Origin of the sequence: Streptomyces daghestanicus (assembly GCF_020521275.1) — a bacterium.
Taxonomy (GTDB): Bacteria; Actinomycetota; Actinomycetes; order Streptomycetales; family Streptomycetaceae; genus Streptomyces; species Streptomyces griseoviridis.
The window spans coordinates 963937-1020419 of sequence record NZ_BNDX01000002.1 but is presented as its reverse complement, the minus strand read 5'-3'; the positions used below and the strand labels follow the sequence as shown (position 1 = coordinate 1020419).

The 56483-nt window shown below is 72.7% G+C and carries 49 protein-coding genes and 2 pseudogenes (1 of these 51 running past the window's edge); 28 read left to right on the top strand and 23 right to left on the bottom strand.

The genetic code is table 11. The annotated features are described in order from the left end of the window. Positions 1 to 421 carry the 3' portion of an alcohol dehydrogenase catalytic domain-containing protein gene (locus Sdagh_RS04565; protein WP_189421623.1) on the top strand. Its footprint begins 599 nt before the window's first position, so 421 of the gene's 1020 nt are visible here — the last part of the coding sequence; its start codon lies beyond the left edge, outside the window; its stop codon occupies positions 419 to 421. Between the two features lie 77 nt (positions 422 to 498). Here Sdagh_RS04565 and Sdagh_RS04560 read toward each other — a convergent pair whose 3' ends face one another. From Sdagh_RS04560 to Sdagh_RS04540, 5 genes are all read right to left on the bottom strand, one after another. Beyond that, a complete protein-coding gene (locus Sdagh_RS04560; RefSeq protein ID WP_190077995.1) occupies positions 499 to 1692 on the bottom strand; it encodes an L-dopachrome tautomerase-related protein in 1194 nt (397 codons plus the stop codon). Between the two features lie 166 nt (positions 1693 to 1858). Beyond that, a complete protein-coding gene (locus Sdagh_RS04555) occupies positions 1859 to 2170 on the bottom strand; it encodes a putative quinol monooxygenase (RefSeq protein ID WP_189421621.1) in 312 nt (103 codons plus the stop codon). Between the two features lie 44 nt (positions 2171 to 2214). After that, positions 2215 to 2964, bottom strand: coding sequence for an SDR family oxidoreductase (locus Sdagh_RS04550; RefSeq protein WP_226534393.1), 750 nt, complete (start codon positions 2962 to 2964; stop codon positions 2215 to 2217). Positions 2965 to 3174: 210 nt separating this feature from the next. Further along, positions 3175 to 3603, bottom strand: a complete 429-nt coding sequence (locus Sdagh_RS04545) for an NAD(P)-dependent oxidoreductase (protein ID WP_229879896.1) — start codon at positions 3601 to 3603, stop codon at positions 3175 to 3177. Beyond that, complete coding sequence (locus Sdagh_RS04540; protein ID WP_226534732.1) at positions 3522 to 4064, bottom strand: Rossmann-fold NAD(P)-binding domain-containing protein; 543 nt, start codon at positions 4062 to 4064, stop codon at positions 3522 to 3524. Before Sdagh_RS04540 ends, Sdagh_RS04545 begins: the two co-directional genes overlap by 82 nt. 287 nt (positions 4065 to 4351) lie before the next feature. On the opposite strand from Sdagh_RS04540, the gene Sdagh_RS04535 reads away from it, so the two are divergent. Further along, complete coding sequence (locus Sdagh_RS04535) at positions 4352 to 5188, top strand: alpha/beta fold hydrolase (protein ID WP_189421619.1); 837 nt, start codon at positions 4352 to 4354, stop codon at positions 5186 to 5188. Between the two features lie 107 nt (positions 5189 to 5295). On the opposite strand, the gene Sdagh_RS04530 is transcribed toward Sdagh_RS04535, so the two are convergent. Then, entirely contained in the window at positions 5296 to 7185 is a 1890-nt protein-coding gene (locus tag Sdagh_RS04530; RefSeq protein WP_190077994.1) for a Na+/H+ antiporter NhaA, read from the bottom strand. Between the two features lie 435 nt (positions 7186 to 7620). Between Sdagh_RS04530 and Sdagh_RS04525 the strand changes: the two genes are divergently transcribed. Beyond that, positions 7621 to 8100 carry an SsgA family sporulation/cell division regulator gene (locus Sdagh_RS04525; protein ID WP_189421617.1) on the top strand — a complete coding sequence of 160 codons (480 nt, stop codon included), beginning with the start codon at positions 7621 to 7623 and terminating at the stop codon, positions 8098 to 8100. Here the strand turns inward: Sdagh_RS04525 and Sdagh_RS04520 are convergent. After that, positions 8097 to 8468 carry a hypothetical protein gene (locus tag Sdagh_RS04520; RefSeq protein ID WP_189421616.1) on the bottom strand — a complete coding sequence of 124 codons (372 nt, stop codon included), beginning with the start codon at positions 8466 to 8468 and terminating at the stop codon, positions 8097 to 8099. The two genes, Sdagh_RS04525 and Sdagh_RS04520, sit on opposite strands and share 4 nt — an antisense overlap. A 276-nt stretch (positions 8469 to 8744) precedes the next feature. Here Sdagh_RS04520 and Sdagh_RS04515 point away from each other — a divergent pair, with 276 nt between their 5' ends. The 3 genes from Sdagh_RS04515 to Sdagh_RS04505 all read left to right on the top strand — a co-directional run bounded on the left by Sdagh_RS04515 (position 8745) and on the right by Sdagh_RS04505 (position 11483). After that, entirely contained in the window at positions 8745 to 9023 is a 279-nt protein-coding gene (locus Sdagh_RS04515) for a hypothetical protein (RefSeq protein ID WP_190077993.1), read from the top strand. A gap of 76 nt (positions 9024 to 9099) precedes the next feature. Further along, a complete protein-coding gene (locus tag Sdagh_RS04510) occupies positions 9100 to 9711 on the top strand; it encodes a cysteine hydrolase family protein (RefSeq protein ID WP_189421614.1) in 612 nt (203 codons plus the stop codon). An 86-nt stretch (positions 9712 to 9797) separates the two neighbouring features. Next, positions 9798 to 11483, top strand: a complete 1686-nt coding sequence (locus Sdagh_RS04505) for an FAD-dependent oxidoreductase (RefSeq protein ID WP_190077992.1) — start codon at positions 9798 to 9800, stop codon at positions 11481 to 11483. 3 nt (positions 11484 to 11486) lie between these two features. Here the strand turns inward: Sdagh_RS04505 and Sdagh_RS04500 are convergent, their stop codons facing one another. Continuing rightward, positions 11487 to 11663 (bottom strand): hypothetical protein, encoded by a 177-nt coding sequence (locus Sdagh_RS04500; protein WP_189421612.1) that lies wholly within the window; start codon positions 11661 to 11663, stop codon positions 11487 to 11489. Positions 11664 to 12673: 1010 nt separating this feature from the next. Here Sdagh_RS04500 and Sdagh_RS04495 point away from each other — a divergent pair. Further along, complete coding sequence (locus tag Sdagh_RS04495; RefSeq protein ID WP_189421611.1) at positions 12674 to 13510, top strand: alpha/beta fold hydrolase; 837 nt, start codon at positions 12674 to 12676, stop codon at positions 13508 to 13510. Positions 13511 to 13534: 24 nt separating this feature from the next. On the opposite strand, the gene Sdagh_RS04490 is transcribed toward Sdagh_RS04495, so the two are convergent. Next, positions 13535 to 13891 (bottom strand): winged helix-turn-helix transcriptional regulator, encoded by a 357-nt coding sequence (locus Sdagh_RS04490; RefSeq protein ID WP_189421610.1) that lies wholly within the window; start codon positions 13889 to 13891, stop codon positions 13535 to 13537. A gap of 140 nt (positions 13892 to 14031) precedes the next feature. Here Sdagh_RS04490 and Sdagh_RS04485 point away from each other — a divergent pair, with 140 nt between their 5' ends. Both Sdagh_RS04485 and Sdagh_RS04480 read left to right on the top strand, forming a co-directional pair. Beyond that, on the top strand, positions 14032 to 15063 hold the full coding sequence (locus tag Sdagh_RS04485; protein WP_190077991.1) for a zinc-binding alcohol dehydrogenase family protein: 1032 nt from the start codon (positions 14032 to 14034) through the stop codon (positions 15061 to 15063). Between the two features lie 218 nt (positions 15064 to 15281). Then, complete coding sequence (locus Sdagh_RS04480; protein ID WP_189421608.1) at positions 15282 to 16133, top strand: MBL fold metallo-hydrolase; 852 nt, start codon at positions 15282 to 15284, stop codon at positions 16131 to 16133. A gap of 15 nt (positions 16134 to 16148) precedes the next feature. Here Sdagh_RS04480 and Sdagh_RS04475 read toward each other — a convergent pair whose 3' ends face one another. Next, entirely contained in the window at positions 16149 to 18977 is a 2829-nt protein-coding gene (locus tag Sdagh_RS04475; RefSeq protein ID WP_226534686.1) for an ATP-binding protein, read from the bottom strand. Positions 18978 to 19534: 557 nt separating this feature from the next. Beyond that, positions 19535 to 20956 carry a sugar porter family MFS transporter gene (locus Sdagh_RS04470; RefSeq protein WP_190077990.1) on the bottom strand — a complete coding sequence of 474 codons (1422 nt, stop codon included), beginning with the start codon at positions 20954 to 20956 and terminating at the stop codon, positions 19535 to 19537. Between the two features lie 608 nt (positions 20957 to 21564). Here Sdagh_RS04470 and Sdagh_RS04465 point away from each other — a divergent pair. The 3 genes and pseudogenes from Sdagh_RS04465 to Sdagh_RS04455 all read left to right on the top strand — a co-directional run bounded on the left by Sdagh_RS04465 (position 21565) and on the right by Sdagh_RS04455 (position 23271). After that, positions 21565 to 22152, top strand: a complete 588-nt coding sequence (locus Sdagh_RS04465) for a response regulator transcription factor (RefSeq protein WP_189421606.1) — start codon at positions 21565 to 21567, stop codon at positions 22150 to 22152. 181 nt (positions 22153 to 22333) lie between these two features. Further along, positions 22334 to 22513: pseudogene (locus Sdagh_RS04460) on the top strand (IS110 family transposase); the annotation flags it as partial. Positions 22514 to 22872: 359 nt separating this feature from the next. After that, a complete protein-coding gene (locus tag Sdagh_RS04455) occupies positions 22873 to 23271 on the top strand; it encodes a GNAT family N-acetyltransferase (RefSeq protein ID WP_189421604.1) in 399 nt (132 codons plus the stop codon). A gap of 21 nt (positions 23272 to 23292) precedes the next feature. On the opposite strand, the gene Sdagh_RS04450 is transcribed toward Sdagh_RS04455, so the two are convergent. Continuing rightward, the gene (locus tag Sdagh_RS04450) at positions 23293 to 24258 is read right to left on the bottom strand and encodes a helix-turn-helix domain-containing protein (protein ID WP_190077989.1); all 966 of its coding nucleotides are present in this window, start codon (positions 24256 to 24258) and stop codon (positions 23293 to 23295) included. 169 nt (positions 24259 to 24427) lie between these two features. Between Sdagh_RS04450 and Sdagh_RS04445 the strand changes: the two genes are divergently transcribed. Together Sdagh_RS04445 and Sdagh_RS04440 are read left to right on the top strand one after the other, a co-directional pair. Beyond that, entirely contained in the window at positions 24428 to 25297 is an 870-nt protein-coding gene (locus tag Sdagh_RS04445; RefSeq protein WP_189421602.1) for an oxidoreductase, read from the top strand. A gap of 150 nt (positions 25298 to 25447) precedes the next feature. Continuing rightward, positions 25448 to 26394 (top strand): annotated as a pseudogene (locus Sdagh_RS04440) (IS110 family transposase); the annotation flags it as partial. A 58-nt stretch (positions 26395 to 26452) separates the two neighbouring features. Here Sdagh_RS04440 and Sdagh_RS04435 read toward each other — a convergent pair. Further along, positions 26453 to 29188, bottom strand: coding sequence for an AAA family ATPase (locus Sdagh_RS04435; protein ID WP_226534543.1), 2736 nt, complete (start codon positions 29186 to 29188; stop codon positions 26453 to 26455). A gap of 105 nt (positions 29189 to 29293) precedes the next feature. Continuing rightward, positions 29294 to 30127: an alpha/beta fold hydrolase gene (locus Sdagh_RS04430; RefSeq protein WP_189421601.1), complete on the bottom strand. Its 834-nt coding sequence runs from the start codon at positions 30125 to 30127 to the stop codon at positions 29294 to 29296. A 386-nt stretch (positions 30128 to 30513) separates the two neighbouring features. On the opposite strand from Sdagh_RS04430, the gene Sdagh_RS04425 reads away from it, so the two are divergent. Next, positions 30514 to 31365: an alpha/beta fold hydrolase gene (locus Sdagh_RS04425; RefSeq protein WP_226534541.1), complete on the top strand. Its 852-nt coding sequence runs from the start codon at positions 30514 to 30516 to the stop codon at positions 31363 to 31365. 77 nt (positions 31366 to 31442) lie between these two features. Here Sdagh_RS04425 and Sdagh_RS04420 read toward each other — a convergent pair whose 3' ends face one another. Further along, entirely contained in the window at positions 31443 to 31889 is a 447-nt protein-coding gene (locus Sdagh_RS04420) for an acyl-CoA thioesterase (RefSeq protein ID WP_190077987.1), read from the bottom strand. 788 nt (positions 31890 to 32677) lie between these two features. Here Sdagh_RS04420 and Sdagh_RS04415 point away from each other — a divergent pair. The 5 genes from Sdagh_RS04415 to Sdagh_RS04390 all read left to right on the top strand — a co-directional run bounded on the left by Sdagh_RS04415 (position 32678) and on the right by Sdagh_RS04390 (position 37128). Then, the gene (locus Sdagh_RS04415) at positions 32678 to 33442 is read left to right on the top strand and encodes an MBL fold metallo-hydrolase (protein ID WP_189421598.1); all 765 of its coding nucleotides are present in this window, start codon (positions 32678 to 32680) and stop codon (positions 33440 to 33442) included. 97 nt (positions 33443 to 33539) lie between these two features. Then, on the top strand, positions 33540 to 33788 hold the full coding sequence (locus tag Sdagh_RS04410; RefSeq protein WP_189421597.1) for a DUF2630 family protein: 249 nt from the start codon (positions 33540 to 33542) through the stop codon (positions 33786 to 33788). 219 nt (positions 33789 to 34007) lie between these two features. After that, complete coding sequence (locus Sdagh_RS04405; RefSeq protein WP_190077986.1) at positions 34008 to 35027, top strand: alcohol dehydrogenase catalytic domain-containing protein; 1020 nt, start codon at positions 34008 to 34010, stop codon at positions 35025 to 35027. Positions 35028 to 35158: 131 nt separating this feature from the next. Next, positions 35159 to 36016 (top strand): alpha/beta fold hydrolase, encoded by an 858-nt coding sequence (locus Sdagh_RS04400; protein ID WP_189421595.1) that lies wholly within the window; start codon positions 35159 to 35161, stop codon positions 36014 to 36016. A gap of 113 nt (positions 36017 to 36129) precedes the next feature. Further along, positions 36130 to 37128 (top strand): LysR family transcriptional regulator, encoded by a 999-nt coding sequence (locus Sdagh_RS04390; RefSeq protein ID WP_306884792.1) that lies wholly within the window; start codon positions 36130 to 36132, stop codon positions 37126 to 37128. Positions 37129 to 37181: 53 nt separating this feature from the next. Here the strand turns inward: Sdagh_RS04390 and Sdagh_RS04385 are convergent, their stop codons facing one another. From Sdagh_RS04385 to Sdagh_RS04370, 4 genes are all read right to left on the bottom strand, one after another. Continuing rightward, on the bottom strand, positions 37182 to 38690 hold the full coding sequence (locus tag Sdagh_RS04385; RefSeq protein ID WP_189421594.1) for a GMC family oxidoreductase: 1509 nt from the start codon (positions 38688 to 38690) through the stop codon (positions 37182 to 37184). Positions 38691 to 38887: 197 nt separating this feature from the next. Continuing rightward, the gene (locus Sdagh_RS04380) at positions 38888 to 39469 is read right to left on the bottom strand and encodes a TetR/AcrR family transcriptional regulator (RefSeq protein WP_189421593.1); all 582 of its coding nucleotides are present in this window, start codon (positions 39467 to 39469) and stop codon (positions 38888 to 38890) included. Between the two features lie 177 nt (positions 39470 to 39646). Then, entirely contained in the window at positions 39647 to 40222 is a 576-nt protein-coding gene (locus tag Sdagh_RS04375; protein WP_189421592.1) for a sigma-70 family RNA polymerase sigma factor, read from the bottom strand. A 439-nt stretch (positions 40223 to 40661) separates the two neighbouring features. Further along, positions 40662 to 40865 (bottom strand): hypothetical protein, encoded by a 204-nt coding sequence (locus Sdagh_RS04370; protein ID WP_189421591.1) that lies wholly within the window; start codon positions 40863 to 40865, stop codon positions 40662 to 40664. Between the two features lie 447 nt (positions 40866 to 41312). On the opposite strand from Sdagh_RS04370, the gene Sdagh_RS04365 reads away from it, so the two are divergent. The 7 genes from Sdagh_RS04365 (at position 41313) to Sdagh_RS04335 (ending at position 47626) form a co-directional block, all read left to right on the top strand. Beyond that, positions 41313 to 42155 carry an alpha/beta fold hydrolase gene (locus Sdagh_RS04365; protein ID WP_189421590.1) on the top strand — a complete coding sequence of 281 codons (843 nt, stop codon included), beginning with the start codon at positions 41313 to 41315 and terminating at the stop codon, positions 42153 to 42155. Between the two features lie 60 nt (positions 42156 to 42215). Next, positions 42216 to 42935, top strand: coding sequence for a hypothetical protein (locus Sdagh_RS04360; RefSeq protein ID WP_189421589.1), 720 nt, complete (start codon positions 42216 to 42218; stop codon positions 42933 to 42935). A gap of 96 nt (positions 42936 to 43031) precedes the next feature. Then, positions 43032 to 43865 carry an alpha/beta fold hydrolase gene (locus Sdagh_RS04355; protein ID WP_189421588.1) on the top strand — a complete coding sequence of 278 codons (834 nt, stop codon included), beginning with the start codon at positions 43032 to 43034 and terminating at the stop codon, positions 43863 to 43865. A 104-nt stretch (positions 43866 to 43969) separates the two neighbouring features. After that, complete coding sequence (locus Sdagh_RS04350) at positions 43970 to 44842, top strand: aldo/keto reductase (RefSeq protein WP_189421587.1); 873 nt, start codon at positions 43970 to 43972, stop codon at positions 44840 to 44842. Between the two features lie 164 nt (positions 44843 to 45006). Next, positions 45007 to 45618, top strand: a complete 612-nt coding sequence (locus Sdagh_RS04345) for a flavodoxin family protein (protein ID WP_189421586.1) — start codon at positions 45007 to 45009, stop codon at positions 45616 to 45618. A gap of 149 nt (positions 45619 to 45767) precedes the next feature. Continuing rightward, positions 45768 to 47051 carry an MFS transporter gene (locus Sdagh_RS04340; protein ID WP_226534539.1) on the top strand — a complete coding sequence of 428 codons (1284 nt, stop codon included), beginning with the start codon at positions 45768 to 45770 and terminating at the stop codon, positions 47049 to 47051. A gap of 5 nt (positions 47052 to 47056) precedes the next feature. Next, a complete protein-coding gene (locus Sdagh_RS04335; RefSeq protein ID WP_190077985.1) occupies positions 47057 to 47626 on the top strand; it encodes a TetR/AcrR family transcriptional regulator in 570 nt (189 codons plus the stop codon). Positions 47627 to 47858: 232 nt separating this feature from the next. Here Sdagh_RS04335 and Sdagh_RS04330 read toward each other — a convergent pair whose 3' ends face one another. The 4 genes from Sdagh_RS04330 to Sdagh_RS04310 all read right to left on the bottom strand — a co-directional run bounded on the left by Sdagh_RS04330 (position 47859) and on the right by Sdagh_RS04310 (position 55512). After that, complete coding sequence (locus Sdagh_RS04330; RefSeq protein WP_226534537.1) at positions 47859 to 48917, bottom strand: LysR family transcriptional regulator; 1059 nt, start codon at positions 48915 to 48917, stop codon at positions 47859 to 47861. A 440-nt stretch (positions 48918 to 49357) separates the two neighbouring features. Beyond that, a complete protein-coding gene (locus Sdagh_RS04325; protein WP_190077984.1) occupies positions 49358 to 52282 on the bottom strand; it encodes an AfsR/SARP family transcriptional regulator in 2925 nt (974 codons plus the stop codon). 204 nt (positions 52283 to 52486) lie between these two features. Further along, positions 52487 to 52963, bottom strand: a complete 477-nt coding sequence (locus Sdagh_RS04320) for a hypothetical protein (RefSeq protein WP_226534536.1) — start codon at positions 52961 to 52963, stop codon at positions 52487 to 52489. Positions 52964 to 54894: 1931 nt separating this feature from the next. Next, positions 54895 to 55512 (bottom strand): hypothetical protein, encoded by a 618-nt coding sequence (locus Sdagh_RS04310; RefSeq protein WP_226534528.1) that lies wholly within the window; start codon positions 55510 to 55512, stop codon positions 54895 to 54897. Between the two features lie 210 nt (positions 55513 to 55722). Between Sdagh_RS04310 and Sdagh_RS04305 the strand changes: the two genes are divergently transcribed. Next, complete coding sequence (locus tag Sdagh_RS04305; protein WP_189421582.1) at positions 55723 to 56043, top strand: MoaF-related domain-containing protein; 321 nt, start codon at positions 55723 to 55725, stop codon at positions 56041 to 56043. The last annotated feature ends 440 nt before the right edge of the window (positions 56044 to 56483 follow it).

Here is a 56483-nt window from a genome sequence, read left to right as displayed (position 1 = left end):
GGAGAAGCGGGCGCTCGCCGGGGAACTGGGCGCGCACCACTACGTCGACTCCACGGCCGAGGAGATGAGCCCCGCCCTGCAGGCACTCGGCGGAGCGCGCGCGGTGCTCGCCACGGCGGGCGACTCGGAGACGATGTCGGCGGCCGTCGACGGTCTGGGGCCGGACGGTGAACTGGTCGTCCTGGGTGTCGACCCGGAGCCGATGCGGATCAGCCCGTTGCAGTTGATCGACCTGTCGAAGAGGATCTCCGGGCTGCCCAGCGGCACCGCGGCCGACATCGAGGACACCCTGCGGTTCGCCGCGCTGACCGGGGTCCGGCCGCACGTCGAGGAGATGCCGCTGGAACGGGCGGCCGATGCGTACGCGCGCATGATGGACAACCGGGCCCGCTTCCGCGTGGTGCTCACCACCGGCGCCTGAGCACGGGGCACACGCGACCGGCGGCCGTACCGGGCACCTGGGGTGCCGGTACGGCCGCCGGTCTTCGTGCCGCCGGGTCAGCGGCGGGCGGGTCCGCTGCCGAGGGGGAAGCGGTACAGCGCGTACGGCTTGACCCGCAGGTCCACGCCGCCGTTGTAGGCGGCCTGGCGGTTGAGCTGGTTGGCGACGACGTACAGGTGCCGGTCATAGCCGACGGACAGGGTGTCGGGCCACACCAGGCGCTCGTCGCGGATCAGGGTGCGGTAGGTGCCGTCGAGTTCACGGCGGACGATGGCGTTGTTCTCCAGGTCACCACCGTAGACGCGGCCGGCCCGGTCGGTCTCCAGGCCGTCGGACATGCCCTTGGCGCCCAGATCGCGCACGGGTACGGCGGACGCGCCGCGGTCCGACCGCGCGCGGACCAGGTCCCTGGTGCGCACCGCGTACAGGCGGCGGCTGGAGAGCGGGCAGTAGTACAGCCACTCACCGTCGGGGCTGAGCGCGATGCCGTCCGCGCCGATGTTGACGGGCGTGGCGGGCGTGGTGGCGTCCGGGCTGTTGGTCAGCGGGCGGCCCTCGACGACGGGGACGAACCCGGGAACGGGGCGGGTGGACGGCGCGTCGTCCAAGCAGCGCCAGGAGGTGCCGCTCGCCAGGTGAACGACGACCAGTCCGTTGGGGCCGTCCGGGGTGGCATCGGTGAGGTAGGCGTAGCCACGGCTCAGGTCGAAGCGGACGTCGTTGATGAAGCTGCGCGGCCCGGCGACGGAGCGGGGCAGCAGGATGGTGCGGACCACCCGGTCGGTGGCCAGGTCGATGGCGACCAGCTTCGGTCCGCCGTGGGGCGCGTCGGCCCACTCGACGCGGCCGGTGTCCACGACCCACAGCCGTTCGGCGGCGTCGACGACCACGCTCTGCACGCCGAGGAAGTGCCGCTCGGGGCGCGAGGTGTCCGGCCGGTTGACGGCCCGGTCGGGGTAGGCGACGGCCTTGCCGCCCCGGATCTCGGCCACCGAGAACGGGACGTCGTCGCCCCAGCGCGGGAAGTTGACGAAGATCCGGCCCGAGCGGGACACCGTGACCCCGGTGGGCATCGCGCCGTCGAAGGTCGCGACCGTCTCCAGCCGGGGCTGGTGGTGGCCGCCACCGGTGCCGGGGCGGGCCGCGGCCGGCGCGGCGCCGGCCGCCAGGGCCCCTCCGACCACGAGGGACAGGCCGAGGACCGTCCTGCGGCCCGGGCCGGTGTGCGAGGTGGGGGCGGGTATGGACATGGGTGACTCCAGTGTTTCTCGTCGCCCTCGTGACCGCGGAGGTCGTGAGGTGCCGGTCGGTACCGGTCCAGTGGACCGCGGACGGCCCCGGCACGCTTCCGTCGAATGACTGAGTGCCAGGGCCCGTTGACCGCCGTGACGCCCGCGGCCCCCCGAACGGGACGGTCTAGAGCTCGATCTCGGCCAGCCGCTCGATCTCGATGCCGTTCACCGTCAGGGGCGCCACCCGCTCGGCGAAGGCCCGCAGGTGCGCGCTGGCGGAATGGGCCCGCAGGTGCTCCTCGCTCTGCCACACCTCGTGCATGACGAGCAGGCCGGGGTCGTCCAGCCCCTCGTGCGGCACGTAGGTGAGGCAGCCGTCCTCCTGGCGGGTGGCGGACACCAGGGCGGGCAGCGCGTCCCACAGTTCCTGTTCCTTGCCGGGGCGCGCCTTCATGCGGGCGACGAGGACGATGGGCCCGGTGTGGCGGTCGGACATGCGCTTCTCCTTGGTGGGGTCGTGTGCAGGGGTGGGCCGGTGGGTCAGGCCAGGCGTCCGCCGCCGTCCACGTGCAGGACGGTGCCGGTGACGTAGGGGTTGTCGATGGCGAAGAGCACCGCGGCGACGAGGTCGTCGGGGGTGCCGACCCGGCGGGCCGGGTTGCTCGCGGCCACCGACTCCAGGAACGCCCGCTTGTCCGCGCCGAGCTTGTCCCAGGCGCCGCTGTCGACGATACCCGGGGACACGGCGTTGACCCGGAGCGGCGCGATCTCCACGGCGAGGGCCTGGACCAGGAAGGCGAGGGCGCCGTTGGTGGTGGCCATCACGGTCCGCTCGGGGGCGGGACGCCAGGCCGCCACGCCGGAGAAGAAGGTGAGGGAGCCGCCTTCCCGGGCCTGTCCGGCGAGGTGCTTGGCGAGGAACAGGGGGCCGGTCACCTTGGCCGCGAAGGCGCGCTGGACGTCCTCGGGGACGAGTTCGGACAGCGGCCCGTTGGCCGGCACGGCCGCCGTGGACACGAAGTGGTCGAAGGCGCCGACCTCTTCGGCCAGGTGCGCTATCGACGCCTCGTCGGTGATGTCGAAGCGGACGGTACGGGCCGTGCCCGGCAGTTCGGCGGCCGTCTTCTCCAGCTTGGCGAGGTCCGGGCCCGCGAGGACGAGTTCGGCTCCCTCGGCGGAGGCGGTCCGGGCGAGGCGGCGTCCGGTGGCCGAGCCGGCCCCGACGACGACGAGACGCTGGCCGGCGCGCTTGAGGGCGGTGCCGGCGGGGGTGGGGGACGTGCTGCTCACGGGATTCTCCTTGGTCGGGACCGGCACCGGGCCGGTGTGCGGGGCTGGATCAACTCTCGCCCTCGTGCGGCGATGAGGCCAATGCTTGTTCTTGCGGATGTCCATAAGGTGCGCGCATGGCAGGCGGTACGGGTGAGCCGGACGGGGGTGCGGGCGCGGCCCGGGCGGTCAGCCGGCGGTGGTCCTGTTCAGCAGGGGTGACCCGTCCGCTCAGCGCCACGACCGCCGTGGCAGGAAGGTCGCGGAGTCCTTCGCGGAGGCGTCGGTGAACGTGCCGGCGTGCGGGGTGATCAACGCCTCCGGCTGCCGCCAGAGCGGGTGCGCGCCGGGCAGTGGCTCGAGTGCCGCCACGTCCAGCGCCGCCCGCAGCCGTCCGGAACCCACCTCCCGGGCCAGGGCGTCGGTGTCGACCGGTTCGCCCCTGCCGACGTTCACCAGGGTCGCGCCGTCCTTGAGCGAGGCCGGCCGGTGCGCGCCGAACATGCCGCGGGTCTCCTCGGTCGGCGGCGCGCACAGCACCACGGCGTCCGCCGCGGGCAGCAGGGACGGCAGTTCCCTCACCGGGTGCACGGCGGGCCCGGCGTCGCCGGGCCGGGCGGAGCGGGCGCTCCGGACGAGTCCGCAGCCGAAGGGTTCCAGCAGCCGCGCGACGGCGGACCCGACGGCTCCGGTCCACGACGACCACGCGCTTGCCGCGTATCGTCGGGCGGCCGGCCGGGGCCCAGTCGCCCGCCTGCCGCTCGCGCACGGGGAATCCCGCCCCCCGAGGCCAGCAGCAGGGTCACCGCCAGCTCCGCGGTCGCCTCGGCGTGCACACCGCGCCCGGTGCGCAGCAGGGCCCCCGGCGGCGGCAGGCCCAGACGCGGGGTCAGGCAGTCGTGGCCGGAGCTGAGGACCCGCAGCACCTTCAGACGCCTGGCCCGGGAGACCATCGTGACCAGTGGCTCGTAGCCGCCCGCCCCGGGGAAACCGGTGAGGAGGCGGACCTCCTCCGGCGGTGTGGGACAGGTGTCCGTGCCGTCCCGGTAAGGGCGGTCGAGTCCGTCGGGCAGCCCCGGCAGGCCCCTGGGCTCGTACGGGATCCAGACCACCGGTTTCATCGGGAGACTCCTCGACAGGTCGTCGCACCCGGCTCCTGGGCACCGGCGTGCGCCGGGCTCCGTTCCTGAGAGCCCGAGATACATGTTCTACAGGATTCGCCGGAGTGAAACACATGTGCCCGGCCGGGTGTGTTCCATGCTCCACGGGGGCCTGACCGTCTCCCGTATGAGTCACGCCGCCCCAGCCCGTAAGTCGTTAGACGGATTCCCGCGCCGCCGTGCGCCGTGAAGCTGGACCCGTACTCGGCGCCGCACCGGCGGCCCGACCACTGTGGAGGTAATGCACCATGCCGTTCATCACCGTCGGCCAGGAGAACACCACCGACATCGAGCTGTACTACGAGGACCACGGCACCGGCCGTCCGGTCGTCCTGATCCACGGCTACCCGCTGGACGGACACTCCTGGGAGAAGCAGACCGCCGCGCTCCTGGACGCCGGTTACCGGGTCATCACCTACGACCGCCGCGGTTTCGGCCGCTCCTCGCAGCCCACCACCGGCTACGACTACGACACCTTCGCAGCCGACCTCAACACCGTCCTGGAGACCCTCGACCTCCAGGGTGTCACCCTCGTCGGCTTCTCCATGGGCACCGGCGAGGTCGGCCGCTACCTCGGCACCTACGGCTCCGCCCGGGTCGCCAAGGCTGCCTTCCTCGCCTCCCTGGAGCCCTTCCTGCTGAAGACCGACGACAACCCCGACGGCGCCGCCGGCCAGGCCTTCTTCCAGGACATCTCCGACACGGTCAAGACCGACCGCTACGCCTACTACACGGCCTTCTACCGGGACTTCTACAACCTGGACGACAACCTCGGCACCCGGATCGGCGAGGAGGCCGTCCGCAACAGCTGGAACACCGCCGCCGCCGGTGGCTCCTACGCCGCCTCCGCCGCTCCCCTGACCTGGCCGACCGACTTCCGCGCCGACATCCCCAGGATCGACGTGCCCGCTCTGATCCTGCACGGCACCGCCGACAACATCCTGCCCATCGACTCCACCGCCCGTCCCTTCCGCAAGGCCCTCCCGCACGCCGACTACGTCGAGATCGACGGCGCCCCGCACGGTCTGCTGTGGACCCACGCCGCCGAGGTCAACGAGGCGCTCCTCGCCTTCCTCGCCAAGTGATCCGGCGCCGGCGGCGTCCCCCGCGAGGGGAACGCCGCCGGCCGTGTGCCGCGAGCCCCCCCGGGACACCTGCCGGGGGGCTCTCGCGGTGTGCGCCCGCGCCCGTGTCACACGGCGTCCAGGGCGGCGCGGGCGCGGGCGGCGCGCACGGCCGCCGACAGCGCGGCGATGTCGTAGGCGCCGTCGTGCCTGCGTCCGTCGACGAAGAAGGTGGGGGTGCCGGCCACACCGCTCAGGTCGGCGGATTCCACGTCCTCGGCGACCCGCGCCGCGCCCGTCCCCGCCCGCACGTCGGCCATGAACCGCTCCACGTCGAGCCCGGCCCCGACGGCGTACCCCCGCAGGTCCCGCCCGCTCAACGCACCCTGGTGCGCCATCAGCAGGTCGTGCATCTCCCAGTACCGGCCCTGCGCCGCCGCGGCCTCGGCCGCCTCCGCCGCCGCCTGTGCGTGGGGGTGTACGTCCGTGAGCGGCAGGTGCCGCCACACATAGCGGACCTCGCCGAAATCCCGCAGCAGATCACGTACGACGGGCTCGGCCAGCCCGCAGTAAGGGCATTCGTAGTCGCCGTACTCCACCACCGTCACGGGTGCGTCCCGTGGCCCCCGGACGTGGTCGCGGGCGTCGTCGACCGGCACCGCGAGGTCGACGATGGCCTCGGCCGGGCCGATGGTGCTGCGCAGCCGCAGCCGGTGCGGCAACCGCGCCAGGAGCGCGTTGACCGCCCAGCTCAGTGCGACGGAGCCCAGCACGGCGGTCAGGGTGCCGATCTTGGCCTGCTGGAGGGCGGCGCCGTCGAAGGCGAGGGTCGCGATCAGCAGGGAGACGGTGAAACCGACCCCGGCGACGGTGCCGCCCGCGACGAGGGCGCCGACGCCGACGGGCAGCTGCACGCGGTCCCGCCCGGCGGCGGAGACCAGCAGGGACGCTCCCACGATGCCGACGGGTTTGCCCACCACGTAGGCCAGCACGATGCCCAGGGTGACCGGTGAGGTGAAGGCGTCGGCGAGTTGGCCGACGGTGACCGGGATGCCCGCGTTGGCCAGGGCGAAGAGCGGGACGATCACGTAGCTCGCCCAGGGGTGGAACATGCGCTGCAGGCGGTCGTTGGGGGAGAGCGCGGAGGCCAGTCCGAGGCGGACGGAGTGTTCGAGTTCGGCGGTGGGCTGCTCGCGGAAGAGCCGGAACAGTCCGCTGGCCCGCTCCAGCGCGGGACGCCCGGCGGGGCGCGCGTAGGTCAGCAGCCCCATGGCCAGGCCGAGGACCACGGGGTCCACACCCGAGAAGAGCAGGGCCGGCCAGGCGACGGCCACCGGCACCGCGTACGCCGCCCCGCGCCGCACGCCGAGGGAGCGCAGCAGCAGGACGACGGCGAAGGCGCCGACGGCGACAGCGAGGGCGGGCAGGCCCACGTTCCCGCTGTAGGCGACGGCGATGACGATCAGGGCGACGAAGTCGTCCACCACGGTCACCGTCAGCACCAGGACCCGCAGCGCGGTCGGCATCCGGCGCCCCACCAGGGCCAGGGCACCGAGCGCGAAGGCGGTGTCGGTGGACATGGCGGCGCCCCAGCCGCCCGCCGTCCCGTGGCCCGCGTTGACGGCCACGTAGAGGAGGACGGGCACCAGCATGCCCGAGACGCCGGCGGCCAGCGGGAGCGCCAGCCGGCTGCGTTCACGCAGCTCCCCCATGTCGAACTCGCGGCGTGCCTCCAGCCCGACGACGAAGAAGAAGACCGTCATCAGGCCGCTGTTCACCCACTCCCGCAGGTGCAGCAGCACACCGTGGCCGCCGACCGTCACGGACAGGTCCGTCCGCCAGAACGACTCGTACCCGCCCGGCGCGACGTTCGCCCAGGCCACGGCGGCGACCACCGCGGCGGCCAGGACGGCGGCACTGCCGGTCTCGGTGCGCAGGAAGTCGCGCAGCGGGAACCGGGAGGAGTCCCCGCACCGCGTCCGCCCGGTGAGGGAGGACGGGTGGGTGGGCGTGCTCATACGGTTCTCCGGCGGCCGGACGCCTGCCTGCGGAAGCTGTTCACAAGTACCCCTGACGTCGGGTCGCGCGCGGGGCACGGTCCGGACCGGGCCCCCGTCGCGTCGGTGCGGATCGGTCTGGCCGTCCGGGTGCCGGCCCACCGCCGCCGCGGGTGGGCGGGCCGGGGCCCGGGAGCCGGACCGGTGGTGGCCTCCGCCGCCGTCACGGTCGGCGGGGCGACAGGCCGGGGCGTCACGGACGCCGCCGATGGCCAAGATTAGCCCCTTGCGCACCGGCGCGGACCGGCCCCCGCGTGAGTCATGAGGACGGTGTTCACCCCGTTTCATCCGCAGTCATTCTACCGATGCGCACCGGGCGGGGGGTGCCCAGGATGAGGGACGTCAGCGCGCGTACCTGACCGAAAAGCGTGCCCCCGACGGGAGAGAGAGCACCCGATGAACGACCGAAGCGCCTTCGCCGGCCCCGGGACCCGGGGCGACCGTGTTCCCCCGGTTCTCGTCACGACGGTCCGGCGGCTGTTCGTCCCCGCGGGTCCCGACACGTTGCGCTGCCGCCTGCGCTACACCCTGGACGATCCCTACGCCGTCACCCTGGACCTCTTCGTGGACCCGGTGACCGATCTACGCGTGACCTGGGTCGTGTCCCGGGAACTGCTGGACCGGGGAACCCGCGGCCCCAGCGGGGAGGGTGACTTCCGCGTCCGGCCGGTCGGCGACCGGTACGGGACGGCCGGTGCCCTCCGTTTCACCCTCCTGCGTCCCGAGGGCCGGGTGTGTCTGGAGACCGGGTTGAGCGGAGTGCGGCGGTGGCTGGACGCCACGTACGCGCTGGTGCCGGCCGGCGACGAGAGCCGCCTGCTCGACTGGGACGCCCTGGAGGCCGCCCTGCTGGGGCGAGGCGGACGCCGGGCCTAGTTGTTGTGGACCACTCGGTAACTGACCACGGGCAGCGCGAACTCCGCGCTGTGCAGGCTGCCGACGATGACGTACGAGTCGCCGCTCTGCCCCGGCAGGCCCGTGCGGCAGTCCGGGTTGTAGTAGGCGTACAGGTCCGAGTCCGACACGTCCACGGCGGACAGGGCGGGCTCGGAGAGGTTGTGGCACGAGGTGTCGTCGAGGTCCACGACGGTCTGTGTGCCCGTCAGGCCGGAGCCCGTGTAGAGGGAGATGCCCCAGGGGAAAGCGGTCGCCGAGGCCGGCTGGCCGGTCACGGTGAGACCGGCCAGGGTGGCCGCGCCGAGGACGGCCGTCGTGAGGACGTGGCGGGTACGGCGTCGCGTCATGGGGCCACCTTGCTCGCGGGCTGCGGGGGAAGGGCGGCCTGGGCGTTCCGTGGACGGGTGCCCAGCCCGTGTCCATCGTCGCCGACTCACACGTGTGTGCATAGAGGGGAATGAGACATGTGCCCGCGCCGAGGGGCGATGCCCGGCCCGGAACGTCAGTCGATCGACCGAGGCGTGGCGGTTCGTCCACGCGGTTCACTCGGCCCCCCACCCCCACCACCATCACTGACACGTCCGCCCCCGTCACGGGGTAGGACAGCCAGACGGGAGCTTTCCGTGCCCGCCCCCTCCGTCTCCTCCGCGCTGGCGCCCGACGGTTCCGGACGCCGTGCCGTCCCCCGTCGCTTCTCCACCGCCCGGCAGCAACTCGCCGCCATGGGCGGCATCACCCTGATCGCGGTCCTCGCGGCCGCGGCCAACGCCACGGCCCCGGCCGCCTCGACGGCTCCCCCGGCACCGCACCGGGCCCGCTTCCAGGTGTCGCGCGGACCGGAAACGTACGGTGCGGGCCCGGTCGGCAGTCGAACAACCGATGGCGCTCCCGTCACCCGCTGACACGCTGACTGCGGAAGCCCCCCGGGTCCACCCGTCCGCACCGCCGCGGTGCGGCAGAAGGAAAGGAACATCCCTCATGACCAGTACGTCCGCCCCGATCGGTCTCGTCCTGATCGACACCGTCAACGAGGTCTTCGCCGAAGGCGGCAAGGGCTACCCGGGCTTCAAGGCGGAGTTCGAGCGCATAGGCACCCTGGACAACCTCAGGCGGCTGCTGGCCGGTTTCCGGGACAAGGGCTACCCGGCGTTCTTCTCGCCGATGTCCTATACCGACGAGGAGTACGACGACTGGAAGCACCGCTCCGGCATCCACCGCATGATGTTCGACAACCGCATGTTCGAGGCGGGCGGCTGGGGCGCCGAGTTCCACCCCGATCTCCGGCCCGGCCCCGGTGACGTGACGATCGCCCCGCACAAGAACCTCGACGTCTTCGCCACCACCGACCTCGACATCCAGCTGAAGCGCCGCGGCATCGAGCACATCGCCGTGGCGGGCATGATCGGGACGATGTGTGTGGAGTCCACCGCCCGCAGCGCCATGGAGCGGGGCTATCGGGTGACCCTCGTCAAGGACGCCACCGCGCCCGACGGCGACGCCGGCTCCTACGAGCAGATGGTGAACCGCTACGCGCTCATCGCCCACGACGTGCTCACCACCGAGGAACTGCTGTCCCGCGCCGACTTCTGAGGCATGGACGCGTCCGTCCCCCGACCGGCCCCACCTCCCCGACAGCACGAGCAAGGCGCGCGAAGCGCGTCGAAGGGATCACCTCCATGGCGACCTCCTTTCCCGAGATCGGCGACCGACCCGAGGACCTCGTCGGCCTGGCCTCGGTCCGGCTGACCGAGAAGCAGCTGACCCGGGCAGTCCGGTACGCGGAGCCGGAGGAGGTCACCGGCGGGCAGGTGCTGTTCGACGTCGGGGACGACTGCGGTGACCTCCTCCTGTGCGGCAGCGCCCGGCTGGAGGCGGTGCGGCCGTCCCCGGCACCGGGCCGGGACGAGGTCCTGCTGCGGTACGGGCCCGGCCAGTTCGTCGGTGAACTCGGGCTGCTCACCGGTCAGCGCCGGCACCTGCGGGTGCAGGTGCGCAGGCCGGGCACCGTGCACCGGGTGGACGCCGGGTCGTTCCGGCTGCTGATGGCGCGGGAGACCGAGCTGTCGGACCTGTTCCTGCGTTCCTTCCTGGCCCGGCGCCGGCTGCTGCGGCAGGCGACCGCCCAGACGCTGCGGATGGTGGGCGACCCGGACTCGGCCGCGGGCCTGCGGCTGCGTACCTTCCTCGCCCGCCAGGGGGTCGCCCACTCCTGGCTGCCGGACGGCTCGGCGGAGGGAGCGGCCCTGCTCGGTGCCGCCGGGCTGACCGCGGCCGACCTGCCGGTCGCCTCGATCGGGGCCGAGGTGCTGACGGGCGTCACCCCCGGCGCGCTCAGCGAGCGGCTGAACCTGTCCTTCCGTGACACCGGCAGCGGTACCGCCGACCTGACCGTGGTGGGCGCCGGCCCCGCCGGACTGGCGGCCGCCGTGCACGGGGCCTCCGAGGGGCTGGAAACGGTACTGCTCGACGCGGTCGCCACCGGCGGCCAGGCCGCCACCAGCGCGCGCATCGAGAACTACCTCGGCTTCCCGTTCGGTCTGAGCGGCGCGGACCTCACCGCGCGCGCCGCCGTGCAGGCTCTGAAGTTCGGCGCCAGGATCGCCAGTCCGTGCACCGTCGTCGCGCTGGAACCCGGCGCGCGGGGGCACGTGGTCACCCTCTCCGACGGGGCGCGGATCCGGACCCGGGCCGTGGTCCTCGCCACCGGTGCCGCCTACCGCGCCCTCCCGGTCGACCGGTGGAACGAGCTGACCGGGCGCGGCATCCACTACTCGGCCACGGACATGGAGGCGCAGACGGTGGCCGGCGCACCGGTCGCCGTCGTCGGCGGGGCGAACTCGGCGGGGCAGGCGGCGCTGCACCTCGCGCGCCACGCGCGGGCGGTGACCCTGGTGGTCCGCGGTGAGGACCTGGGCACCCGCATGTCCGCGTACCTGGTGGACCGCGTCCTCGGGGACCCGCGCATCACGGTGCTGACGGGCACGCGGGTGTCGGCGCTGCACGGCGCCGAGCGGCTGGAGGCGGTGACGCTGACGCGGCCCGGTGGCCCGGTGCGCCGGATCGCCTGCGCCGGTCTGTTCTGCTTCATCGGTGCCGAGCCGGCCACCGACTGGCTGACGGGGGTGGCGCTGGACGACAACGGGTTCGTCCGCACCGACCTCGCGCTGTCGAACGCTGATCAGGGGCCCCGCTGGCGGGACGCGGGGCGTGCGCCGCTGCCCTACGAGACGAGCGTGCCGGGTGTGTTCGCCGCGGGTGACGTGCGGACCGCGTCGCTGAAGCGGGTGGCCGCGGCTGCCGGCGACGGTGCGAGCGCCGTCCGGTCGGTGCACCAGTACCTGGCCCTGTCCACCCGTGCCTGACGGTCACCTTCGCGCCGCCGCGGAACCGCGGCGTGCCTCGCGCAGCAGGTTGTTGTGCGCGCGGCGCAGGAACTTCGCGGCCGGACACTCCCGCCCGTCCGCCCGGCACTGACGGCAGTCGCGCAGGTGCGACGCGTATGCGTCGGCCGCCTGGTCGAGGCGGTCCTCGGAGGAAGACATGGTGCTCCCGGTGAGAGTCGTACCGCCACGGGTGGGCAGTGAGATATGTGTTTCACTTTGATCTCGTTACCGGAAGTACGGCAAGCTCCCGGCCTTTGGTACATACGCGCCCGACGCACACGTGCGAGGTTCCTCGGACCGCGTGCCCGCCGGCCGTAATCGGGCGGTGTGCGTGCGGTGCGCCGTCAGGAGGAGGGCTCCGCCCCGGCGTTCCCGCTGCTGGGGAGCGTCGTTCCCGTCGGCGACCGGGTGTTCCTGGTCTCGGGAAACACTCCAACCGGGTGATCGTCAGGGAGGGCGACGCGGCCTTCTCATCGACACCGGTCACCCCGGTGACCGCGACGGGGTCGTCGCCCCGCTCGGTGCCGTGGGAGGTCCGACCGAGCGACGTCACGGCGATCCTCGTCATTCACGCGCTCGACGACCACATCGGCGCGGCCGAGCGGCTGGCGCACCGCGCACGGCGTTCCCCTCCTCGTCCACGAGGGTGAAGTGCCGCACGTCCGGCGCGAGTTCCCGCTCCGGGTGCCGGTCGGATCGGTGCTGGCCTACGCCTGGTGCCCCGGCACCGTGCCGTGGGTGGTGCGCGCCGTCCGCTCGGGGGGCTCGGCGCACGTGCCCGTGACCGAGCCTTTCGGGTGTCCGGCACGACGGGCGCCCTCGACCTGCCCGTGGGCCGGTGCCCGTGCGCACACCGTGTTCCGAGGTACCGGACGCCTCGGCGCCCTGTCCCGCCGGAGTCGCTGGACGCCGGCACCGTCCTGCCGGCCACGGGCCCCTGTACCGCCGTTCCATCCGGGACGCGGTCGCACGCGCTCGTGAACGGGCCGCGCGGTAGTCCGGGCCGCGACCGGGGTGCAGCCCGGCCTCAAGACGCGGCCCACTGAATGTCCACAAGACCGGTTCATGCTGGTGGTACGGCCGCCGGAAGGCTGCTTCCCTCCCCCGGTCCGGCCCGTCGGCGCCTCGCGTCCACCGCGCCGGACACCAGCCACACGACAGGAGATTCCATGTCCGCCCACCTGGCCGACCAGGCCGACACCCGGTACGTGACGGGACCGCGCGGCGAGCGCTTCGCGTACCGCCGCTTCGGACGGGCCGGTACCCGGCCGCTGGTCCTGCACATGCGGCTGCGCGGAACGATCGACCACTGGGACCCGGCGCTGCTTGACCTGCTCGCGGCCGAGCGGGAGGTCGTCGTCTTCGACAACCGCGGCACCAACTTCTCCACCGGTGAGCCGCCGTCCACCATGGAAGGCCTGGTCGACGGCTCCCTGGCCCTCATCGGCGCCCTGGGGCTGGAGGACGTCGACGTCCTGGGCTGGTCGCTGGGCGGCATAGTCGCCCAGGGCGTGGCCCTGACCGCGCCCGGTCTGGTGAACCGGCTGGTGGTGGCCGGCAGTTCGCCCGGCGGCGTGCCCGACCTGCCCCCGCCGCCGGCGCGCGTCGCGCAGATCACCGGCAAGGGAGCCAACGACGACGAGGACTTCCTCTACCTGTTCTACCCGGAGACGGAGAGGGCACGGGCGGCCGGACTGGCCTCCCTGCGCCGCCTGGACCGGCGGCTGAGGGAGTCGAAGGCCGTGGTGAGTCCCGAGGCGTTCCGCGGCCAGATCGCGGCCATCAGCGGTTTCCGGGGGTACTGGGACCGGCAGGCGGAACTCACCCTGCCCGTGCTGGCCGCCAACGGCGCCCACGACGTGATGATCCACGCCTACGCCACGTTCGCGATGTCCCAGCGACTGCCGGACGCCAAGGCCGTCCTCTACAGCGACGCCGGGCACGGCTTCCTCTTCCAGCACCCGGAGGACTTCGCCCACGAGGTCAACGAGTTCCTGGGCCGGTGACCGGGGCCGGGGCGCGAGCGCCCGTCAGGCGATCTCGTCCATGTGGTCCTCCACCCAGCCGCGCAGCTGCGCCAGGGGCCGCGCCACGCTGTGTCCCAGCGCGGTCAGTTCGTACTCGACGTGCAGGGGCACCGCGGGGTAGACGGTCCGCTCCACGAAGCCCCGGTCCTCCAGGCGGCGCAGCGTGGCGGTGAGGACCTTGGGACTCACCCCTTCGAGCCGCTTCTGCAGGGCCCCGAAGCGCTGCGGTCCCTCCTCCATGGCGCCGATGGCCAGCGCCGACCACTTGTTGGCCAGGAGATCGAGCACCTCGCGGCACGGGCACTGGGCGGCGTACACGTCGTGATGGTCGTGCCGCTGGGACTCGCAGAGTGTCACCATGGGGTCTCCCTTTCCTGGGTTGCCTCTCCCACCAGTTCACTTCCCTTAGGGAAGTAGTATCCCTTGCAGGTTACTACCTCCTCGAAGCTACGTTACGGGCACAGCGGAAGTCCGCTGTGAGATCCCCAGGAGGAACAGTCATGAGCCAGATCCCCGAGACCATGCCGGCCGTCGCCTACCGCAAGAGCCTGCCGGTGGACGACGCGGAGAGTCTCGTCGACACGACCCTGCCGGTGCCGCAGCCAGGGCCGCGCGACCTGCTCGTGCGGGTCGAGGCCATCGCGGTCAACCCGGTCGACTACAAGATCCGGCAGAGCAACGACCCGGGCGGCGAGCCCAAGGTCCTCGGCTGGGACGCGGCGGGCACGGTCGTCGGCGTCGGCGCCGAGGTCGAGTCGTTCCAGGTGGGCGACGAGGTGTTCTACGCCGGGGCCCTCGACCGGCCCGGTGCCGACTCCCTCTTCCACACGGTGGACGAGCGCATCGTCGGCCACAAGCCCGCCTCGCTCTCCTTCGCGGAGGCGGCGGCCCTGCCGCTGACCTCGCTGACCGCCTGGGAGGGCCTGTTCGAGCACCTCGGGCTGCACACCGACGCCCTGAAGCAGTCGGGCACCCTGCTGGTCACCGCCGCCGCGGGCGGCGTCGGCGCGATGGTCTCCCAGCTGGCCCGCGCCCTGACCAGTCTGACGGTGATCGGCACGGCCTCCCGCCCCGAGACCGTCGAGTTCGCCCGGCGGATGGGCGCCGCGCACATCGTCGACCACCGCCGGCCCCTCGCCCCGCAGGTGCGCGAAGTGGTCCCGCAGGGCGTGGACTTCGTCTTCGGCACCACCGGTACGGAGCAGAACCTGGCCGCCTACGCCGACGTCGTCAAGCCTTTCGGTCGGATCGTGGCCATCGACGACTTCGGCCCGGTCGAGATCGGCCTGCTGAAGTCGAAGAGCATCTCCTTCCACTGGGAGTTCATGTTCACCCGGTCGCTGCACCGGACCGCCGACCAGGCCGAGCAGGGCCGCATCCTGGACCAGATCGCCCGGCTGGTGGACACCGGAATCCTCGCCACGACGGCCACCACCGACCTCGGGAAGATCACGGCGGAGCACCTGCGGGAGGCGCACCGCGTCCTGGAGTCCGGGAAGGCCATCGGCAAGATCACGATGACCGGCTTCTGACCCTCCCCCGGCCGCCCCGGGCTCCACGGGAAGGGCGGGGACTCCACAGTCCTTCCACTTCCCGTGCCTAGGGTGGCCGAGGCGGCGCACCCGCGCCGTACCTCCTCGACCACGGCCCCCCGTGCGGCCGTCGGGGACGGCCGGGTCACCGCACCGTCCGCCGTCGGCGGACCGGCACGGACGGCGACGCCGGTCCGCCGACGAACGGAGCCCACCCCATGCTGACGATCGACGTCTTCACCAGTGACTACAAGCCCATCGCCGCCACGGCACCGGGCTGGGACAGCGGGGTGGGCGCGACCTGGCCGGCCAGCACGGCGACGCTCGTCCACGGACGGCGGGAGGCCGTGCTCGTCGACGCGCTCATCACCGTCGCCGAGGCGCACCGCCTCACCGACTTCGTCCGCGCCACCGGCAAGGTCCTCACGACCGTCTACGTCACCCATGGCCACGCCGACCACTTCCTCGGCCTGCCGGTCGTGCTGGACGCCTTCCCCGAGGCCGTCGCCGTGGCGCTGCCGGAGGTCGTGCCGCACGCCGAGGAACAGCTGACCGGGCCGGTCCTGGCGTACTGGGAGTCGTTGTTCCCGGGGGCTCTGCCGACCCGGCCCGTGGCGCCGCGGGCGCTGACGGGGGACGTCATCGAGCTGGAAGGACACGAGCTGAGACCGGTACGGGTCGGGCAGAGCGACACCGATCCGTCGACCGTCCTGCACGTCCCGGACCTCGACGCCGTGGTGGGCGGCGATGTCGCCTACCACGGCATCCACATGTGGCTGGCGCAGACCGACAGCCGGGCGCGCGAGCGCTGGCTCGGGGCCCTGGACACGCTGGAGGCGCTCCGGCCGGCCCGGCTGGTCACCGGTCACCAGCCCCCCGGCGCCGACGACCGGGACGCCGCCGCGGTCATCGCCGCCTCCCGCCGCTATCTGACCGACTTCGAGGCGGCGGTGCAGGCCGGCGCCGGTGCCCGCGACGTGGTCCGGGCGATGACCCGGGCGCACGGGGACCGCGGCAACCCCTACACCCTGTACGTCTCCGCGGCCGCCCAGTTCCCGCCGCGAGACTGACCTCCCGCGGCGTCCTCAGGGCGTCCCCGTGTCACCGAGCGCGTCGCGCAGCTGCGCCCGGTTGGTGATGCCCAGTTTCGGATACGTCTGGTAGAGGTGGAAGCCGATGGTGCGGGCGGAGAGCAGCAGCCGCTCCCCTATCTGCCGGTTGGTGAGCCCCGTGGCCGCCAGCCGGGCGATCTGCAATTGCTGGGGCGTGAGCCGTTCGATCCCCCGCGAGGCACCGTCGCCCCCGCGGACGGTGACACCGCAGGCCCGCAGCTCGGCGGAGGTCCGCTCCTCCCACGGCCGCGCGTTCAGCTGTTCGAAGACGGTGAGTGCCCGGGACAGCTCCGTACGAGCCTCTCCCGTACGCCGTCTGCGCCGCAGCCACTGCCCGTACTCGAGCTGGACGACCGCCCGCTCGAAGGGCCATTGCTCCGCCGCGGGGTCGCCGAGCGCGGCCTCGAACAGCTCCGCCGCCCGCTCGTCGTCGGCGAGGACGGCCTCGGCACGGCGGGTGTGCAGCAGCAGCCGGGGGGACATCCGGCCGTCCAGCCGCCGCCGCGCCGCGGCGAGCACTTCCGCCGCGTCCTGCCGCTTGCCGACCCGCACGGCCGCCGCGGCGAGATCGCCGAGCGCGTAGTAGGACGCGTGGTAGTGCACGGGGTTCGGCTCGGGTCCCACGGTGAACAGTCCGCGCAGCAGTTCGTACTCCAGCGGGTGATTGCCTTCCAATGCGGCCACGAGCGCGCGGACCCAGCGTGCGCGGACCCAGAGGGCGCGGCCCTGGGCCGGGTCCACCCCGGCCACGGCCCGGTCGATCATCTCCCTGGCCTCGCCGGCCTGGCCGCGCAGCGCCAGCAGGGCCGAGGTGACGTACATCGCGGCGCGGCCCGCCATGTCGAGGCCGTTCTCGGCGGCGACCCGCCGGGCGTCCTCGGCGCAGGACCAGGCGGCCTCCCAGGCGCCGGCCTCGAACTGGGCCAGTGCCAGCGCCTGCCCGAGGGTGGCGTTGGAACCGGCCGTGGTCACGGCGTTGAGCTGTTCCATCGCCTCGCCGAGCAGCCGGACCGCGACGGTGGTGTCGTCCAGGATCCAGGCGCCGGCTCCCAGCACGGTCAGCCGCTCGGCGTCCCGCTCGGACCGCGCCAGGCAGTCCCGGAGGAACGCGAGCAGTCCCGCGCGGTCCCCGTGGGGGTCGCAGCAGGCGCGGGTCCACAGCTGTTCGTGGTCGTTCCCCACGTCGACGGGGATGCGCGCCAGGAGCCGGAGCATGTGCTGCCGGTAGGTCTCGTCGCCGGTGTTGTAGGCGATGATGGCGGCGTGCCCGAGGGCGACCAGTGCCGATTCCGGCGCCCGGTCCGCCGTCTCGTCCGCCAGTGGCAGCAGGTGGGACAGCGCGGCCTTCTGCCGGGTGGTGGCGGCGAGCGCCCAGCCGGTCCACAGGGTGGCCGACCGGAGCATCGCCTCGTCGTCGGTCGCCGCCGCGACCCTGCCCGCCAGCTTCTCCACCCACAGGGGTTCACCCGCGTTCATCGCCAGGTCGCAGGCGTCCAGCAGCCGCCGGGCCCGTGCCTGACCGTCCGGGCTCAGTTCCGCGGCCCGTTCCAGGGCCGCGGCGGCCACCCGGTAGCCGCCGCGTCGCCGTGCGCGTCCCGCCGTCCGCACCAGTGCCGCCGCGATGTCCTCGTCGGGGGCCAGGGTGGCGGCGGCCCGGTGCCAGGCCTGCCGGTCGGGGTCGTCGCTCAGCAGGTCGGCGAGTGCCAGGTGCGCCTGCCGGCGTTCGCCGAAGGAGGCCGAGCCGTAGACGGCCGACCGCACCAGCGGGTGCCGGAAGACGACGCGCCCGCTCTCCACCCGCACCAGGCCGGCCCCCTCCGCCGCCGACCACGCGTCCGGCCCTCCGGACGCGGAGGCGGCCAGGAGGGCGGCCGGCATGTCCGGGGCGTCCGCGGCGGCCGCGTACAACAGGAACCGGCGGGTCTGCGGAGACAGCCCTGCCAGCCGCTCGGCGAACACGCTCTCCAGGCGTTCGGTGAGCGGCAGGGCGCCGGCCGGTCCGACCAGCCGGGGTGACGGGACCCCCGCGCCGGCGCGGGCCAGTTCCACCAGCGCCAGCGGATTGCCGTCGGCCTGCCGCAGGATGCGCTCGCGCAGCGGACCGCGCGGGGCGTGGGGCTGGGCGTCGAGCACCCGCTCGGCCGCCCGGTCGTCCAGTGGCCGTACCGGCAGGCGCGCGAAGTCCGTCCCGAACCGCCGGGGCGGGGTGTCGCCCCGTACGCCCAGCAGCAGGGTCACCGGCTCACCCGTCACCCGGCGAGCGACGAAGGCCAGCGCGTCCAGGGAGCAGGCGTCGGTCCACTGCGCGTCATCGGCGACGAGGAGCACCGGCCGCCGGGCGGCGGCGTCGGACAGCAGGGTGAGCGCGGCGAGGTTGATCAGGAGCCGCTCGGGCCGGTCGTCGGCCGCCCGCGGCGCGGTCTCGGCGCATCCGAAGGCGCCCAGCAGCGCGCGGCGTTGGGCGTCCGGCAGGCCGGCCGCCTCCGGCAGCAGGGGGGTCAGCATCTGGTGCAGCGCGGCGAAGGCGATCTCCCGCTCCCCTTCGTGTCCGGTGCACCGCAGTACGCGTCTGCCGTGCGCGGCGGCCTCCTGGGCCGCCGCGTCGAGGAGGGTGCTCTTGCCGGTCCCGGCCTCCCCGAGGAGGGCCAGGGTCGGGGGGCCCTCCCGCCGGGAAGTGAGGACGAAGTCGCGCAGACGGGACAGTTCGGCATCACGGCCGCATATCTCCGTCATCGGCGGGGCCTGCTCGCCGCCGGTCACCATGGCTCCTCCCAGCCGCGTCCCGGAGGACTCGAAGATCATTCGGGGCACGACACTATCAAGTCGTTTCTTGCGTCTTTCTACCGTTTCGCACCTTTCGGCACCTAGGAGGGAAAGCCCCGGTGCCCCTCGGGCGGCCCGGAGCGCCGGTTCGGGGCCTTCCGGGTGGGCGGCAGGCCAGTCAGGTGACCTGTACGGCTGCTGTCCGGCCGACCCGTATCCGCACTTGAGGCGCTTGTGCCCGGCAGACGGAGAGGGTCCCGCCCTGGGCGTGGTGAGCAAGGCGCGCCGGCGGCGCGGGGACCCCGGGACGGCGATCGGGGACCGCCCGCGCGCCATCGAACTCGCTCCGGCGCCAGGGCCGTGCAAGCGGAGCGGCGGAGGACCTGCCGCTCCTCCGTGACCTGCGCCTGGAAGCCGGCGCCCCGGATGCGGCACGCCGCGCGTGACACGGGGTGCTGGAACTGACGTACGGTCTTGCAGTCGCCGGTCTCCGCCATGGCCCGGGACGGCCGGCCCGGACGCCCTGCTGACAGAGACCGGGGCCCCACCGAGGTCGGTCCGCGCGCGTGGCGGAGCGAGGACCGGCCGACCCCGCCTCAGCCGCCGCCCAGCCTGGTGCCCTTGGTCTCGGTGACCGCGAAGGCGACGAAGAAGGCCGAGACCAGGGCGAAGGCGGCGTAGATCACGTAGCCGGCCGACAGGTTCCACTCGGAGAGCGCCGGGAACGACTCGCTCACCGCCCAGTTGGCGATCCAGTTGAAGGCCGTGGCCACCGAGATCGCCGCCGCGCGGATGCGCAGCGGGAACATCTCGCCCACCATGACCCACAGCACCACGCCCCAGGACGCCGCGAAGAAGAACACGAAGGTGTGCGCGGCGACGAGCGCGACGCCTGCCTGAAGGTCCGGAAGGCCGATGTCGTCGCCGCTGCCGGTCGTGCCGGAGAAGGCCCACGCCGCGAGCGCGAGGGAGACGGCCATGCCCAGGGAGCCGGCCAAGGCCAGTGGCCGGCGGCCCACCCGGTCGATGAGCAGCATGGCGACGACCGTGCCCACGATGTTGACGATGGACGTGGAGAGGCTGATCAGCAGCGACCCGGACTGGTCGATGCCGACGGACTGCCACAGCACGGACGAGTAGTAGAAGATCACGTTGATGCCGACCAACTGCTGGAAGACCGCGAGGCCGATGCCGGCCCACACCACCGGCAGCAGTCCGGCGCGTCCGCCGAACAGGTCACGGACACGGGGCTTGTGGGTGTCGCGCAGCGAGCGGGCGATCTCGGCCAGCCGGGCGTCCGCGTCGCTGCCGGGGCCCTCGATGTCCCGCACCGCCCGTCCGGCCTCCGCGAGCCGGCCCCGGGCGACGAGGTGGTGCGGGGACTCGGGGATGCGGGTGGACAGGACGAAGTACAGGACCGCGGGGACGAAAGCCGCGAGCAGCATCCACTGCCAGGCGCCGAGGGGACCGAGCGCGCCCTCGCTGCGCCCGTCGGCGCCCTGGGCGATGGCCCAGTTGACGAGCTGGGAGGCCGTGATGCCGAGAACGATGGCGGCCTGCTGGAAGGAGGCGAGGCGGCCCCGGTACTCCGGTGGCGCGACCTCCGCGATGTAGGTGGGCCCGATCAGGGAGGCCAGGCCGATGGCGATGCCTCCCCCGAAACGCCAGGCGCCGAGGTCCCAGGCGGAGAACGGCAGGGCGGAGCCGACGGCCGAGACGGCGAAGAGGACGGCGGCCATCCGCATGACCCGGAGGCGTCCGACGCGCTCGGCCAGCCGGCCCGCGACGGCCGCGCCCAGCGCCGAGCCGAGGAGGGCCACGGCGACGATGGTGCCGGTCCGTCCGGCGCCCACGCCGAAGTGGTGCTGGATGCCGGTGACCGCACCGTTGATGACGGCACTGTCGTAACCGAACAGGAAGCCGCCGAGGGCGGCCACGGCGGCGATGAACATGACGCGGCCCAGTCGCGGGGCGGGCGGTGCCGCGGCCGTGACCGGCGGCGGAGGAGAGGAGAGCATGGGTGAAGAGCCTTTCGCTCAGGAGAGGGGAGCCGGCGTCGGCGGTGGGACGCGGACGGCGTCCGGGCTCCCAGCCTGGGCGATCCGCGATTCGTCGGAATCCGTCACATGACTGCGAAGCGGCCACCGCGCCCTGCCGGGGCACACGGCCGGGACGCACCCCCGTGGGGCTCCGCGTCGCACGTGCGCCGGCCACGGAGGGGCAGTCGTCCAACCGATGCGCCCGGAATCCTCACCCCGAGGATGGCGTCTGTCGTCAGCACACCGAAAGGCGGAGTTCGCATGGGCACACAGGAGTCGGGAGACGGACACGGGAGGAGGAAGCTGCCGGGCCGGCCGTGAGCGCGGCGCCCGCCGGGCTCACACGTGTGACTTTTTCAGGAACATGCCACGTATCATCGGGGTGTTACGTCGTAGGACAGATGGCAGGTACGCATCGGTCGCCTAGGGTGCGATCGTCCGGAGACGGCACCGACACCGGCGTCCCCGGTCACGCGATCACTCGGCCATGTCAACAACGCGGTGAGGGGCAGATGAACACGAACTTCGCACACCCCTGGCGGCCGGCGCACCCACGATCTGGCGACGCGTCGCCGCTGACACTCACCTTGACGGCCGATGACACCGACGCCGCGGAGGGTGCCGCGGCGTTCCTCTCGACCGTCAAGGGTGTGCGGCTGGTGGCTTGGGCGGACCGGGGTGACGCGCGCGTCGCCGTCGTGTTCGCCGACGCGGCCGGAGACCAGGCCCTGCGCCTCGTCGGCGAGGCCGCCGGCGACCCGGGCCGGCCGGTCCTGCTGGTGGTGGGCTCCATCGACGAGGACACGCTCTGGCGTGCGGTCTCCCTCGGCGTCACCGGAGTGCTGCTGCGGGACCGGCTCCGCCCCGCTCAGCTGGTGCAGGCCGTGTGGAGCGCGCTGCGCGGCGAGCCGCCGATGTCCCCCTCTCTCGTCTACACGCTGCTGGAGCGCATGCGGGCGGTCCAGGAACAGTGCGCGCGGGCCGCCGGGCTGTCGCCCCGTGAGGTGAGCGTGCTGCGCATGCTGGCGGAGGGCATGACCACGTCGGAGGTGGCCAGGCGGCTCAACTACTCCGAACGGACCATCAAGAACGTGCTGCACGACGTCATCACGCGGTTCGGCCTGCGCAACCGCACGCAGGCCGTGGCGTACGCGATCCGCAGCGGTGTGGTCTGACCCGGGGGCCGCTCACCGGCGCGCACCGCCTCCCGCAGCGGTGAGGGCGGGGCGCCGTTCCCGTCATCCGTCCGGTCCGGTGCGACGCCGGGCGGCTCCCGGAGGGCAGTCCGCATGACATGAACGCGCGAGTACGGCAGCGATGCCGGGGCCGGCGTGTGCGACGCCCCGGGAAGGCGCGATGTCCGACACCGAAGACGCGGGCGCGTTCCTCGGCCCGGGCGTCGGCAAGAGCACCCATCACGGCCACGGGCCCATCCTGGCCCGGAAGAAGGTCTTCGCCACGCAACTGCCCGACAGCGAGCCGAAGCCGCGGGCCGTTCTCGACAAGCTGACCGTGAATTTCGAAACCGTGCTGGTGTGAGTGGGCCGGCCCGCCTCGATCACCCTGCGCTCGCTGGAACTGACCGGTGTGATCACCGCCGAGTTGCGAGCCATGCCGATCAGGAATACCCCGATCGAAGATCCGCATAACGTTCATGCGCCTCACCGACACACCGGAAGGGTGCGGCATAATTCGACGAGCGATGCCCGAAATTCCGGGAAAGCCGCTCACCCCTCGACCGGCGGAGAAAGATGACAATACATTTACACGCGCCCGCGCGTCCGCTCGGGCTCCGGCGCGAGAATCATTCGATCGCCCTTCCGAACGGAATCGAGATACTGACCGGGCGGGCGACCGTGGATGATTTCCCATCCGTGAATTCACTCCATCACAGAATGACCCTGGATTCCCTCTACAGCCGCTATCAGAGTGCTCGGCGGGAGCTGACGGAAGCGGACTGGCGGCATTTCACGGGAGCGCGCCGCGGAATGACCTGGGTCACCCGTCCGGCAGCGGACCGCGGTACCGTCATAGCGGTCACCCAGGTCATGTTCGCCGGGGACCAGGGAATCGGAGAACTGAGCATACTGGTGGACGACACCTGGCAGAGCCGCGGCCTGGGGACGGAACTCGCGCGCCATGCCCTTTCCCAGGCCCGTCTGCACGGCCTTCGCGCGGTCACGGTGATGACCGGCCGGGACAACAACCGTATGATCCGGATCTGCCGTTCTTTCGGTGGCCGCATCACGGGAGCGAATTCACATGTGGTGGATTTCTCCCTGCCGGTGGACTGAACGCGCCGGGCGCCCGGGGTGCTACGGCCGTGGGGTCGTCTGATCGTCGGAGGGTCCGGTGCCGGGTCCTGGTTCGGGCCCGGATTCTGGTCCTGGTCCTGGTCCTGGTCCTGGTCCGGCCTGGGGCGACGGTGTCGAGCGCCGGGCGTCGGCGCGGCGGTCGGTGGCCGTCGCGGTGGCGGCCAGCGAGCCGAGCAGGCCGAGCGAGCGAGCCGACGGCGAGCCCGGCTCCGCGTGGTAGATGACGAGGAGTTGATCGTCGGTGCCGGTGACGGCGAGTTTCTCGCGGTAGAGGTCGAGGTCGCCCACGTCGGGGTGGTGCAGACGGCTGACCGTCTCCTCCCGCCGGCGCACGTCGTGGCGCGCCCAGAGCTGGCTGAAGTACTCGCTCTTCAGGGAGAGTTCCCCGACGAGCGCGGCCAGGCGGGGGTCGTCCGTGTCGGCGCCGGTGGCGGCACGCAGTTGGGCGACCACCGCGGCGGTCGCCTGGGGCCAGTCCCGGTAGAGCCGCTGTTCCCTGGCGTCGAGGAAGGCCGCGCGCAGCCTGTTGACTCCCGCCACGAGATTGGGCGACAGCGCGCCGGCCATGACGTTCGCGGCGAGCACGTCGAGGTACTTGCCCTGCACGAACGCGGGCATCTGCAGTTCGCCGAGGAGATGCAGGATGCCGACCGGAACCTTCTCCGTCACCGGGCGCGGGCTCCTGCTGGGCCGGGGGTGACCCAGGCCGAGCAGGTGGGCGGTGCCGTCGGCGTCGAGTCGCAGGACCCGGGCCAGCGCCTCAAGGACCTGTACCGACGGGTTGCGGTCGCGGCCCTGCTCCAGGCGCAGGTAGTAGTCCGAGCTGATGCCCGCCAGCATGGCGACCTCCTCCCGGCGCAGACCCGGCACCCGACGCAGGCCGCGCGGGTTGATACCGACGTCCTCGGGCCTGACCCGCTGCCGGCGTGCGCGCAGGAAATCGCCGAGCGCGTTGGTGTTCTTCATACCTTCGACGGTAACCGCCACGACTGGGGGTGTGACTGGTCCTGTCATCCCCAGGAACAGTGGGGTACTGGCCCCCGTGCCACCGGCGCCGCAGTATCTCCAGTGCCAGGCCACCACGGCACACCCCGCCGGCCGGCCTGGCGGCAACGACGGCAAGGAAAGGCGTGACATGACGACCTCTGTTCTCCCCGGCGGTGCTCTGCCGCTCGCGGACGGCCTCACCCTCAGCCGCATGGGCTACGGCGCCATGCAGTTGGCCGGTCCCGGCGTCTTCGGCCCTCCCAAGGACCGGGACCAGGCCCTCGCCGTCCTGCGCGAGGCGGTCGAGCTGGGCATCACCCACATCGACACCAGCGACTTCTACGGCCCCGCGGTCGTCAACGAGCTGATCAAGGAGGCTCTGCACCCCTACGCGGCCGATCTGCACATCGTCACCAAGGTCGGGGCCCGCCGCGGCGACGACGGCTCGTGGATACCCTCCCTGGACCCCGAGGACCTCAAGGCCCAGGTCCGCGAGAACCTCCAGCACCTCGGCCTGGAGACGCTGGACGTCGTCAATCTGCGTCTGGGCTCCGTCGAGGGCACCAGTGACGAGTCCATCGCCGACCAGTTCGGGGCGCTGGCCGAACTGCGCCGGCAGGGTCTGATCCGGCACCTCGGTCTCAGTGGCGTCTCGGACGCCCAGCTCACCGAGGCGCAGACCATCGCGCCGGTCGTCACCGTGCAGAACCTGTACAACCTCGCCAACCGCGCGGACGACGCCCTGGTCGAGCGGTGCGCGGCCGAGAACATCGCCTACGCCTCGTTCTTCCCGCTGGGCGGCTTCAGCCCGCTGCAGTCCGAGACCCTCACCAGGGTCGCCGCCCGCCTGGGCGCCTCGGCGCAGCAGGTCGCCCTGAGCTGGCTGCTCCAGCGTTCCGCGACCACCGTGCTGATCCCCGGTACGTCCTCCGTCGCCCACCTGCGCGAGAACGTCGCCGCGGCCGATCTGGTCCTGCCCGCCGACGCGGTCGCCGAGCTGGACACCATCGGCGAGTAGCCGGGCGACACCGGACGCCCCCCGCCGCCTCGGGGGCACCGCCGGCCACCCCGCTGTCCGGCGCCCCCGGTGGCGGGGCGCCGGGCGGCGGTCGCCTGTGCACCGGGGACACCGGGCACCGGTACGCCGCCGGGTGGGCCGCCCTCCGCTCTGCCCGGCTTGTCCACGCGGCGGATCGCCGGTTCCCACCCGGGCGAGGCGAGGACCGACGCGAAGGACGCCGCGGTGACCGCGGACGCCGCCCGGACCAGCCGCACACCCTGCGCTCGCTTCAGCTGACCGGCGAGATCACCGCCGAACCGACCGTGCTGGCCGGCTTCGGCCAGGACCTCGCAGCCGAGGCCACCCGCACCTCCGACCGGACACGCGGCCTGCTCACCCAGTTCCACCCCGGCCTGGAACACGTCCTGGGCCCGCGCCCGGACCAACCCGCCGTGACCTGGCTGCCGGAACGCTACGGAGCCCCAGCCGCCCCGCGGGAAGCCGGACACCGCAAGCCGGCTGAGGTGATCCGGCCCAAGGCTCCACGCATGGCCCGCCGACTGATCGACGAGGTGTTCGACGCGCTCGACGAGCAGACCGTGGTCGTCCCGGGCACCGGCGCCCTCGATCTCGTGACCGCGTCCCTGGCCCGTTCGCTCACGGCCGTCCACGCTCAGCGCCGAGCCCTGGAAGCGCAGATCGGCCAGCTGCTGGAGGCTCACCCTCTTGCCCGGTCCATACCTCGATCCCGGGGGTCGCGGTCAGGACCGCCGCCACCTCGCTGGTCACCGTCGGCGACGGCACCGGCTTCCCCACCGCTGCCCACCCGGCCTCCTACGCCGGCGCCGCCCCGACCACCCAGTCGTCGGGGACCTCGGTCCACGGCGCACACGCACCCCTCGGCTGCAACCGGCAACCGAAACGCGCGATGTCCCTGTCGGCGTTCGCCGCAGTGCGCGACCCCCGCCTCCCGCACCTACTACGACCGGTGCCGGGCCCGCGGGAGAACCCACACCCAGGCACTGCTCCGCCCGGCCCGCCGGCGGATCAACGTGCCGTTCGCGATGCTCCGCGACGGCATGTCCCACGAACCCACGACCCCACGTCTCGCTTGACGAAAGACGTGGAGGCCCCCGGGACGAGGGAGGGCTCCGGGACCGGAGCGGACGCGCCTCACCCCGTGTTCGGGCCGCTCAGCGTGTCCAGCGCGTCCCGCAGCGCGGCGCGGGCGGTGACGCCCAGTTTGGGGAAGACCCGGTACAGGTGCGCGCCGACCGTCCGGGGCGAGATGTTCATCTGCCGGCCGATCTCCTTGTTGGACAGTCCGCTCGCCGCGAGTTCGGCGATCCGGTACTCCTGCGCACTGAGCTGCGCGGCGCCGCCCTCGCCCGGCACGCGAGTGACGACGCCGGCCGCGCGCAGCTCGTTGCGGGCCCGCTGCGCCCAGAGCGGGGCCTTCATCCGCTCGAATGCCTCCTGTGCCGCACTCAGATGGGTACGGGCGGCCTTGTGCTCCCTCCGGCGGCGGAGCCACTCGCCGTAGAGCAGGTGGATGCGCGCGTACTCGAAGGCCCACAGGGCGGCGTCGGGTACGGCGAGGGCGGCCCGGTAGAGCTTGTCGGCCCGGTCCTCCGGCGCGGCGACGGCGGCCGCCGCGGCGAGGATCACCTCGTGATGGGGAGAGATCAGGTCGAGCCGGGCACGCTGCCCGGCCTCCACGTGGGCCTGCGCCTCTTCGACGCGCCCGGTGCGCACCGCGGCCTCGACGAGATCGAGGAACACCCGCTGCACGTGCGGGTAGTGCGCGGGCAGTTCTCCCGGCGGGGTGAGCAGCGCCGCCTGCCGGTACGCCTCCTCGAAGTCGCCGCGGCCGATCGCGATCCGGGCTCGGGTCTCACGCAGGGAGGTCACCATCAGCATGAACCGGCGCGGCACCGCCCATGCGGCGATCTCGTCGCTCAGCTCGTTCAGTGCCTCCTCGTCACCGCGCCCGGCCGCCACCGACGCCATGCCGTACTTGAACAGGACGTGGGTGAAGTTGTAGCCGTGTTCCGCGGCGTCGCTGGTCCCCTCGGCCGCGATGGCGAGCTGGGTGTCCCACTCCCCGCGCATGTAGGCGTCGTGGGCACGCGCCAGGAGCACGAACCGGTGCCCGTCGTAGGCCGCCTGGCCCACGAAGTCCCGCCACACCGCGTCGTAGTAGCTGAAGCAGTCCAGGTAGAGCGCGGTGTAGATGAGCCAGTTGACGCGCCAGAACGGGGTGTGGGGCGGCAGCTCGGCCGTGGCCACGTCCAGCCGGGCCCGCACGTCGTGCGCGGTGCGTGCCGGGTCGGCGACACAGTCGAAGCACATGCGCGCGGTCTCGGACACACGGTCCAGCACCTGGTACACCGAGGGCCACAGGTCGGGGCGGCCCGCCCAGACCGCGCAGTTCAGCAGGACGTAGAAGGCGTCGTCGTACGCCGCCACGTCCTCGGGCGAGGCGCTCATCGGCGCCGACTCCATCACCGGGACGAGGGTCCGGAAGACCCCGTCGCTGTCCCCGTCGCGGTGGAAGAGGACGTAGGCCGCGGCCGCGGCGCCGCGCAGGGATTCCGCGGCCCCTGAGCCGGCCAGCTCGTGGGCCGTCTCCAGCAGCCCGCCCTTGCTCGCCGCGAAGGCTGCCTCGTCCAGGCGGCGGGCGCGGTCGGCCTGGTCCGGGCTCAGCTCCGCGGCCCGCCGGAAGGCGGCGGCCGCCTCGGCGGCGCCGCCTCGTGCGAGGGCCAGCTCGGCTGCTCCGGTGAGTTCCGCTGCGACGGCCTCGTCGGGGTCCTCCGCCGCGTGGGCCAGGTGCCAGGCTCGGCGTTCGGGCTCCCTCTCCAACGTCGCCGCGAGCGCCTCGTGCGCGGACCTGCGGTGTCGGCCCGGCGACATGTGCACCAGGCAGGAACGGGCGAGCGGATGGCGGAAGGTGACGTGGTCCGCGAGGTGGTCGACGCGCACCAGCCCGGTGTGCTCGCTCGCCTCCAGCAGGCCGTCGTCCCACTCCTGGCCGGCCCGTTCCGCCGCCGTGCGGATCTCGCGCAGGTTGCCGGGGCGCTGGCCGTCCAGCGCGACCAGGAGCAGGGCGAACCGCGTCGACGCGTCGAGGAGCCGGATGCGGTCGGCGAAGACGCTCTCCAGCCGGCTGCTCAGCGGCAGGTTCGTGGGCAGGGCCTCGTCACCGTCGCGTTGGGCCGGCGTGAGCTGCCCCGGCAGCTCGACCAGCGCCAGCGGGTTGCCCCCGGCCTCGTCCAGCAGCCGGCGCCGGGTCGGGTCGGAGAGCCCCGGGTGGCTGGTGTCCAGGAGGAGCTGGGCGTCCTGCGCCGCCAGCGGTCCCACCGTGAGGACCGGCAGTCCCGTCGGGTCCAGGAAGCCGTTCCAGCCGCTGCGGGCGGCCAGGACGAACGAAGCCCGGCAGCCGTTCAACCGCCGCGTCAGGAAGGTCAGTACCTCCGCGCTGGACCGGTCGATCCAGTGCACGTCGTCCACCACGACGAACAGGGGTTGACGGTCGGCCGCGTGTTGGAGGAGGGACAGTGCCGCGGCGGAGATCGCGAAGCGGCCGGGCGCCGAACCCTCGCGGATGGACAAAACCTGCTCCAGGGTGACGCCCTGGTACTCGGGCAGCTCCGGAAGGTGGCCGAGAAGCGGGTACAGCAGTTGGTGCAGCGCCGAGAAGGCCAACTCACGTTCGGTCTCGACCCCCACCACCCGCAGTACCCGTGCTCCCGCGCTCCGGGCACGCGCGGCGACGGCGTCCAGCAGCACGGTCTTGCCGGCCCCCGGATCGCCCTGGAGCAGGAGAGCCGTCCCTGTCTCACCGGCCTCGGCCAGGACAGCCTCCAGGCGCTCCAGCTCGGACGCGCGTCCCACCAACGTCAGCGACAAGGTTCCTCCCCATGGTGAGCGGACGCCCTCGCGGGCGTCCGTGGATGAAGCAACGGGCTGGAACCGGGCGTCCGCCGGTGTGGTGGACGGAGCGGGACCGGCCGCTCAGTCCAGGAACTCCAGAACCTCTGCGGCGAAGTCCTTGTGGTGCTGGAAGAGAAACCCGTGCCCGGAATCAGGATAGATGTGTACGTGGGCCTTCGGGAGCATACCTGTGAGCACGTGTGAAAGGTGAGGGGGTGTGACCAGGTCGCTGTCACCGCCGGTCACCAGCACCGGCCGGTGGATCGCCCGCAGCCGCTGCAGCGCGTCGTGATCGGGAATGCCCCACTCGACCACGGCTTCGTACTGTGCTTCCCGGGCCTCCCTGCTGACGGGCAGGTCGCGGTCGCGGGTACGCTCGATGTAGCGGCCGAAGAACTCCAGGCCACTGCGCTGGCTGGTCTCGGTGTGGTTGAAGAAGGTGTACAGGTAGCCCTGGACGCCGAGGTGGTCGGAGTGGACGTGGGCGACGATGTCGTCGCTCCAGCCGTGGGTGCCCGCGGCACCGCGCGGGGCGGTGGCGGCGAGCACCAGCCGGCGCAGGAGACCGGGGCGGATCAGGGCGATTTCCTGGGCCACGAAGCCGCCCATCGAGTGCCCCAGCAGGTCCACCCGTTCCAGCCCGAGCGCGGTCAGGAAGCTGAGGGCGTCGACGGCCATCTCCCGGACGGTTCTGGGGGTGCGGCCGGTGCTCAGGCCGATGCCCGTGTTGTCGAACGTGATGACGTCGCGCCGGGCGGCCAGGAGGTCGACGAGCGCGGGGTCCCAGCTCTCCAAGGTGCCGCGGAAGTGCTGGAGCAGCACGAGGGGAGGCCGGTTGGAGGGGCCGTACCGCCGGTAGGCGTAGCTGACTCCGTTGGCGGCGTGTACTACTCGGTTCGGCACATCGATGTACATCTGGGTTCCTTCGGCAGGCGTGCGGGCGGAGTTCTCGGTCACGCGGACGCGTCGAGTGTGACCGGCGGGTCCACCCCGGCCATCAGCCATTTGACCGTACGTCGGCCAGGAACCTGGCCGCGTCACCTACGAGCCGCCGGGGCCGCGACGACCCGGTACCTTCTCGCTCGGAACGGACGGCCAAGAGGGCGCCGCACGGTAGGGTCGCCCGGCTGAAGCTGCGTGCCCGCTCGCCAGCGGTCGCCCACGCCGTTCGCAGGGGCATTCTCTGGCACCGCCGCCGGGCGGCGAAGATGTTCCGGCTGAGACACCCGAGCCGACGCCCCGGCCGACCAACGTTTCTTGGGAACTATGCTGCTGATGTGTTCGATGATCCCCCTGTCACAGTGTCCCGTCACACCCCGCCGACCGTCCTGCGGACCACCCTGCGGACCTCACGCGGTGACTTCGCCGCGCTGGAGAGCGCCCCCGCGGCGGAAGTGCGCGGCACCGCGATGCTGTTGCCCGGCTACACCAAGGGCAAGGACGACTTCCTCGCTCTGCTGCCGTACCTGCGGGACGCCGGTTACCGTGCCGTCGCGGTCGACGGCCGCGGACAGGACGAGACCGCCGGTCCCGCCGACGAGGCGGCCTACCGGTACGACGCCCTCGCCGCGGATGTCCTGGCCCAGGCGGAGGCCGTCGGCACACGTGTGCATCTGGTGGGACACTCCATGGGCGGGCAGGTCGCCCGGGCGGCGGTCCTGAGGAACGCTCGGCCCTTCCTGTCCCTGACGCTGCTGTCCTCCGGGCCTGGACACGTCGGTGAGGGGCGGCGGCTCCAGATCGAGCTGCTCACCGGGGCGCTCGCCACCATGACGATGGAACAGGTCTGGGAGGCGATGCGGAAGCTGCGTCCGTCGACGGCGTCGGAGCCGGAGTTGGAGGTCCAGCGCGCACGCTGGCTGCGCACCAACCCCATCCACCTGCTGGTCGCCGGACGGGAGTTGCTCGGCGAGCCGGACCGGACCGCACAGCTCGCGGCACTGACGGAGCTGCCCACACACATGCTGTACGGCGACCAGGACGACACCTGGGCGCCGGACCTGCTGGCGGACACGGCCCACCGGCTGGGCGCCCGGCACACCGTGATGACGGACACCCGGCACTCGCCGCACGTGGAACGGGCCGCCCGCACGGCGGCGGAGCTGACGCGGTTCTGGGACGGCCTCCGGCAGACGCCCGCCTCGGGCCGGTAGGGCCTGTCGTCCGCATCAGCCGCGGACGCGGGCTCGGCCCGGGCGGTGGCGCCCCGTCCCACCGCCGGCGGACAGGGTCAGGCCGCCCCGCCGATGACCTCCCAGTCCTCTGCCCGGGCTTCCTCGAAGACGGCCCGCAGCCCGGCCGGGGGCGGGGTGATCCTGCGCTCGCGGACGCCGAGCCACGCGCCCAGGCAGTGCACGACGGCGGCCCTGCCCCCGTTCTCGCGGGTCACGGTGTGCCGGGTGCGCCAGCGCGCACCGTCCTCGCTGAGCCCGATGACCTCGCACGAGACGGTGACGCGCTCGGCGAGGAAGACCTCGTTCAGATAGGCCGCCTCCTCGCCGAGGAGTACCGCGGCGATGCCTTCCTTCTGCAGGGCACGGGCGTCCCAGCCCAGTTCCATGAGGAAATGGAGACGGGTATTACTCGCGTACTCCAGGTACCGCGTATTCCGCAGATGACCGTTGAAGTCCGCATCGTCCCAACGGACCTGGTAGGACTTGCAGTAGGTATTCGACATCAGAATTGATCCGCCTCCTACGGATGGGACGACACCGCACACCTTCACCGGTTGCGACCAGGAACTCATTCCGCAGGCCGGCCGGCGGTAATGTCGCCGTGGTGGCACACGGACGGGCCAGGCCGAATGCGGAGGATATAGGAAGAGAACTGACGTGCAGCCGACGGCAGTCGCCGCGCGCCGAGCGGTCGGCTGCGGAGCGCTGCGAACCCTACCACGCTCCCGAGCCGCCTCCTGGGACGGCTTTGCGCCTCCCCCGGTCCTCGTCCGACGTATTCCCGGCTCCGAACGGCTCCCTTCTCCCCGCCCGGAGTCGGGCGAGTGGGGTAGAGCTTGGACCGGATCGTTCGCACGAAGGCATGCTTTTGCCATGGCAATGCCCTTCCCTGAGATGGACGACCGCCCCGAGGAACTCGGCGCCGTCGCGGCGTGAACGACTCGACGGCGGCCCATTCGCCCTGGCCGCAGGCTATTCGACCCGCGAGGCGGTCTCCGCGGGTAAGGCGGTGCTCCACCTGGTCCGGTACGCCGGGGCCTGGGGCGCGCCCCGCTGCCCTACGGGACGAGCGCGTTCGGCGCATCAGTCCTGGCCCTCGCTCCGCGGGGGTGAGGTGTTCCACGGTGCCCCGTCTCAGGAACACCGAGCAGCGCACGTAGGCACACATGTGTCTCGGTTACCGTTACCGTTGATGTACGGCTCTCCCAGGGGAGGTTGTCAGCCTGCCCCCGGCTCAGTGGCCGGGAGAACCCCACTGACGTGCGGTGCCTTGCACCGAGAGGAAACACCTATGCAAGACGCTCTGCGTGACGACGACATCGTCCGCCTCCACGACGACGTGTATCTGGTCTCGGGGAGCAACACCAACTGGGTCATCGTCAAGGACGGTGCCGACGTGACCCTGATCGACACCGGTTACCCGGGCGACCACGGCCGGTTGCTCGCCTCGCTGGCAGCCGTCGGCGTGAACCCGGGCGACGTGCGCGCCGTCCTGATCACCCACGCCCACAACGACCACCTGGGGGCGGCCGAGCGCCTGCGGTCCGCCCACGGGACACCCGTGCTGATGCACGAGGAGGAAGTGCCGCACGCCCGGCGCGACTTCCTGCACCAGGTGTCCGTCGGCCAGGTGCTCGCGCGGGTGTGGCGCCCCGGAGTGCTGCCCTGGGCCGTGCACGCCATCAGGGCGGGCGGAACCGCGCACGTTCCGGTCGCCGACCCCCGGCCCTTCCCCGCTCCGGGGCCGCTGGACCTGCCCGGCGGCCCGGTACCGGTCCACACACCGGGCCACACCCTCGGTCACAGCGCCTACCACCTGCCCGGCAGCGGCATACTGGTCAGCGGCGACGCGCTGGTCACCGCCCACCCCACGGCTCGGGGCGGGGGCCCTCAGCTGCTGCCCGGCATGTTCCACACCGACCGTGACCGGGCCCTCGAATCCCTGTCCGTGCTCGAAGGGGTCGACGCTGACGTCGTCCTGCCGGGGCACGGCCCCGTGCACCACGGCTCGGTGCAGGAGGCCGTCGCCCAGGCCCGTGAACGGGCCGGCGGGTGACGTCCGCGGGGCCGTCCCCGCTGCGGATCGCCTCCGGGACGACACTCCCGGACAGGCACACATCCAGTCGAAGTCTCCAGCAGCCGAGGACACACGCATGGAGCGCGAACAGCAGATCCTGAGCAGGATCTCGGAGATGGTCGCCGCCGAACAACGACTGCGGGAGTCCCTGCGGGCCGGCGTGACCGACATGACCGAGGAGCACCAGCGGCTCGGTGCCCTGGAACGCGAACTCGACCGGCGCTGGGACCTGTTGCGGCAGCGTCGGGCCAAGGCGGAGTTCGGGCAGGGCCCGGACGAGGCGCGAGTCAGGCCGGTGTCCCAGGTGGAGGGCTACGCGTCCTGAAGGCGCCACCGCCTCCGGCCCCCCGCGCCGGGGGGCAAGAACGAGGCCACAAACATTCCACAACGGCCCGCGATGCTGGTGACGTGGGCCGGACATGAGTCTGCGGTCCGCTCGGCGTACCACACGGTCCGTTCCGGACGGCGCCCACCGCCGACCCTCCCGGTGCGTCACCACCGCCCGGTCGTCGACGAAGAGTCCCTGGAAGCACGGAGTTCAGCCATGGCCACGTACCGCGCCGTCGAGGTCGCCCCGGACGGCGGCCTCCGCCCCACCGAACGTGAACTGGTCCCGCCGGCACCGGGCCGGGTCCGTATCCGAGTCGAGGCCTGCGGCATCTGCCACAGCGATTCGGTGGCCGTCCGTCCGCACGGCTCCGACGAGCCGGGCCGGGTGCCCGGCCACGAGGCGGTCGGTCGCATCGACGCCCTGGGGGACGGGGTCACCGGGTGGGAGATCGGGGACCGGGTCGGGGTCGGCTTCCTCGGCGGGCACTGTGGGATGTGCGGCCCCTGCCGGGCCGGCGACTTCGTCGGCTGCGCCGACCAGCCGTACACCGGCGTCCATGTCGACGGCGGTTACGCAGAGGCCATGTACGTCCGCCAGACGGGCCTGGTGTCGGTGCCCGAGACCATGAGTGCCCTGCGGGTCGCCCCGCTGCTGTGCGCCGGCTTCACGGTCTACAACGCCCTGACGCAGAACGCGCTGACGCCCGGCGGAGCACTCCCCGGCGATCTCGTCGCCGTCCAGGGGATCGGTGGCCTGGGGCATCTCGCGGTGCAGTACGCCCGCGGCCTCGCCCTGCGGGTGGTGGCCGTCGCACGCGGCGCCGGCAAGGAGGACCTGGCTCTGCGGCTCGGGGCGCACCACTACGTGGACAGCACGAGCGGCGACACCGCGGCACGGCTGACCCAGCTGGGCGGTGCCCGGCTGGCGCTGGCCACCGCGGCGGCCGGCGACATGAGCCCACTGCTCGACGGGCTCGCCCACGGAGGCAGGCTGGTGGTCGTGGGCGTCTCCGAGGAACCGATCTCGGTGACCCCGTACCAGCTGGTCTTCAAGGGCGTCCAGGTACTCGGTTCCCTCACGGGCACCCCGGCCGCCAACGAGCGGAACCTGGCCTTCGCGGAGGCCCACGACGTGGCGCCCATGGTCGAGCAGGCACCGCTCCTCGACGCCGCGTCGGCGTACGACCGGATGATGCGCGGTGGCGCCCGCTTCCGCATGGTCCTCACCACCTGACCCCCTCGCGACGCCCTCCCCGGGGTACGGCGCTCCTCCCTCCCCACCCCCGGCACCACCACAGCAGAACCCGCCTCTCCGGGCCGTCCGTTGCCCAGCGGACGGCCGCCCGGACGAACCAGGAGTCACCCGTGTCCGCATCCCCCTGCCTCGCCGGCCCGGCCGAGACCCGTCATACCGGCGGACCGGGGGGCGAGCGCTTCGCCTACCGCCGCTCCGGCCGCGCCGGGACCACCCCTCTCGTCACCCACCCGCGGCCGCGGGGCACCATGGACCACTGGGACCCCAAGCTGCCGGACCTGCCGGCCGCCGAGCGCGAGGTCGTTGTCTTCGACAGCCACGGCCTGACCGCCTCGACCGGCACCCCGGTCGGCGCCATCGAGGAAATGGCCGAGGGGTCACTGGCCTTCATCCGCTCCCTCGAGCTGACCGGACTCGACGTGCTGGGCCGGTCGCTGGGCGGCACCGTCGCGCAGGGCGTCGCGCTCGCCGCCCCCGGCCGGGTGCCCCGGCTCATGGTCGCCGGCAGCTCCGCCGGCGGAGCGCCCTGCCTCCCGGCACCCCCGACCCGTGGCCGGCAGACCGTGGGCAAGCCGGTCAACGACGACGGAACCTTCCTCCACCTCCTCTTCCCCGAGGCGGAGGAGGCACGGGCCGCCGGCCTGGCATCGCTCCGCCGGCTCGGCCATCGGCTGAAGACGTCCGGCGCCGTGATCGGACCCGACGCGGTGCGCGGCCAGTCGCAGACGATCGGCACCTTCAAGGGATTCGGGGAGCGTCAGGAGGAGTTCACCCTGCCCGCCCTGGTCGCCCTGGTCGCCAACGGCGCCCACGGCGCCCACGGCGTCATGATCCACTCCTACCCGGCCTACGCGATGTCCCAGCGGCCGCCCAACGCAAAGGTGATCCTCCCCAGCGACGCGGGACACGGCTTCCCCTGCCGGCACCCGGAGGACTTCGCCCACGAGGTCAGTCGGTTCCTGCCCTGATCCCGGCCGCCGCGCGCGGGCCTGGTCTCCCCTCCCCGCGCGGTACCCCGACGTCCGCCGGCCGCGGCGGCGGTCCGTCCGCCGCGGCCCCCGTCCACCCACGCCACTTCACCATGCACGAGGTTCTCATGGCCACGGCCGAACAAAAGCCCTACGCGGATCTGGACCCCCGATGGCTGCGCGCCTTCCTGGCCGTGGCCCGCGAGCGTCACTTCGGGCGCGCCGCGGCCCGGTTGTCGATCGGCCAGCCCTCGCTGAGCCGTCATGTGCAGCAGCTCGAACGCGCCCTGGGCGTCCAGTTGTTCCACCGCACCCCGCACGGCGTGCTGCTGACCGAGGTCGGGCGTCTGATCCGGCCGGAGGCGGAGGGCGTACTGGCCCTCAGCTCCCACCTTGTGCGCACCGCCCGGACGTACACCGGCCGGTCCCGTTCCACCCTGACCGTCGCGGCTCCGCTGCCGAGCCCCGCGGGGGGCCTGCTCTCCGAAGCCATCCGCCGGTTCCGCGGTGACCGCGGCGGCCCCGAACAGCCGCAGATCGCGGTGATCGACCTCGTCGACGAGGAGCAGACGGGCGCCCTGGCCCAGCGCCGGGTGGACGCCGTACTCACCTGGGGCCGGCCGGGCCACGCCGCCTTCGCGGGTGAGGCGCTGGTGGAAGAGCCCGTGGACGCGATCTTCGCCGCGCGCCACTCCCTGGCCGCGACCCCGCAGGTGACCGTGTCCGCCCTGGCCGACGAGCCGCTGCTGTTTCCCGTACGGGAGCGACGCCACTGCTGGACCCTGCTCCGGGACGCGGCGGAGGCCGCCCGTACGGAACTCGACCCGGTGCCCACCTCGCCCGCGGCCGTCCTCGACCTGGTGGCCAGCGGACTGGGCTGTTCGGCGGTTCCCCGTTCCCTGCGGCTGAGTGCCTCTCCGGAGCTGGCGTTCGTACCCCTGAGGGGGCTGTCCGCCCGTATGAGCGTGGTGTGGCGCCAGACGGACCGCTCCCCCGCGGTCACCGCGTTCGTCGCCGCCTGCCGGTCCGCCGCGGTGGCCCTGACCGGCGCACGCCCCGACATCTGGTCGGCGCCCCGTCCCCTGCCGGCGCACGCGCACCGCAGCGCGTAGCACCAGGTCACGGTCCGGTATCCGGCACGCGCCGGACGGCGGCGGCGCGGCGCTCAGCCGTGCTGGGCCCGGATCATCTCCGCCGCCCGTTCCGCCACGGCCAGGACGGTGGGGTTGGGGTTGGCGGCGGGGATCGAGGGCATGACGGAGGCGTCCACCACGCGCAGCCCCTCCACCCCGTGGACCCGCAGCCGGGTGTCGGTCACCGCCGTCTCGGCGCTGCCCATCCTGCAGGTGCCCACCGGGTGGAAGTAGGTGGTGGCTCCCCGCTCCCTGAGGAAGGTCCGCAGCCGGCCGGGGTCGTCCAGCGAGCGGCCGGGGATCGCCTCCTGCCCGCGCCAGGGGTCCATGGGTGCGGCGCTGTTGATGTCCCGCGCCATGAGGAGGGCAGTGAGCATCGTCTCCAGGTCGCGTTCGTCGGACAGCAGACCGGGGTCGATCGCCGGGGCGACGGACGGGTCGGCCGAGAGCAGCGTGACGGAGCCGCGGCTGTGGGGGGCTGTCGCGCTGAACCCGAGGGCGTAACCCTGGCCTCCCGGCAGCGCCAGTGCGACATCCATGAAGAACAGCTGCACGTCGGGGTAGGCGAGCGAGGGGTCGGTGCGGGTGACGCCGACGACCTCGATGTGGTTGTTCTGACCGGTGGGCATGTCACGGCCGGCCGAGAAGAAGGCGAGCCCGAGCGGGTGGTCGGACAGGTTGGCCCCGACGCCGGGCAGGTCGGCCACCACGTCGATGCCGTGCCCGCGCAGGTGCGCGGCGGGACCCAGCCCGGACAGCATCATCAGGTGGGGGCTTCCGACCGCGCCAGCGCTGAGGATGACCTCGACGTCGGCCCGTGCGATGAGCGGGACGCCGTCGCGCAGATAGCGCACACCGGTGCAGCGGTTTCCGGAGAAGACGAGGCTCTGGGCCACCGCCTCGGTGACCACCGTCAGGTTGCCGCGGTCGAGGAACGGCCGCAGGTAGGCGTCCGCGGCCGACTGGCGGGCTCCGTCGACCACGGTCAGTTCCGTCCAGGTGACCCCTTCCGCCTCGGGGGCGTTGAGGTCGTCCGCGACCGGGAAGCCACGCGTGCGGAAGGCTTCGAAGCAGGCCTGGGCGGCCGGGTGCGGCGGGGCCGCCGGCCGCGGGCGCATCGGCCCGTCGGTCCCCCGGACGGCGGTGTCGCGGCCCTCGGTGTGCTCGGTGCGGCGGTAATACGGGAGCAGGTCGTCGAAACCCCAGCCCTCGGCGCCCTCTTTCTCCCAGAGGTCGATGGCGGCACGGTGCCCGCGCAGGTGCATCATGGCGTTGATGCCGCTGCTTCCGCCCAGCAGCCTCCCGCGCGGGTAGGCGATGGTCCGCCCGTTCAGGCCGGTCTGCGGGACCGTGGAGTGGCCCCAGTCCGCGTCGGTGCCGACCAGGGATCTCCAGGCGGCCGGTACGGTCGTCCGCTCCGGGCCGTGGGCGGGGCCCGCCTCGATGAGGAGGACGGTCGCGTCGGGGTGCTCGGACAGACGTGACGCGAGGACCGACCCGGCACTCCCCCCGCCGACGACCACGAAGTCGTAAGTGTTCATATGCGCAGGCTAACCACGTCACCGAGGGCGCGTCGGACGACGAGTGCCTGGTCAGGGCCTTGGCACGGCGCTGACACGGAGTTATGCCAACCTGGGGTCCCTCGATGTGCGGCACGCATGACGCGGCGGCACGCGGAAACGCGGGACGTGGCTCAGGGCCGCCCGACGCGGCGCGGGCGCGCCAAGGACCGGGTGCCTCAGGGCAGCAGGGCGCCCAGTGCGATGTCCAGGGACTTCATCGACGCCGTGGGGTCACCGGTGGCCTTGCCGCGCAGGGCACCGCCCTCGAAGGCGTCGATGAGGAAGGCGGCCAGGTCGCGGGCGGGCCGGTCCGACGTGATCTCACCGGCCCGCTGTCCCTGTTCGATCACCGTGTGGAGGATGGTCGTCCAGTCGTCGATGCTGTCGCGGACGGCGGAACGGACCTCGTCACCGGCGGTGGGCGTGTCACTGGCCATGGTGACCAGCAGGCATCCGTACTCGGTGCCGGTGGCGCGGGTCCGGTTCGCCTGCGCCGCGAAGTGCGCGCGCAGGCGCTCGGAGGCCGTGCCGGCGGTGTGGGTGTCGGTGGTGAGCATGCTGAAGTCCGTCGCGCCGCTGTAGCGGCGCACGATCTCGGCGGCGAGTTCCTGCTTGCTCTTGAAGTGGTTGTAGAAGGACCCCTTGGGGACGCCCGCGGCACTCGTGATGTCCTGCACACTGGCCCCGTTGAAGCCCCGCCGCCGGAACACCGTCTCCGCGTGTTCGACCAGCTTTCCCTTCACACTCACCTGAGGCATACATCCAATATGGCCGGTCTCCTTGGCAAAGTCAAAGGACCGCCGGGGCTTGTGTCGAACCGTTGGGCGCCCGCTCTCGTGTAAGGAATGTCGAGGTCATCGCGGCCGCGCGGCAGTACGGCAGGAGGATCGGGCAGGGCAGGCCCCGCGCCACCGGGCGGCGCGGACCGGGACGGGTCACGGGGCTGGTGGACGGGCGGGGACCTCCTGGGATGCCGGGTCGTCGGAGGGCGGGACACCGGCCCGTCCGCGCAGGGCGTGCAGCGCGTAGTGCTGACGGGACTTCACCGTCCCGGCCGGTACGCCGAGCAGCTGGGCGGTCTCCCGCACGGTGTACCCGTACAGATAGGTGTGGACGAGCACCTCACGGTGTTCCGGAGGCAGGCTGCGGAGCAGGGCGTCGGCCTGGACGCGGGCCAGTACCGCATCGGCGTGGTCGTGCTGGGCGACTTCCCCGGTGTCGTCCACCGTGGTCTCGTGACGGACACGGGCGCTGCGGGTGTGGTCGATGACCAGGTTGCGCGTCACCTTCAGCAGCCAGCCACGTGCCGACCCCTCACCCGAGCGGAGCTTGTCGGTGTGGACCCAGGCGCGGATCAGCGCCTCCTGGGCGATGTCCTCGGCCAGGTGCCGGTCGGTGAGCAGTCTCTCGGCATAGGAGACGAGTGCGGAACGGTGCTGTGTGACCAGGGTGTGCAGATACTGGTGTCGGCGGGGCGGCTGCGAGCGGTCTCGGCCCGAGGTTGTCGTCATATGTGTGATCTCTGCGTCGGGGGACCTGGTCCGGCCCTTCGCCGCGGCCGCGCGGAAGCCGCAGGGGGCACGGGGTGGCCCGGGATGGACAGGGCGCGAAAGACGCCGGGCAGGGGCGGGAGCCGGGTGCCGGGGCGACGATCGGCGGCGGGGTCCGGGCTCCTCGGTGGTCCGGACACTGATCTCATCTCACCAGGGGAGGTTCACCGCCGTCCAAGACCGTTTTCGAATCGGGCGATGCGGGCGGCGCATACGGTGGGCGGCACGGGTGTTCCCGCGTCACGTCATCGCTCGGCCGGCCGGCCACGTCCGGTGAACCGAGGTGTTCGGGGCACTCGGGGCACTCGGGGCGCGGGGTGCCGGCCGGGATCGGCGCGGACGACGCGGTACGGGCGGTCCGTGCCGAGACAGGCCGGTGGGCCTGGCGTACAGCCCGTGGTCAGGTGGCCGTGCGCAGCGTCCGTGCGCCTACGACGGGAAGGCCGGGGCGCTCGTGCCGCCGCGGCGCGAAAACGAAGCGGCCGGGCGTCTCCCTGGGGATGTGGCCGCTGTCCACACCCACCATCCCGAACCGCACGAGCGGCCGGGCGGCACCGCGCGGCGCGGGACTCGGGGCCGGGTCGGCCTGTGCGGTGCGGGTCACCGGAGCTCCTGCGGGATTCGGGGAGAAGACGCGGGCACATGAGGGAGAACCATGGAGCCGCGGTCGTCGACCGCTGGTGTCATCTCATCCACGGACCGAGCAACGTGTCCAATGAGGATTCTTTCGGCCAGGCATCGAAGTCCCCTATGGCGACTCGGCCGAGCACGTGCAGTGCGAGACCGGCGTGTCCGGTGTGCTCGGCGTTTTCGTGTGTTCGGTGTGTTCGTGTGTTCGGCGGCCGGGCAAGTCCAGAAGAACACCACAAAGATTCCACTTCCCCCCGTGATGCTGGTCCCATGGGGACGAAAGCGGACCGGTGCGCCGGACCGCCGACGGCCTCCCGCGCGTGCCCTCCTTCCGGACGAGGCCACCGCGGGCGGCTGCTCCAGTCACCTGCCACCGGTCCTTCGCACAGCGCCGCCCAAGGCCCACTTCCCGGGAGAGACGATGTCCCCAACCACACACCAGACGGCCCCCACGCGGTTCGTCGAGGCCCACGGCGTCCGCTACGCCTACCGCCGCCTGGGAGCGGGGGGCGAGGTCCCGCTGCTGATGCTCCAGCACTTCACCGGCAACCTCGACAACTGGGACCCCGCCCTCGTCGACGCCCTGGCCGCGCACCGCGAGGTCATCCTGGTCGACTACCCGGGCGTGTCCTCCTCGACGGGCGCCCACGCCACCACCGTCGCGGAGCTGGCCCGCCAGATCATCACGTTCACCATCGCGCTGGACCTGAAGCGGATCGACCTGCTCGGCTTCTCCCTCGGCGGGTTCGCCGCCCAGGACATCGCCCTGGTCCGGCCGGACCTGGTCCGCCGCCTGATCCTGGCCGGCACCGGTCCGAAGGGCGCACCGGGCATGCACGGCTGGCGCAGCGACATCGCGGAGCACGCGCGCGCCGAGAACCCCAGCGGCGAGGACCTGCTGTACATCTTCTTCGCCCACACCGAGACCAGCCGGGCCAAGGGCATGGAGTTCCTCGGGCGCTTGTTCCAGCGTACCGAGGACCGGGACGTGCCCAGCAGCATCGAGTCCCGTGACGCCCAGTACGACGCCGTACTGGAGTGGGGCATCCCCGACCACTCCGCGCTCCAGCGGCTCACCGGCATCCGGAGCCCGACCCTGATCATCCAGGGCGACGACGATCTGATGATCCCCACCAAGGGCAGCCACCTGATGGCGGGGCTGATCCCGGACGCGCGCATCCGCATCTACCCCGACGCCGCGCACGCCTCCCTTTTCCAGTACCCGACCGAAGTGGCCGAGGAGATCGAAGAGTTCCTCGGCTGACGCCCGCTTCCTCCGGCCTCAGGCCGGCCCCCGCCCCCTCCGATTCCTGGGAGAACCACCATGTCCGACCTGCTCGCAACCGTCCTCGACGCCTACGGTGGCCGCGCCCGCTGGGAAGAGGCCGACCGGATCACCGCCCGCCAGTTCTTCGGCGGCGCCCTGTGGGGCCTGAAGGGCCACCCCGGAGCCCTCGACGACGTGGAAGTGATCGTCGGCCTTAAGCGGGAGTTCGTGTCGCAGAAACCCTTCTTCGACGCCGACCACCACACCTCCTTCACCGCCGACCGGGTCGCGGTCGAGACGTCCGACGGTGACGTGGTCGAGGAGCTGACCGACCCGCGCGCCTCGTTCGCCGGCCACGACCTGACGACCCCGTGGACCAGACTCCAGCTGGCCTACTTCTCCGGCAGCGCCATGTGGACGTATCTCGCCGAACCGATCTCCCTGACCTTCCCGGGGGTGCGGACCGAGGAGATCGATCCCTTCACCGAGGACGGCGAGAAGTACCGCCGGCTGCGCGTGGTCTTCCCGGACTACATCGCCACGCTCAGCACCGAGCAGGTGCTGTACGTCGACGGCGACGGGCTGATCCGCCGGCGCGACTACGACGTGGAGATCGCCGGAAACACTCCTGGCGCCCACTTCATCTCCGGCCATCAGGAGGTGGACGGACTCGTCATCCCCACCACCCGCGAGATCTACAGCCGCGACGAGAACGGCCACAAGGTCCCCGACCCGCTCGTGGTGTCCGTGCGGCTGGAGGACATCCGCGTCTCCTGACCCTCCTCCGGCCGATGAGGTCCCACGTCCGCCGGTGCCGGGCGTCCGGCGGGTGCGCCCGCTCGGCCGCGCCCGTGTCAAGAGCGAAGGAACGTCATGTCCCCCTACCTGTCGGATTCGGTGGAGACCCGGTACGTCCGCGGCCCCCTGGGGGAGCGGTTCGCCTACCGTCGCTTCGGCCGGGCCGTCGACGTACCGCTGGTGCTGCTGACCCGGCTGCGCGCCACAATGGACCACTGGGACCCCGACTTCCTCGACCGGCTCGCCACCCGGCGCGAGATCGTCGTCTTCGACAACCGCGGCACCGGTGCGTCCACCGGAACCCCGCCGGCCAGCATCGACGGGCTGGTGGAGGGCGCCCTCTCCTTCACCCGTTCGCTGGGCCTCGACGAGGTCGACCTGCTCGGCTGGGCGATGGGCGGGACGGTCGCCCAGGGCATGGCGCTGGCCGAGCCCTTCCTGGTCCGGCGGCTCGTGCTGGCGGGCAGCTCACCCGGTGGTATCCCCCGTCTGCCCGCGCAGGCGGTGAAGGTCCGGCAGACCCTCAGCAAACCGGTCAACGACGAGGAGGACTTCCTCTACCTGTTCTTCCCGCAGACCGATCCGGCCCGCGCCGTGGGGCGCGCCTCGCTGGGGCGCCTGCAAAGAAGGCTCCGGGCGTCGCGAACGGTGGTGGGACCGGAGGCGGTGCGCGCCCAACTGGTCGCCGTCGGCACGTTCGAGGGTTTCTGGGAGCGGCAGAGCGAACTGGACCTCCCGGTCCTGCTCGCCCACGGCGTGCGCGACGTGGTGGTGCACCCGTACGCCAGTTACGCCATGGCGCAACGGCTGCCCGACGCCAAGGTGATCTTCTACAACGACGCGGGGCACGGCTTCCTGTTCCAGCACCCCGACGACTTCGCCGTCGAGGTCGACCACTTCCTCTCCTGACCGTACGCACCCCCTCGTCCCCAGGGACGAGCGGACATCCCCGCGCGCCCCGGCCCCGACAACCGTCGGGCACCCGACGGCGCGGACCAGAAAGGCAGTGAACGATGAGCAGTACGACCGCCGCGTCCTCCGGAACGTTCGCCATCGGCGGCGAACTGACGGTGAACCGCCTCGGCTACGGCACCATGCAACTCACCGGCCCCGGCGTCTGGGGCCCCTTCCCGGACCAGGACGCCGGCGTGCGCGTCCTGCGCAGGGCCGTCGAGCTGGGCGTGACTCTGTTCGACACCGCGGATTCCTACGGTCCGGACACGGCGGAGCAGCTCCTCCGCAAGGCCCTGCACCCCTACCGGGACGAGGTGGTGATCGCCACCAAGGCCGGGCTGACCCGCCCGGGGCCGGGCAGGTGGGGGTCCGACGGCCGCCCCGAGTACCTGCGTCGGCAGGCCGAGTCGAGCCTGAGGAACCTGGGGCTGGAGCGCATCCCCCTCTTCCAGCTGCACCGCGTCGATCCCTCCGTCCCCTTCGCCGACCAGATCGGCACGCTCAAGCAGCTCCGCGACGAGGGCAAGATCGGCCATGTCGGCCTGTCCGAGGTCAGCGTCGCCGAGCTGGAGGCGGCGCGGGACATCGTGCCCATCGCCTCGGTGCAGAACCTCTACAACCTCGCCCAGCGGGACTCGGAGGACGTCCTGGAGTACGCCGAGGCCAACGGCATCGCGTTCCTGCCCTGGTTCCCGCTGGCCACCGGGCAGCTCGCCCGGCCCGGCGGCCCGCTCGACCACATCGCCCGCGTCGTGGGTGCCACGCCGTCGCAGGCCGCCCTGGCCTGGCTGCTGCGCCGCTCGCCCGTGCTGCTGCCGATCCCCGGCACCTCGTCCGTCGCGCACCTGGAGGACAACGTGGCAGCCGCCGCCCTCGACCTGCCGCAGGAGCACTTCGAGGAGCTGAGCCGCCCGTTCGGCTCGCGGGGCTGAGACCGTGCCGCCCCGGCCGTGCGGCGGCCGGCGGGCGTGTCGCCGACGCCACGCGCAGCGGCGGCCGAGCGCACTTGACGGATGTAAGACGACCGGCCATATTCACCATGCCGGGTTCACCACCGCACCACCCGAAGCAAGCGAAAACAGCACAGGAGCAGACCATGTCCGATCCCGTTTCCCCGCGCCCCTCCGTCGCCATCGCCTACCACTCCGGCTACGGTCACACCGCGGTCCTCGCCGAGGCCGTACGCCGCGGAGCGGCCGAGGCCGGCGCCGACGTCGTCTTCGTCGCGGTCGACACCATCACCGACGAGCAGTGGCAGCGGCTGGACGACGCGGACGCCATCATCTTCGGCTCGCCCACCTACATGGGCGGCGCGTCGGCCGGGTTCCACACCTTCGCCGAAGCCACCAGCAGCCGCTTCGTCGAGGGACGCTGGCAGGACAAGCTGGCCGCGGGCTTCACGAACTCCGCCTCCAAGAGCGGCGACAAGTCGAACACCCTGGCCTTCTTCGCCGCCTTCTCCGCCCAGCACCGCATGCTGTGGGTCAGCCTCGGCCTGAAGCCCGGGTGGAACTCCAGCACCGCCACGGAGCATGACCTCAACCGCCTCGGCTACTGGGGCGGCGCCGCCGCCCAGACTCCCATGGACGGCGGCACCGACACCGTGCACGCCGCCGACATCGCCACCGCCGAGCACCTCGGGGCGCGCGTCACCCGGCAGGCCGCGCTCGTGGCGGCCGGCCGTGCCGCCCTGGCGGCCACCGTCTGACCGGCGCCCCGGACGGACGCCGCCCCACCGCCCCTGTCCACCGGGGCGGTGGGCGGGCAGGCCCCCGCTCGCGCTCTGGCACCAGTTCCCCCCTTGACAGTCATCCATTCGATTCCATTGAGATGACTGGACATTTTCAGGAGACATCGATGAAGCTCCTCGGACTCCAGCCCCCCGGCACACCACGACCCTCCACCGGCCAGGCCCCCGCCCCTGAGAACCAGGACGCGCCTCCGAGGCGGCTGTCCACCCTCGGGGTGGTGATCGCATCCGTCGCCGTCGCGTTCGGCGCCGGGGCGGGAAGTCCGCTGTTCGTGCTGTACCAGCGCGAATGGGGCTTCCCCGACTGGCAGTTGACCACGGCGTTCACCGTCTACGCGGTCACGCTCCTGGCGACCCTGCTCGTCGCGGGATCGGTCTCCGACCACATCGGGCGCCGCCCGGTCCTCGTCGGGGCACTGGTCCTGCTGCTGCTGACCAGCGCCCTGTTCCTGCTCGCCGACGGCATCGGCTGGATCATCGCGGCACGCGCCGTCCAGGGCATGGCCACCGGAGCCGCCACCAGCACCTTCACCGCCGCGATCATCGAACTGGCCAGTCCGCGCCACCGGCCGATGATGACGGTGCTGACCAGCGCGGCCCCCGTGGGCGGACTCGCTCTCGGGGCCCTCTTCGCCGGGGTGGCGGTTCAGTTCACCTCGCACCCCACCGCGGTCGTCTTCACCGGCCTGGCGGTGGTCCTGGTCTACGGCGTCGTCTCGGTGCTGGCCGCCCCGGAGACGGCCGTCCGCCGGCCCGGGGTCCTCGCTTCCCTGCGGCCCCGGCTCACCGTGATGCCCGCCGCGCGCGCCTGGTTCTGGTCGCTCGCGCCGCTGGTCGCCGCCGGCTGGATGTTCTCCGGCCTCTTCCTCGGCCTGGCGCCCTCCTTCGACAGCTCCGTGTTCGACATCCACAGTGGGGCCGCGAACGGAGCTGTCGTCGCCCTCCAGCCCCTCTCCGCGGCCGCCGCCGGCATGGCGTTCGGCCGTGTGGAGGCCGAACGGGCCACCCGCGTGGGCGCTGCGCTGGTCCTCAGCGGCGCGGTGCTCGCGGTGAGCGGCGTCGCGGCGGCGAACCTCCCCCTCGTCATCACCGGAGCGCTCGCCGGCGGCGCCGGGCAGGGCGCGGCCTTCGGGTCGTCCCTGCGCATCCTGGGCCCGCTGGCCGACAACGCCCGCCGCGGCGGTCTCTTCGCCGCCGTGTACCTCATCGCGTACACCGCCTACGGTGTTCCGGTCCTCGCGGCCGGCATCGCGAGCGACGCCGTCGGCCTGTCCGCCACGGTCGTCGCCTACGGCGTCCTCGTCGCCGCCCTGGCCGCCGTGGCGGGCGTGTCCTTGACCCTGCGGGCCCGCAAGGGGTCGCGTATCACCGCAGCAACCGCTGGGAAGTGAGATCCGTGCCGCAGCCGAGCACCAGGAACAGACTGCTCGAGCACGCCGAGGCGGTCTTCCGCCAGAAGGGGTTCGACGGCGCGAGCGTCCAGGACATCACCCGGGCCGCCGACGTGCCGAAGGGGTCCTTCTACAACCACTTCGACAGCAAGCAGGATCTCGCCGTGGAGATCGTCCACCGTTACGCGGGTGGCACCGATCTGTCGCCCCTCGGGGAGGGCGACTCCCCCGTGGCGCGCCTGCGCGCGTATCTGCTGGGTGAACTCGAACGGACCGAGATCACCGGCGTGGAGTTCGGGTGCCTGCTCGGCACCTTCGCGAGTGACAGCGCCACCGCCGGTGACCGGGTGCGCGAGGCCGTCGGCGAGGCTCTCGCGAGCCGGTCCGCCACCCTGGCCCGCACGATCGAGGAAGGTCAGGCCACCGGGGCCATCACCGCGCGCCGTCCGGCCGGGGTGCTCGCCACCTTCCTGGTCGACGTGCTGGAGGGGGCGATCCTGCGCGCCAAGACCGCCGTCGGCCCGTCGACCGCGGCGGAGGAGATCGACATCGCGCTGGACGCGCTGCGCCCGTGACACGACCGTGGTCCGCGGCCGGCGTCGTGCTCGCGCCCGCCTTCCCGGAACCGGGGAGGAGAGCGCCCTTCCTCGGTTCCGGGAAGGCGGGCGCGGTTGGGAAGCGGGCGCCGACCGGCGCCCTACGGCCGGACGCGGCACCCGGGCCCCGTGGTCCGGCCGGGCGGGGCTCCCCGGGGCCCGCCACCCGGTCCCACCGCGGCGCCGGTCCGGGGAGAGTCCGGGCACGGGCTCAGGAGGTCGCCCGCAGCTCGGACCGGTTCGGCGGCACGCCGAGCGTCCGGACGTTGTTCCGCCCCGCGTCCGCGGACCGCCGGACCTCCCGCGGCAGGCGCCAGACATCGGCGTGCGCCGCCGCCAGGCCGTGGGCCGCGGCCCGGCACGCGGCCACGAAGCCCGCCACCTCGGCCGACGCGTCGTCAGCGCGCCACACCACGCTCATCCGGCCGGTCAGCCCCGTGATGGGCACGAAAGCCACACCCGGATAGCGGGAGAAACGGAAGGAGTCCGGCACCGCGGAGACGCCCAGTCCGGCCGCCACCAGATCGGGCACCGCGGAGGGCGCAGTCGGCACCGATGTCAGACCCACGCCGGCAGCGGTGGCGGCGGCGCTCAACTGCTCCCAGCAGTGGCTGCGTTCGCGCAGCGGGAAGAGAATCTGCTCCTCGGCCAGCAGGGCCAGCGGCATCGTCGCCTCGTCGGCCCACGGGTGACCCTGCGCGAGCAGCGCGCTGGTGCGCTCCTCCACCAGCACCTCGGCCGCCAGCTCCGCCCGCTTGGGCCGGTCCCAGGTCAGGATGGCGTCGGCTCGGCCGTCGATGAGCGCGGCCGTCTGTTCCCCGTCGTCGAGCCCGATCACGGAGACACCCACGTCGTCCACGCTCCCGCGAAAGCGCCGGACCGCCTCGGAGAGCAGCCCGCCCGGCGGGCCGGGAAGCGGCGCGGAGACCGTCAGTACCCGCGCCCGGCCCGTCGCCGCGGAGCGTGCGGTGCGCACGATGCGCCGGTTGTGGGCCAGGGCCCGCTCCGCCTCGGGGACGATCAGCCGTCCTGCGGCGGTGAGTTCGGCGCCGCGGGAGGTACGGGCGAACAACTCGACGCCGAGCAGCCGTTCCAGTTGCTGCACCTGCCTGCTCAGCGCCGGCTGGGCCACTCTCAGGCGGGAGGCCGCGTGCCCGAAGTGGCCCTCCCGCGCCACGGCGAGGAAGGCGCGCAGGAGTCTCGGCTCGATGTCCGGCTCGGGGCGCGCCGCTGGGGCGCCCGCCTCGGATGCCGCCTCAGATATGTGCACGGTGGAGGACTGCCTTCCGACGAGGGGCCGCGGGACGCTGCTGACGGTGCTCCGTCTCGTCGTTCCGACCGGCCGCAGGGCATGCGTTTCCGACATTGCGTGATGACGAATCGGCCTTGGACAGGGTGCGCCCTTCCCTGTTCGAATACCTATCGGAGTTGTTCTGGGAAGAGGAAGCACGTGACACGTCGATCCGGTGCCGTCACGGCGCCCGTCCTCGCGGACGGCGTACGGGCCGGCGGCCCGCCTGCTCCGCCCCGAACCTCCCCCCGACCGGCCCTCCTCGGGCCGGGTTCCGGGACGGCTCGCACCCGGCGTCGCCCCCGGACGCCATCGGCTCCCGTCACCCGCGCGGTCGAGCCGAAGGGTGCGAGCCGTCCCCGGACGCCGTCGAACATGCCGGTCCGGCGGTGGCCCGGCCCGGCGCGACGACGTGACGCTCACAGCGCCGATGCCCACAGCCGGGCCTTCGCGTGTATCACGAGCGGCAGTACGGGGTCGTCGACGCAGTTCACGGCATCGGTCCACGCCCGTCGAGCACCGCTCACGTCACCGGCGTCGAAGTGGATGTCGCCGAGCGCCACGAGTGCTTCCATCACGTTGGCACGGCTGCCGGCCCGCCGCATCAGGTCGATACCCTGTTCGTAGAAGGCGATCGAACGGTCGTGGTCGCGCTGGGTGTGGTGGAGCCTGCCCAGCAGGGTCATGCACGACCCCACGCCGTTGAGGTCGTTCACCTCGCGGAAGATCGTCGCGGCGGTGTCGGCCAGCAGGGCCGTCTCCGTCACGTCGCCCAGTTCCAGCCGGCTGTAGCCCGCCAGCAGCGTGGTGGTGGCCTCCAGCGCGCGCTGGCCGGTGGCCCGCAGCAGCCGCATCGCCTGCTCCTGGTGCTGGGCGGCGACGGCGTAGTCGCCCAGCGCGAAACGTACGGTGCCGAGGTTCTTGAGCACATGGGCCAGGTCGTCGACCAGTCCCAGCTTCTCGAAGTTCTCCTGGGCCGACTTCAGGTACCGGAGGGACTCCTCGCGGTCGCCGAGGAAGTGGTGGGCGCCCGCGAGGCCGTGCTGAGCGCGTGCCGTTCCTTCGGTGTCCCCGGCCCGCCGGGCGGTCTCCAGGGCGAGGCGCATGGTCGCTGCCCAGTCGTGCCAGCAGCCGTGACGCTGCTGGTACAGCTGCATCTTCAAGGCCAGTTCCCAGGTCGCCCTGGACTCTCCGCGCGTCGCGGTGTTCTCGACCACGGCGCGCAACACGGAGTGCTCGTTCGTGAACCAGTCCATCGCGGCCGCGCTGTCGGCCATCGTCTCGGGGGTGACGCCGGGCAGCGGTGGCGGCGGCGCGACCGGTCTCGTCGGCGGTCGCAGCATCAGATGGGCGGCGTGCGCGGTCTGCCGGTAATGATCGTGCAGGCGGGCCAGCGCGGCGGCGCGCTCCGTTCTCGTCTCGCCGTCCAGTTCGGCGGCGTAGGCGAGCACCAGGTCGTGGGACCAGTACCGGTCGCGGCGCTGGACGGTGAGGAGGCGGGTGCGGACGAGTTCACCCACCGCGGCGGAGGCCGCGCGCGGCGCGACACCGGCGAGACTCGCCATCGCGGCGACGGTGAGGTCGGGTCCCGGGTGCAGCGGCAGCAGCCGGAAGAGCCGTGCGGCCTGGTCGCTGAGCGTGCGGTAGGACCAGGAGAAGACACTCCTGACGTCGTTGTCGAGGTTGTCGTCGCTGAAGCCGTCCAGCGTGATCCGGCTGTTGACCAGCTCGGCCGCCACCTGCGGCAGGGGGTGGTCGGGGTGGCTGGCCGCCCGCGCGGCCACGATGGCCACGGCCAGCGGCAGTCGGCCGCACCCCTCGACGATCCGCCCGACCAGGTCCATGTCGACGTCCTCGCCGGGACGGGAGGCCCTGATCCGTTCCAGGAAGCCGGCGGTCGCCTCCTGCCGGGTGGGCACGTCGAGGGTGAGCAGGTGCGCCCCGTGGCCGGCGGCGAGACCGGTCAGGCGGCTTCGGCTGGTCACGATCACCCTGCACTCGGACGTCCCGGGCAGCAGCGGCCGCACCTGCTCGATGTCGCGGGCGTTGTCCAGGACGACGAGCACCCGCAGCCCGGCCAGCACACTGCGGTACAGGGCGGCCCGCGCGTCCACTTGGGCCGGGATGTCCTGCTGGCCCACGCCGAGCGCGCTCAGGAAGCCCTGGAGTACCTCGTGCGGATCTCTCGGGCTGCCTTCGGCGACGAACCCGCGCAGGTCGGCGTAGAGCTGCCCGTCGGGGAAGTCGCCGGCCACGCGGTGTGCCAGACGAACGGCCAGCGCCGTCTTGCCGATACCGGGAATGCCGTCGATCGCCAGGACTCGCGGAGCGCTCCCCCCGGTGGCGCGGGTCAGGGCCGTGGCGTGCGCCAGGGCGTCCTCGCGTCCCACGAAGCACGGCAGGTCGGAGGGGAGCTGGACCGGTTTGACCGGGGGTGCCTCGCGCGGGGCGGACACCTCGGCGGGCACGGGGGCACCGTGGTCGTCCGCCGGATCGGTGGGCGGGTTCTCGGCGGTCGCGGTGGTCCCAGCGCTTTCGCCTGTTCCGGCCGTCCCGCCCGTCTCCTGGCGCAGGATCCTGTCGTACGCGGCGCGCAGTTCGGTGCCGGGGTCCACGCCCAGTTCGTCCGCCAGACGCAGTCGTGTCTCCTGGTACAGGGCCATTGCCTCGGCCTGCTTGCCGTCGGCGGCGAGCGCCAGCAGGAGGTGGGACAGCAGTGCCTCGTCCAGGGGATTGCGCTCGACGGCGTGGCGCAGGGGCAGCAGTACCGCTCCGGCGCGGTCGCACCGCAGGGAGGCCGCCGCGGCCTCGCACACCACGGAGACGTATTCGTGCTCGATCATGACGAAAGCCGGGTGGGTGCCGACGGAAGGTTCCAGGTCGGCCGCGCACCGCCCCTGCCACAGTCCGAGCGCGGTGGTGAAGAGTCCCACGGCCCGCGCCCAGTCACCGGAGCCGGACGCGTGGCGGGCCTGCTCCACCAAGGTGCGGAAGTTCAGGAGATCGAGGCAGTCCTCGTCGACGCGGAGCAGGTAGCCGCCGGCCTGCCGTACGAGCCATCGCCCGGGGGAACGGGCGGGCAGTTCGGGTTCGAGGAGCCGGCGGAGGACTCCGACGTACCGGTGCACCGCGTTCGCGGCGCTGGCCGGGGGGAAGCCGTCCCAGAGCAGTTCGACGAACTCCCCCAGGGGAACCGGCCTTCCCGCCCGGGCGAGCAGGACGCCCAGGATGAGCCGCTGCTGTTTGGGGCCGAGGCGCAGTTCCTTCCCCGCCCGCCAGGCCCGCACCGGTCCGAGTACGGAGAACTGGATGGCCTCGTCCACGAGATCACGTTGCCGTGTCATCGGTGATCCCCCTCTTTCCTGGCCCGCGGGTGGAGCCTCGCGGTGCCGACGCGTCGTGTCGCTCGGTGTGGTCGCCGGGTCCGGGACGCCGGGCGCCCGGACCGGTCCGGGACGCCGGGACAGGCACGCGGGACGGGCCACCGCGGACCGCGATCGCGGCGGGGGGCACCGTGGCAAAGGTTCCGGCCGTCGCGGGGTTCCGCCTCATCCGTTGCCGGGATGCCATGTCCGGTTCCGCCGCTCGTACAGGACCTGGAAGCCGATGCGGAGCATGTTGTGCGGGGACGAGTTGGGGGCCCCCGGTCGTTCCACGCCCGTCTCCGCGACGAGCCAGCGACAGCCCGCGGGGTCGGCCTGCCGGGCGCGAGCCGCCAGCAGCGCGCTCTGTGCGCCGCCGCGCGCGGGCGGGACCGTGGCCCCACCGGAGAACTGGGCGGTCTCACCACGTGTGTACATGGTTCCGACGGCGACGAGGTCGGTGCCGCCCCGGATGCCGAAGGGATGCCGGCCGGCCCGTCCGACGGAGGCGGCCGTCATGTCGCCCGGGTGCTCCTCGGGCATGTCGAAGGCACGCGTCATGACCGCTCCCTGGGCAACGGCGTCCTCGGGGCAGACGGCGGCCAGGTTCAGCCCGGGTGACCGCTGGTCCCACCCCGCCGTTCGGCGGAGCGCCTCGTCCATGGCGCACATCACCTTCTCCCGGGACGGACCGGCGGACGGACAGCCCGCACTCCGCGCAGACTTCGCCCCAGTCCTCCGGCAGGACCGCCGGCGCCAGTCGGAGGACGGCCTGGGGCGTCCCCTCGTTCCGGTAGAAGGCGCACACCTCTGTGACGAGGCCGCGGTGACCGGGGTGGTGAAGCCGGAACCGAGGGCCTTGCTCCAGAATCGGGTCGGGTCGTGACGGACGCAGAGCGTGACGCCGCCACCCGGGCGGACGGAGCGCGATCCCAGGGCCTCTCGGGTGGCCGCGGGCGCTCCCGTCTCGACGTCGGGGAGTGCCTCGGCCTCGGACAGTTCGGCTGCGGACGCAAGCACGGGAGTGGTCATCGGGATCTCCACCTGGTCGCGTGCGGCACGGCGGACGCCCCCTGCTCTGGCCACTTTTTCAATATGGCCAGTCGTATTGAGCGGTGTCAAATCTCTCTCCGTCCGGCGGGACACCCCGTTCAGGTGAGGGCGCGACCTCGATGTCCGCCCTGCTCCGCGTCAGGGTTCACGGCCCGGGATCCCTCCCGTCGTCCCACCTGTGCGGGACTCCGGTCGCGGACGGGTCGGCCCCTTCCACCCAGGGGCAACCCTAGGCACACCTGTCCGGGGAAGCATCAGTCGGATGACTGGCATCGGTGGGTCATGGACCGCGGCGCACCCCGCAGAGCCCGCCGACACACCGGGCCCGACCCTCGCGAGCGGATCGGCACCGACGGGGCGGCCGGCGGTGCAGGCGGCGCGGTCGAGCCTCACCGTGAACGCGGTTCCCCCGGCGGCGGGGGCGCACCGCGCGACCTGCGCGATCAGCGGGTCGAGGACCCGGTGGGCGGAGCCGCTCCCGCGAAGGCGCGGTGGACGCGGCACGGCGGCGGGCCGGACCCGGGCGGGAGTCACCAGATGACCGGTACGCGGGAGTTCGTCCCGCGTCCGCTCGGGGAGGGGGCGGATGTCCGGGCCTGGACGCCCTGACCGGTACGGGTGCCTGGCGCGACGACGTACCCGCCGTCGGCACGGACGTCGACCTGCCGGGTGAGCGTGGTCCTCCCGCCACAACCCGGTGGAACGGCCTCGTGTGATCGACGTCGACGCCCACCCGGCCCCGGTCGCCGGCCGGAACCGCCCGCTGCCGGGCATCCCCATCCCCGAGCAGGTGAACCTCGACGGACCGGCCTCCGGCTTCGACGCCCTGGCCCTGCCGGCGGCCTTCCGCGGCCGGCCCGGTCCCGTGGGTGACGCCGGCACCCTGCGGGTCCGTACGCCCTCGGGCGGCCCGCACGTCCGGTACCACACCAGCTGGCCGGGCCTACGGTTCCGCTGGCAGGGCCCCAGCGGCTCAAGGCGCCGAGAAACCTGGCAGGACCAGGGCGGAGGGAGCCGCCGGGGTGCGAGAGCCTGGACTCTGCCCGCACCACGATCCCTTCGGCTCCCCACACCACGTCACACCGAGCCAGGTTTCTGTGCCGTGACCGAACCACGCCGACTGTCCTGACCGGTGGGACCGGTTCCCGCCGGGGACATGTGCCGGCCCTCCCCCGACCCGCGACGGGAATCCGCGGGAGAAAACATTCCGGATTCGTTGAACCTTTCGGTGCCCCGGTCTCGTGTATGCCATGTGACCAGTGAAAGGTCGGCGAACGGCCCCTGGTCGGAGGCTCGGCGGAAAACGGAGGTGTGGGCGGTGAACAGCCGGTGGTGTGCGCCGTCGATCCCGGTGTAGCCGGAAAACGGCAGTGCCTTCGCGCAAGCGGTGGCCGGAGTCGTCGGCCGGGAGGACGGGAAGCCGGCTCACCTGACCCGCACGGCGCGCGGGGACACGCCGGAGCTGGGCGTTGCCCCGCGCACGCCGCTGCCGTCCGGTCGGCCACGGTCGTGGGCGCCCCGGCAGTGGTGCTCGTCGGCGATCACTCGGTTTCGGTCGCCGCGCGGGCCGCCACCTCGCTCGCGCTGTCGTCGTCCGGTTCGGCCACGGTGTACAGGACCGACCTCTGCTGCTTGTGCCGCACGATACGGCCCTTGGCGACCAGCGCCTCCAGGGTGTTGCGCACGACCTGGGGTGTGGGATTGCGTTCCGGACGCGTCTGCAGCAGTTCGTCGCGCAGCTCCTTCGCCAGGCGTGGCTCGTCGTGTGCCTTCAACAGGTCCAGGAGCAGTTCTCCCAGGAGGGGCTGCCGCCCGGGTTTCCGGCCCGAGGGCGCCGTGCCGGATGTCCGCCCCGCGGCCTCGGGCCGCGTCCTGCCGTCGGTGGGCGCCGTGTCCGCCGGGGCCGGCGCCGCGGTGCCGCCTGGCGGGCCCTGGGACGGGGGGGCGGAAGAGCCGTCCGCCTGCTGCGGTACGTGGTCGGACTGCGGGGTGGAACGCCCCGCGAGATTCAGGATGTCCAGCAGGAGAGCCTCCTCCTGACGCAGCACCTCCAGGCGACCGGTGAGTTCGCGTTGCTGGCGGCGGTTCTCCTCCAGGTCCGCCGTGGCCTGTTCGGCGTACCGTGACTGAATCGTGGCGGGGTCCGATTTGATGAGCAAAGCCGTTGGCTCCCTTTGTGTGTGGCTGACGGTGCGCATCGTACTCAGGCCATACCCACACGGTGCAGGGCCGGGCCGTGCACACGGTGCAGGGCCGGGCCGTCAGGGCGCCGTCGCACCGGGTGGCCCGGGCTTCCTAGGTCGGATGACGGATGCCTCTGTGACAGGTGTGAAGGATCGTGTCTCCCACCGCACAAGGGAAGGCATGACATGTCACAGAAGCAGATCCTCGGCCACCGTTTCCTCGCGGACCTGGGCGTTCTGACCCTGGAGATCCACTTCGAATCCGAGGAGCGGATGACCTTCACCGTCATCAAGGGAGGAGAGCTGGTGCCGGACGGCCACACCGAGACCGTGGCCGTCACGACGGCGGAGATCCGCCCGGATGTGTACCTGACGTCCTGGAAGGAGCTGTCCGGAGCCACGATCACTCATCTGGAGGACTTCGAGCGGGGCCTGCTGTACTCCCGGATCACGCTGCCCGACGGTACGCCGCTCGCGCTGACCGGCACCATCGGCCCGCTGGACTGACGGCGGTCGCGGGCTCGCTTTCCGCCGGAGACCGCTCCCGCGCGAGGTGGGTGGCCTCTCGCACCGCTTCGGCCGGGTCGTACGGCGGGATTGCCGACACGTAGTACGGCCGGTAGCGGGGGTCAGCACACGTGCCTGGTCCCGCGGTGCGAGAGGTAGGTGTCGTGGCTGAAGGGCGGCCACGCGGGAGACCAGGACGTCGACGTCCCCGTCCTCCTGCCGCCGGAACACCCGCTCGTGCGGCGCCTCCCCGCTGTTCACGCGGTGGCCGTGGGCCTTCAGGACGCGGCGGGTGACGGCGGCGGCCCGGTGGAAGGACAGGGCGGTGCTGCCCACGGTGCTGGGGCTGTGGCGGCAGCGGCATCCAGGGGTGCGGGTCGGTTGTTCGCACACCGTCGGTCCGCGAAGCCGGCCCGGCTATGACCGCCGGCCAGGCCGAC

What these genes read in the sequence shown, in the direction of transcription:
- Sdagh_RS04535 (WP_189421619.1), top strand. Translation starts at nt 4,352, where the DNA reads ATGCCGTTCATCACCGTCGGCCAGGAGAACACCACCGACATCGAGCTG.
- Sdagh_RS04415 (WP_189421598.1), top strand. Translation starts at nt 32,678, where the DNA reads ATGCAAGACGCTCTGCGTGACGACGACATCGTCCGCCTCCACGACGAC.
- Sdagh_RS04340 (WP_226534539.1), top strand. Translation starts at nt 45,768, where the DNA reads ATGAAGCTCCTCGGACTCCAGCCCCCCGGCACACCACGACCCTCCACC.
- Sdagh_RS04390 (WP_306884792.1), top strand. Translation starts at nt 36,130, where the DNA reads ATGCACGAGGTTCTCATGGCCACGGCCGAACAAAAGCCCTACGCGGAT.
- Sdagh_RS04325 (WP_190077984.1), bottom strand. Translation starts at nt 52,282, where the DNA reads ATGACACGGCAACGTGATCTCGTGGACGAGGCCATCCAGTTCTCCGTA.
- Sdagh_RS04475 (WP_226534686.1), bottom strand. Translation starts at nt 18,977, where the DNA reads ATGATCTTCGAGTCCTCCGGGACGCGGCTGGGAGGAGCCATGGTGACC.
- Sdagh_RS04505 (WP_190077992.1), top strand. Translation starts at nt 9,798, where the DNA reads ATGGCGACCTCCTTTCCCGAGATCGGCGACCGACCCGAGGACCTCGTC.
- Sdagh_RS04530 (WP_190077994.1), bottom strand. Translation starts at nt 7,185, where the DNA reads ATGAGCACGCCCACCCACCCGTCCTCCCTCACCGGGCGGACGCGGTGC.
- Sdagh_RS04480 (WP_189421608.1), top strand. Translation starts at nt 15,282, where the DNA reads ATGCTGACGATCGACGTCTTCACCAGTGACTACAAGCCCATCGCCGCC.
- Sdagh_RS04485 (WP_190077991.1), top strand. Translation starts at nt 14,032, where the DNA reads ATGAGCCAGATCCCCGAGACCATGCCGGCCGTCGCCTACCGCAAGAGC.
- Sdagh_RS04510 (WP_189421614.1), top strand. Translation starts at nt 9,100, where the DNA reads ATGACCAGTACGTCCGCCCCGATCGGTCTCGTCCTGATCGACACCGTC.
- Sdagh_RS04320 (WP_226534536.1), bottom strand. Translation starts at nt 52,963, where the DNA reads ATGGACGAGGCGCTCCGCCGAACGGCGGGGTGGGACCAGCGGTCACCC.
- Sdagh_RS04520 (WP_189421616.1), bottom strand. Translation starts at nt 8,468, where the DNA reads ATGACGCGACGCCGTACCCGCCACGTCCTCACGACGGCCGTCCTCGGC.
- Sdagh_RS04420 (WP_190077987.1), bottom strand. Translation starts at nt 31,889, where the DNA reads ATGTCGAATACCTACTGCAAGTCCTACCAGGTCCGTTGGGACGATGCG.
- Sdagh_RS04555 (WP_189421621.1), bottom strand. Translation starts at nt 2,170, where the DNA reads ATGTCCGACCGCCACACCGGGCCCATCGTCCTCGTCGCCCGCATGAAG.
- Sdagh_RS04365 (WP_189421590.1), top strand. Translation starts at nt 41,313, where the DNA reads ATGTCCCCAACCACACACCAGACGGCCCCCACGCGGTTCGTCGAGGCC.
- Sdagh_RS04355 (WP_189421588.1), top strand. Translation starts at nt 43,032, where the DNA reads ATGTCCCCCTACCTGTCGGATTCGGTGGAGACCCGGTACGTCCGCGGC.
- Sdagh_RS04500 (WP_189421612.1), bottom strand. Translation starts at nt 11,663, where the DNA reads ATGTCTTCCTCCGAGGACCGCCTCGACCAGGCGGCCGACGCATACGCG.
- Sdagh_RS04410 (WP_189421597.1), top strand. Translation starts at nt 33,540, where the DNA reads ATGGAGCGCGAACAGCAGATCCTGAGCAGGATCTCGGAGATGGTCGCC.
- Sdagh_RS04380 (WP_189421593.1), bottom strand. Translation starts at nt 39,469, where the DNA reads ATGCCTCAGGTGAGTGTGAAGGGAAAGCTGGTCGAACACGCGGAGACG.
- Sdagh_RS04375 (WP_189421592.1), bottom strand. Translation starts at nt 40,222, where the DNA reads ATGACGACAACCTCGGGCCGAGACCGCTCGCAGCCGCCCCGCCGACAC.
- Sdagh_RS04305 (WP_189421582.1), top strand. Translation starts at nt 55,723, where the DNA reads ATGTCACAGAAGCAGATCCTCGGCCACCGTTTCCTCGCGGACCTGGGC.
- Sdagh_RS04450 (WP_190077989.1), bottom strand. Translation starts at nt 24,258, where the DNA reads ATGAAGAACACCAACGCGCTCGGCGATTTCCTGCGCGCACGCCGGCAG.
- Sdagh_RS04345 (WP_189421586.1), top strand. Translation starts at nt 45,007, where the DNA reads ATGTCCGATCCCGTTTCCCCGCGCCCCTCCGTCGCCATCGCCTACCAC.
- Sdagh_RS04525 (WP_189421617.1), top strand. Translation starts at nt 7,621, where the DNA reads ATGAACGACCGAAGCGCCTTCGCCGGCCCCGGGACCCGGGGCGACCGT.
- Sdagh_RS04360 (WP_189421589.1), top strand. Translation starts at nt 42,216, where the DNA reads ATGTCCGACCTGCTCGCAACCGTCCTCGACGCCTACGGTGGCCGCGCC.
- Sdagh_RS04445 (WP_189421602.1), top strand. Translation starts at nt 24,428, where the DNA reads ATGACGACCTCTGTTCTCCCCGGCGGTGCTCTGCCGCTCGCGGACGGC.
- Sdagh_RS04430 (WP_189421601.1), bottom strand. Translation starts at nt 30,127, where the DNA reads ATGTACATCGATGTGCCGAACCGAGTAGTACACGCCGCCAACGGAGTC.
- Sdagh_RS04470 (WP_190077990.1), bottom strand. Translation starts at nt 20,956, where the DNA reads ATGCTCTCCTCTCCTCCGCCGCCGGTCACGGCCGCGGCACCGCCCGCC.
- Sdagh_RS04385 (WP_189421594.1), bottom strand. Translation starts at nt 38,690, where the DNA reads ATGAACACTTACGACTTCGTGGTCGTCGGCGGGGGGAGTGCCGGGTCG.
- Sdagh_RS04490 (WP_189421610.1), bottom strand. Translation starts at nt 13,891, where the DNA reads ATGGTGACACTCTGCGAGTCCCAGCGGCACGACCATCACGACGTGTAC.
- Sdagh_RS04560 (WP_190077995.1), bottom strand. Translation starts at nt 1,692, where the DNA reads ATGTCCATACCCGCCCCCACCTCGCACACCGGCCCGGGCCGCAGGACG.
- Sdagh_RS04405 (WP_190077986.1), top strand. Translation starts at nt 34,008, where the DNA reads ATGGCCACGTACCGCGCCGTCGAGGTCGCCCCGGACGGCGGCCTCCGC.
- Sdagh_RS04495 (WP_189421611.1), top strand. Translation starts at nt 12,674, where the DNA reads ATGTCCGCCCACCTGGCCGACCAGGCCGACACCCGGTACGTGACGGGA.
- Sdagh_RS04350 (WP_189421587.1), top strand. Translation starts at nt 43,970, where the DNA reads ATGAGCAGTACGACCGCCGCGTCCTCCGGAACGTTCGCCATCGGCGGC.
- Sdagh_RS04455 (WP_189421604.1), top strand. Translation starts at nt 22,873, where the DNA reads ATGACCCTGGATTCCCTCTACAGCCGCTATCAGAGTGCTCGGCGGGAG.
- Sdagh_RS04540 (WP_226534732.1), bottom strand. Translation starts at nt 4,064, where the DNA reads ATGAAACCGGTGGTCTGGATCCCGTACGAGCCCAGGGGCCTGCCGGGG.